Annotated in this window: 57 protein-coding genes (1 of these 57 only partly in view); 35 read left to right on the top strand and 22 right to left on the bottom strand. The window is 59.9% G+C overall.

What is annotated here, in order from left to right:
• Window positions 1–354: the 3' end of a glutathionylspermidine synthase family protein gene (locus tag N6L24_RS11410; RefSeq protein WP_271844803.1), read on the top strand. 816 nt of this gene lie to the left of the window's left edge; the window shows 354 of its 1,170 coding nt (coding positions 817–1,170); its start codon lies off the left edge, out of view; the stop codon is at window positions 352–354.
• A gap of 13 nt (window positions 355–367) precedes the next feature.
• Complete coding sequence (locus N6L24_RS11405) at window positions 368–952, top strand: DUF1190 domain-containing protein (RefSeq protein ID WP_271844802.1); 585 nt, start codon at window positions 368–370, stop codon at window positions 950–952.
• On the opposite strand, the gene N6L24_RS11400 is transcribed toward N6L24_RS11405, so the two are convergent.
• Window positions 949–1,575, bottom strand: a complete 627-nt coding sequence (locus tag N6L24_RS11400; RefSeq protein ID WP_271844801.1) for a TetR family transcriptional regulator C-terminal domain-containing protein — start codon at window positions 1,573–1,575, stop codon at window positions 949–951. The two genes, N6L24_RS11405 and N6L24_RS11400, sit on opposite strands and share 4 nt — an antisense overlap.
• Window positions 1,576–1,748: 173 nt before the next feature.
• Between N6L24_RS11400 and trxC the strand changes: the two genes are divergently transcribed.
• Window positions 1,749–2,177: a thioredoxin TrxC gene (gene trxC, locus N6L24_RS11395; protein WP_271844800.1), complete on the top strand. Its 429-nt coding sequence runs from the start codon at window positions 1,749–1,751 to the stop codon at window positions 2,175–2,177.
• Window positions 2,178–2,309: 132 nt separating this feature from the next.
• On the opposite strand, the gene N6L24_RS11390 is transcribed toward trxC, so the two are convergent.
• The 5 genes from N6L24_RS11390 to ettA form a co-directional block, all read right to left on the bottom strand.
• Entirely contained in the window at window positions 2,310–2,477 is a 168-nt protein-coding gene (locus N6L24_RS11390; protein WP_271844799.1) for a hypothetical protein, read from the bottom strand.
• Between the two features lie 145 nt (window positions 2,478–2,622).
• On the bottom strand, window positions 2,623–2,994 hold the full coding sequence (locus N6L24_RS11385; protein ID WP_271844798.1) for a hypothetical protein: 372 nt from the start codon (window positions 2,992–2,994) through the stop codon (window positions 2,623–2,625).
• A complete protein-coding gene (locus N6L24_RS11380) occupies window positions 2,995–3,132 on the bottom strand; it encodes a hypothetical protein (protein ID WP_271844797.1) in 138 nt (45 codons plus the stop codon). It lies immediately after the preceding gene.
• Between the two features lie 240 nt (window positions 3,133–3,372).
• Window positions 3,373–3,609: a YdcH family protein gene (locus N6L24_RS11375; RefSeq protein WP_271844796.1), complete on the bottom strand. Its 237-nt coding sequence runs from the start codon at window positions 3,607–3,609 to the stop codon at window positions 3,373–3,375.
• A gap of 454 nt (window positions 3,610–4,063) precedes the next feature.
• Window positions 4,064–5,719: an energy-dependent translational throttle protein EttA gene (gene ettA, locus N6L24_RS11370; RefSeq protein ID WP_271844795.1), complete on the bottom strand. Its 1,656-nt coding sequence runs from the start codon at window positions 5,717–5,719 to the stop codon at window positions 4,064–4,066.
• 173 nt (window positions 5,720–5,892) lie between these two features.
• Between ettA and N6L24_RS11365 the strand changes: the two genes are divergently transcribed.
• The 3 genes from N6L24_RS11365 to N6L24_RS11355 all read left to right on the top strand — a co-directional run bounded on the left by N6L24_RS11365 (window position 5,893) and on the right by N6L24_RS11355 (window position 9,510).
• Window positions 5,893–7,053: a hypothetical protein gene (locus N6L24_RS11365; protein WP_271844794.1), complete on the top strand. Its 1,161-nt coding sequence runs from the start codon at window positions 5,893–5,895 to the stop codon at window positions 7,051–7,053.
• 250 nt (window positions 7,054–7,303) lie between these two features.
• Window positions 7,304–7,951, top strand: coding sequence for a nicotinate-nucleotide adenylyltransferase (locus N6L24_RS11360; protein ID WP_271844793.1), 648 nt, complete (start codon window positions 7,304–7,306; stop codon window positions 7,949–7,951).
• A gap of 53 nt (window positions 7,952–8,004) precedes the next feature.
• Window positions 8,005–9,510: a D-alanyl-D-alanine carboxypeptidase/D-alanyl-D-alanine-endopeptidase gene (locus tag N6L24_RS11355; RefSeq protein ID WP_271844792.1), complete on the top strand. Its 1,506-nt coding sequence runs from the start codon at window positions 8,005–8,007 to the stop codon at window positions 9,508–9,510.
• A 17-nt stretch (window positions 9,511–9,527) separates the two neighbouring features.
• Here N6L24_RS11355 and N6L24_RS11350 read toward each other — a convergent pair whose 3' ends face one another.
• Window positions 9,528–9,953 carry a tellurite resistance TerB family protein gene (locus N6L24_RS11350; RefSeq protein ID WP_271844791.1) on the bottom strand — a complete coding sequence of 142 codons (426 nt, stop codon included), beginning with the start codon at window positions 9,951–9,953 and terminating at the stop codon, window positions 9,528–9,530.
• A 200-nt stretch (window positions 9,954–10,153) separates the two neighbouring features.
• Here N6L24_RS11350 and N6L24_RS11345 point away from each other — a divergent pair, with 200 nt between their 5' ends.
• The 3 genes from N6L24_RS11345 to N6L24_RS11335 all read left to right on the top strand — a co-directional run bounded on the left by N6L24_RS11345 (window position 10,154) and on the right by N6L24_RS11335 (window position 14,718).
• A complete protein-coding gene (locus N6L24_RS11345; RefSeq protein ID WP_271844790.1) occupies window positions 10,154–11,797 on the top strand; it encodes a lysine--tRNA ligase in 1,644 nt (547 codons plus the stop codon).
• A 132-nt stretch (window positions 11,798–11,929) separates the two neighbouring features.
• A complete protein-coding gene (locus N6L24_RS11340) occupies window positions 11,930–12,325 on the top strand; it encodes a DUF4864 domain-containing protein (RefSeq protein WP_271844789.1) in 396 nt (131 codons plus the stop codon).
• 110 nt (window positions 12,326–12,435) lie between these two features.
• A complete protein-coding gene (locus tag N6L24_RS11335) occupies window positions 12,436–14,718 on the top strand; it encodes a glycosyl hydrolase family 28-related protein (protein WP_271844788.1) in 2,283 nt (760 codons plus the stop codon).
• 3 nt (window positions 14,719–14,721) lie between these two features.
• Here the strand turns inward: N6L24_RS11335 and N6L24_RS11330 are convergent, their stop codons facing one another.
• The 3 genes from N6L24_RS11330 to N6L24_RS11320 form a co-directional block, all read right to left on the bottom strand.
• On the bottom strand, window positions 14,722–14,865 hold the full coding sequence (locus tag N6L24_RS11330; RefSeq protein ID WP_271844787.1) for a hypothetical protein: 144 nt from the start codon (window positions 14,863–14,865) through the stop codon (window positions 14,722–14,724).
• A 91-nt stretch (window positions 14,866–14,956) separates the two neighbouring features.
• On the bottom strand, window positions 14,957–15,958 hold the full coding sequence (gap, locus tag N6L24_RS11325; RefSeq protein ID WP_271844786.1) for a type I glyceraldehyde-3-phosphate dehydrogenase: 1,002 nt from the start codon (window positions 15,956–15,958) through the stop codon (window positions 14,957–14,959).
• 299 nt (window positions 15,959–16,257) lie between these two features.
• A complete protein-coding gene (locus tag N6L24_RS11320) occupies window positions 16,258–16,767 on the bottom strand; it encodes an oxidoreductase (RefSeq protein WP_271844785.1) in 510 nt (169 codons plus the stop codon).
• A 238-nt stretch (window positions 16,768–17,005) separates the two neighbouring features.
• Here N6L24_RS11320 and N6L24_RS11315 point away from each other — a divergent pair, with 238 nt between their 5' ends.
• From N6L24_RS11315 to rpsD, 4 genes are all read left to right on the top strand, one after another.
• Window positions 17,006–17,614, top strand: coding sequence for a response regulator (locus tag N6L24_RS11315; RefSeq protein ID WP_271844784.1), 609 nt, complete (start codon window positions 17,006–17,008; stop codon window positions 17,612–17,614).
• Window positions 17,615–17,730: 116 nt separating this feature from the next.
• Window positions 17,731–18,645 carry a lipid A-modifier LpxR family protein gene (locus N6L24_RS11310; protein WP_271844783.1) on the top strand — a complete coding sequence of 305 codons (915 nt, stop codon included), beginning with the start codon at window positions 17,731–17,733 and terminating at the stop codon, window positions 18,643–18,645.
• 133 nt (window positions 18,646–18,778) lie between these two features.
• Window positions 18,779–19,840: a Hint domain-containing protein gene (locus tag N6L24_RS11305; RefSeq protein WP_271844782.1), complete on the top strand. Its 1,062-nt coding sequence runs from the start codon at window positions 18,779–18,781 to the stop codon at window positions 19,838–19,840.
• Between the two features lie 168 nt (window positions 19,841–20,008).
• The gene (gene rpsD / locus N6L24_RS11300; protein WP_271844781.1) at window positions 20,009–20,629 is read left to right on the top strand and encodes a 30S ribosomal protein S4; all 621 of its coding nucleotides are present in this window, start codon (window positions 20,009–20,011) and stop codon (window positions 20,627–20,629) included.
• Window positions 20,630–20,691: 62 nt separating this feature from the next.
• Here the strand turns inward: rpsD and N6L24_RS11295 are convergent, their stop codons facing one another.
• The 4 genes from N6L24_RS11295 to N6L24_RS11280 form a co-directional block, all read right to left on the bottom strand.
• The gene (locus N6L24_RS11295; protein ID WP_271844780.1) at window positions 20,692–21,603 is read right to left on the bottom strand and encodes a homocysteine S-methyltransferase family protein; all 912 of its coding nucleotides are present in this window, start codon (window positions 21,601–21,603) and stop codon (window positions 20,692–20,694) included.
• Between the two features lie 77 nt (window positions 21,604–21,680).
• The gene (locus N6L24_RS11290) at window positions 21,681–22,448 is read right to left on the bottom strand and encodes a helix-turn-helix domain-containing protein (protein ID WP_271844779.1); all 768 of its coding nucleotides are present in this window, start codon (window positions 22,446–22,448) and stop codon (window positions 21,681–21,683) included.
• Between the two features lie 18 nt (window positions 22,449–22,466).
• The gene (locus N6L24_RS11285) at window positions 22,467–22,769 is read right to left on the bottom strand and encodes a putative quinol monooxygenase (protein ID WP_271844778.1); all 303 of its coding nucleotides are present in this window, start codon (window positions 22,767–22,769) and stop codon (window positions 22,467–22,469) included.
• The gene (locus N6L24_RS11280) at window positions 22,763–23,386 is read right to left on the bottom strand and encodes a class I SAM-dependent methyltransferase (RefSeq protein WP_271844777.1); all 624 of its coding nucleotides are present in this window, start codon (window positions 23,384–23,386) and stop codon (window positions 22,763–22,765) included. Before N6L24_RS11280 ends, N6L24_RS11285 begins: the two co-directional genes overlap by 7 nt.
• A gap of 223 nt (window positions 23,387–23,609) precedes the next feature.
• On the opposite strand from N6L24_RS11280, the gene hisC reads away from it, so the two are divergent.
• Genes hisC through N6L24_RS11265 form a run of 3 tightly spaced genes read left to right on the top strand, consistent with a single transcriptional unit; the run spans window position 23,610 to window position 26,427 of the window.
• The gene (gene hisC / locus N6L24_RS11275; protein WP_271844776.1) at window positions 23,610–24,695 is read left to right on the top strand and encodes a histidinol-phosphate transaminase; all 1,086 of its coding nucleotides are present in this window, start codon (window positions 23,610–23,612) and stop codon (window positions 24,693–24,695) included.
• A complete protein-coding gene (locus N6L24_RS11270; protein ID WP_271844775.1) occupies window positions 24,692–25,630 on the top strand; it encodes a prephenate/arogenate dehydrogenase family protein in 939 nt (312 codons plus the stop codon). The genes hisC and N6L24_RS11270 overlap by 4 nt, the downstream gene beginning before the upstream one ends.
• Complete coding sequence (locus N6L24_RS11265; RefSeq protein ID WP_271844774.1) at window positions 25,627–26,427, top strand: extensin-like domain-containing protein; 801 nt, start codon at window positions 25,627–25,629, stop codon at window positions 26,425–26,427. The genes N6L24_RS11270 and N6L24_RS11265 overlap by 4 nt, the downstream gene beginning before the upstream one ends.
• A gap of 6 nt (window positions 26,428–26,433) precedes the next feature.
• Here the strand turns inward: N6L24_RS11265 and N6L24_RS11260 are convergent, their stop codons facing one another.
• Complete coding sequence (locus tag N6L24_RS11260; protein ID WP_271844773.1) at window positions 26,434–27,423, bottom strand: DUF2125 domain-containing protein; 990 nt, start codon at window positions 27,421–27,423, stop codon at window positions 26,434–26,436.
• Between the two features lie 76 nt (window positions 27,424–27,499).
• Between N6L24_RS11260 and N6L24_RS11255 the strand changes: the two genes are divergently transcribed.
• The 3 genes from N6L24_RS11255 (at window position 27,500) to N6L24_RS11245 (ending at window position 31,411) form a co-directional block, all read left to right on the top strand.
• Window positions 27,500–28,027 (top strand): gamma-glutamylcyclotransferase, encoded by a 528-nt coding sequence (locus tag N6L24_RS11255; protein ID WP_271844772.1) that lies wholly within the window; start codon window positions 27,500–27,502, stop codon window positions 28,025–28,027.
• Between the two features lie 87 nt (window positions 28,028–28,114).
• Window positions 28,115–29,356, top strand: a complete 1,242-nt coding sequence (locus N6L24_RS11250) for a biopolymer transporter ExbB (RefSeq protein WP_271844771.1) — start codon at window positions 28,115–28,117, stop codon at window positions 29,354–29,356.
• 3 nt (window positions 29,357–29,359) lie between these two features.
• Window positions 29,360–31,411, top strand: coding sequence for a peptidoglycan -binding protein (locus tag N6L24_RS11245; RefSeq protein WP_271844770.1), 2,052 nt, complete (start codon window positions 29,360–29,362; stop codon window positions 31,409–31,411).
• Between the two features lie 360 nt (window positions 31,412–31,771).
• Here the strand turns inward: N6L24_RS11245 and clpA are convergent, their stop codons facing one another.
• Together clpA and gloB are read right to left on the bottom strand one after the other, a co-directional pair.
• Window positions 31,772–34,099 carry an ATP-dependent Clp protease ATP-binding subunit ClpA gene (gene clpA, locus N6L24_RS11240; RefSeq protein WP_271844769.1) on the bottom strand — a complete coding sequence of 776 codons (2,328 nt, stop codon included), beginning with the start codon at window positions 34,097–34,099 and terminating at the stop codon, window positions 31,772–31,774.
• A 301-nt stretch (window positions 34,100–34,400) separates the two neighbouring features.
• Window positions 34,401–35,168, bottom strand: coding sequence for a hydroxyacylglutathione hydrolase (gloB, locus tag N6L24_RS11235; RefSeq protein ID WP_271844768.1), 768 nt, complete (start codon window positions 35,166–35,168; stop codon window positions 34,401–34,403).
• A 100-nt stretch (window positions 35,169–35,268) separates the two neighbouring features.
• On the opposite strand from gloB, the gene N6L24_RS11230 reads away from it, so the two are divergent.
• From N6L24_RS11230 to N6L24_RS11190, 9 genes are all read left to right on the top strand, one after another.
• Window positions 35,269–36,006 (top strand): class I SAM-dependent methyltransferase, encoded by a 738-nt coding sequence (locus N6L24_RS11230; protein WP_271844767.1) that lies wholly within the window; start codon window positions 35,269–35,271, stop codon window positions 36,004–36,006.
• Between the two features lie 298 nt (window positions 36,007–36,304).
• Window positions 36,305–36,865: a F0F1 ATP synthase subunit delta gene (locus N6L24_RS11225; RefSeq protein ID WP_271844766.1), complete on the top strand. Its 561-nt coding sequence runs from the start codon at window positions 36,305–36,307 to the stop codon at window positions 36,863–36,865.
• Window positions 36,865–38,403, top strand: a complete 1,539-nt coding sequence (gene atpA / locus N6L24_RS11220; RefSeq protein WP_271844765.1) for a F0F1 ATP synthase subunit alpha — start codon at window positions 36,865–36,867, stop codon at window positions 38,401–38,403. The genes N6L24_RS11225 and atpA overlap by 1 nt, the downstream gene beginning before the upstream one ends.
• Window positions 38,404–38,415: 12 nt before the next feature.
• Window positions 38,416–39,291, top strand: coding sequence for a F0F1 ATP synthase subunit gamma (locus N6L24_RS11215; RefSeq protein ID WP_271844764.1), 876 nt, complete (start codon window positions 38,416–38,418; stop codon window positions 39,289–39,291).
• Between the two features lie 28 nt (window positions 39,292–39,319).
• Window positions 39,320–40,156, top strand: coding sequence for a hypothetical protein (locus tag N6L24_RS11210; protein ID WP_271844763.1), 837 nt, complete (start codon window positions 39,320–39,322; stop codon window positions 40,154–40,156).
• 31 nt (window positions 40,157–40,187) lie between these two features.
• Complete coding sequence (gene atpD, locus N6L24_RS11205; RefSeq protein WP_271844762.1) at window positions 40,188–41,612, top strand: F0F1 ATP synthase subunit beta; 1,425 nt, start codon at window positions 40,188–40,190, stop codon at window positions 41,610–41,612.
• A 61-nt stretch (window positions 41,613–41,673) separates the two neighbouring features.
• Window positions 41,674–42,072 (top strand): F0F1 ATP synthase subunit epsilon, encoded by a 399-nt coding sequence (locus tag N6L24_RS11200; protein WP_271844761.1) that lies wholly within the window; start codon window positions 41,674–41,676, stop codon window positions 42,070–42,072.
• Window positions 42,073–42,180: 108 nt separating this feature from the next.
• Window positions 42,181–42,531, top strand: coding sequence for an H-type lectin domain-containing protein (locus tag N6L24_RS11195; protein ID WP_271844760.1), 351 nt, complete (start codon window positions 42,181–42,183; stop codon window positions 42,529–42,531).
• 71 nt (window positions 42,532–42,602) lie between these two features.
• Window positions 42,603–42,884 carry a DUF6525 family protein gene (locus N6L24_RS11190; protein ID WP_271844759.1) on the top strand — a complete coding sequence of 94 codons (282 nt, stop codon included), beginning with the start codon at window positions 42,603–42,605 and terminating at the stop codon, window positions 42,882–42,884.
• Between the two features lie 68 nt (window positions 42,885–42,952).
• Here N6L24_RS11190 and N6L24_RS11185 read toward each other — a convergent pair whose 3' ends face one another.
• Together N6L24_RS11185 and N6L24_RS11180 are read right to left on the bottom strand one after the other, a co-directional pair.
• The gene (locus N6L24_RS11185; RefSeq protein ID WP_271844758.1) at window positions 42,953–43,960 is read right to left on the bottom strand and encodes a ribose-phosphate pyrophosphokinase; all 1,008 of its coding nucleotides are present in this window, start codon (window positions 43,958–43,960) and stop codon (window positions 42,953–42,955) included.
• A gap of 181 nt (window positions 43,961–44,141) precedes the next feature.
• Window positions 44,142–44,570 (bottom strand): DUF1489 family protein, encoded by a 429-nt coding sequence (locus tag N6L24_RS11180; RefSeq protein WP_271844757.1) that lies wholly within the window; start codon window positions 44,568–44,570, stop codon window positions 44,142–44,144.
• A gap of 138 nt (window positions 44,571–44,708) precedes the next feature.
• On the opposite strand from N6L24_RS11180, the gene N6L24_RS11175 reads away from it, so the two are divergent.
• Window positions 44,709–46,991, top strand: a complete 2,283-nt coding sequence (locus N6L24_RS11175; RefSeq protein WP_271844756.1) for an adenosylcobalamin-dependent ribonucleoside-diphosphate reductase — start codon at window positions 44,709–44,711, stop codon at window positions 46,989–46,991.
• A gap of 285 nt (window positions 46,992–47,276) precedes the next feature.
• Window positions 47,277–48,575 (top strand): glycerate kinase type-2 family protein, encoded by a 1,299-nt coding sequence (locus N6L24_RS11170; RefSeq protein WP_271844755.1) that lies wholly within the window; start codon window positions 47,277–47,279, stop codon window positions 48,573–48,575.
• 25 nt (window positions 48,576–48,600) lie between these two features.
• Here the strand turns inward: N6L24_RS11170 and N6L24_RS11165 are convergent, their stop codons facing one another.
• The gene (locus N6L24_RS11165) at window positions 48,601–49,521 is read right to left on the bottom strand and encodes a sugar kinase (protein WP_271844754.1); all 921 of its coding nucleotides are present in this window, start codon (window positions 49,519–49,521) and stop codon (window positions 48,601–48,603) included.
• Window positions 49,521–50,228: an FCD domain-containing protein gene (locus tag N6L24_RS11160; RefSeq protein ID WP_271844753.1), complete on the bottom strand. Its 708-nt coding sequence runs from the start codon at window positions 50,226–50,228 to the stop codon at window positions 49,521–49,523. Before N6L24_RS11160 ends, N6L24_RS11165 begins: the two co-directional genes overlap by 1 nt.
• Window positions 50,229–50,534: 306 nt before the next feature.
• Between N6L24_RS11160 and N6L24_RS11155 the strand changes: the two genes are divergently transcribed.
• From N6L24_RS11155 to N6L24_RS11145, 3 genes are read left to right on the top strand one after another with little or no spacing between them, the layout of a single operon-like run.
• Window positions 50,535–51,635 carry a mandelate racemase/muconate lactonizing enzyme family protein gene (locus N6L24_RS11155; protein WP_271844752.1) on the top strand — a complete coding sequence of 367 codons (1,101 nt, stop codon included), beginning with the start codon at window positions 50,535–50,537 and terminating at the stop codon, window positions 51,633–51,635.
• On the top strand, window positions 51,632–52,672 hold the full coding sequence (locus tag N6L24_RS11150; RefSeq protein WP_271844751.1) for a zinc-dependent alcohol dehydrogenase: 1,041 nt from the start codon (window positions 51,632–51,634) through the stop codon (window positions 52,670–52,672). Before N6L24_RS11155 ends, N6L24_RS11150 begins: the two co-directional genes overlap by 4 nt.
• On the top strand, window positions 52,669–53,439 hold the full coding sequence (locus N6L24_RS11145) for an SDR family oxidoreductase (protein WP_271844750.1): 771 nt from the start codon (window positions 52,669–52,671) through the stop codon (window positions 53,437–53,439). Before N6L24_RS11150 ends, N6L24_RS11145 begins: the two co-directional genes overlap by 4 nt.
• A 90-nt stretch (window positions 53,440–53,529) precedes the next feature.
• Here the strand turns inward: N6L24_RS11145 and N6L24_RS11140 are convergent, their stop codons facing one another.
• Entirely contained in the window at window positions 53,530–54,435 is a 906-nt protein-coding gene (locus N6L24_RS11140; protein WP_271844749.1) for a LysR family transcriptional regulator, read from the bottom strand.
• A 103-nt stretch (window positions 54,436–54,538) separates the two neighbouring features.
• On the opposite strand from N6L24_RS11140, the gene N6L24_RS11135 reads away from it, so the two are divergent.
• Window positions 54,539–54,829: a putative quinol monooxygenase gene (locus tag N6L24_RS11135; protein ID WP_271844748.1), complete on the top strand. Its 291-nt coding sequence runs from the start codon at window positions 54,539–54,541 to the stop codon at window positions 54,827–54,829.
• Window positions 54,830–54,903: 74 nt separating this feature from the next.
• Window positions 54,904–55,563, top strand: a complete 660-nt coding sequence (gene nfsB, locus N6L24_RS11130; RefSeq protein WP_271844747.1) for an oxygen-insensitive NAD(P)H nitroreductase — start codon at window positions 54,904–54,906, stop codon at window positions 55,561–55,563.
• The last annotated feature ends 92 nt before the right edge of the window (window positions 55,564–55,655 follow it).

Here is a 55,655-nt window from a genome sequence, read left to right as displayed (position 1 = left end):
TGGCAAAAGTTCGAAGGCCACCCCAACCTGCTGCCCGCCTATTTTGCCGATGACACCGACGGCTGCGCCAGCCTAGGCGGCAGCTACGTCGAAAAGCCGATCTTCTCGCGCGAAGGGGCCTCGGTGCGCATTGTCGAGGACGGGCAAACCCTCGACGTGGCGAGCGACCGCGCCTATGATGCCCACCCGATGATCCGCCAAGCCTATCAGCCGCTGCCGATTTTTGACGGGTTCCGTCCCATCGTTGGGGCCTGGGTGATTGGCGAGACCTGCGCCGGTATCGGCATCCGCGAAGATCGCGCCCGCATCACGCAAGACCTCTCACGTTTCAAACCTCATTTCATCCGTGACTGACCGGAGCAGAGCCATGACCAAACGATCCAAATCCGTTGCATTGACCATCCTGGGCGCCGCGGCCTTCACACTGGCCGGATGCCAGGAAGAAAAGGTTGAGGCCCAGGCCTTTCCCGATCTACAGACCTGCAAGCTGAATGCAGACGAGGGCAGCGTGCTGACCCCGGCAGATTGCGACGCGGCCTTTGCCGAGGCGCAAGCGCTGCATGTGGAATCTGCGCCGCGCTATGAAAGCCGCGAACTCTGTGAACAGGAACACGGGCCGGGCGGCTGCGGCAGCGAGGCGGAGGCGACGCAGGGCGGGTCGGGCAGCATCTTTATGCCGCTGCTCACCGGCTATCTGATTGGCAATCTGCTGAGCGGCGGCGGGCGCGGTATGGCGGCGGCGCAACCGCTCTACAAGACCTCTGATGGGCGCTTCACCAATGCGTCCGGCAGCTCTAGCTTTTCCACCAACAACGGGCGCGGCACGATGAATGCAACGCAGTTCACGCGCCCGGCGGCGACAGCGGGCAAGCCGCCGATGACCCGCGCCATGGTTGCCTCCCGCGGCGGGTTTGGCAAATCCAGCACCGCAGGGCGCAGCTACGGCGGCTAGGCCGGGGTCAGCGTTTTGGTGAACATCGCCAGCAGAAAGGTGCAGGCGTCGGCCGCGGGCGCGTCGATGTCCGGCATCAGCACCTGCACCTGGGTGTCAAAATCGGCATAATGCTGCGTGGTGGCCCAGATTGAGATGATCAGATGGCGCGGATCGCTTGGGGCGAGTTTCCCGTCGGCCATCCAGCGTTCAATCAGCGCCACTTTGGCATCAAAAAGCGGTTTCACCCCGGTTTCCAGATGCGGCTTCATACGGGGGGCACCTTGGATGATTTCATTGGCAAACAGGCGGCTTTCGCGCGGGAATTGCCGGGTCATTTCCATTTTGCGCCGGATATAGCCGGTGATTTCTGTCAACGGATCGCCCGCCGGGTCCATGGCCTCCAGCGGGGCAAGCCAGCTGTCGATCAGCTGGTTAAGCAATGTGACGTAGATCTCTTCCTTGCCATTGAAATAATACAGAATGTTGGGTTTGGAGAGGCCGCTTTCGGCCGCCACCTGATCAAGGGTCGCGCCCCGAAACCCGTTTTGGGAAAACACTTCGAGGGCGGCCTCCATGATCAGCTGACGATTGCGCCGCTGAATGCGACTAAGCTGTTTGCCTGATGTGCTGTCATCCGCCATGAAATGCCCCCCCAGAGGTGTGAACCCCGGAGATTACTGGCCGACACGGGGCAGGTCCAGCGGTGTTTCATGCAATTTTGCCAGCGCGCGCGGGGCTGACATGGTTTTCCTGCGCGGCGCGGCGGCCTATATAGCCTGACAACACACGTGATTGCACAAGGGGCCTGCAAAAAATGGCATCGAAGAAATTGACATGTTTTGCCTGCGCGCAGGTCAATCGCCTGCCCGAAGAGCGGCTGACTGAGGCGGCAAAATGCGGCACATGTGGGGCCAAATTGATCACTGGCAAAGTCGCCGAAGTGGACCTTGCCACACTGCAAAAGGCAGCGCGGCATGATGACCTGCCGCTGGTGGTGGATTTCTGGGCCCCCTGGTGTGGGCCTTGCCGGCAGATGGCCCCGCAGTTTCAGCAGGCCGCCGGCACGCTGAAGGCGCAGGCGCGGTTGGTGAAGCTTGACACCCAAGAGCACCCGAAAGCCAGCCAGATCTACGGCATACGCGGCATTCCGATGTTGGCGCGCTTTGCGGGAGGGCGGGAGCAAGCCCGGCAGGCGGGCGTGATGCCAGCCCCGGCCATTATCAATTGGGTGATGCGCGGTTAGGGTATTGTCCGTGCAATAAAAAACGCCCGGTTGCCAATGGAGGGATGTATTGGGAACCGGGCGTTTTATGTAGATACATGCGGCGGGTTAATTCCCACTCTGTACCCATGGGGATGGTAGTATGTGTGTGCTTTACGTGTGGGTGAAAGAATATGCGGCCAATGTCACCGATGGCAGCCCGATTGAGACCAGAGCATAGGTTTGAAAGGCAGCAGCGAAATCGCCAAACCCAAAGAGCATCTGCACCGTTGCGCCCATCAGACCGAGAACGCTCGCAAACAGAAACAGGACAATTGCCATTGTACTCTCCTTAATTGGGTTTTTGCCGCTTCTGCAGCGCGGAGACTTCGTCTCTCAATGATTTGTAATACACTCTCTAATTTAGGCACGAATGTGGCAAGGGTGGGACCACATCAAGAAGCTTTACAATTTTAAGGAGAAAAATCTAGTGGGTTCTTCGTGTCAATTTTAGGAAACCGCTGGTGACAAGCCCAGCGAGCGCCAGACAGAGCGCGATCCAGCCGAAATACCAAAGACGCCCGGCGAGCGCATCATCGCCATAAGAGGCAGCGAATCCTCTTTGCCCAAAGCGGGCCGCTGCAAAGGCCAGAAGGCTGAGGCCCGCAAATATGCCGGCGGCGCGGCCATCGCCCAGCGCGGTGCCCAACGCCAGCGCCAGTGGTCCGCCGATCAGCAGGCCAATCCCCAATGCCTGGGTTGCCCACCAAGGGTGCGCGCCAAACTGCTGGGGCAGCATCAGCCCATAGGCCAGGGCCGCAAGCAGCACAGCAGGTAGGAGTGCCAGCAAACGGCGCATTCAGATCAACGCCCAGTCGGTAAAGACATAGGGCCCCTGACGTTTGGTGCCCGGGGCCTGATAGGGCGTGGGCGGGGCTTTGCGGTTCTCACTCGGCTTGGTCTTCGCGGCCGAGGCGCGGGGTTTAGCGCGTGGCATGACATCTCCTCTCTGTCTATGATGTGGCCCTTAGGGGCGCATCAGTCCAGCCATGTTACAAACGCCTAAAGCGCATGTGAGGTTCCGTGTGTCATGGGGCGGCGCAGGGTGTGGGGCGGCAGGCGCATGCGGCCTTATCCAAGGATAAGGACAGTGCACCTGCCGCTTTAACCATTGATTTACAAGTGTTTAATCAGAATTGTCGCAGCGTGCGTAGGCAACGCAACGCGGCTTCAGAATTCACTGCGTCAACAGGCGATAGAGGTCATCCTTGAGGGCCGCGCGTTTCTTGCGCAGGTCCACTTCGGCCAGTTCTTCCATCGGCGCGACATTGGTTTCGGCGCGATGCACCGCGCGATTGACCGCGTGGTATTCTTCGGCCAGCCGGGCAAAATGCGGATCGGCCTGTTTCAGGTCCGAAATTTTGGCGGCGTGCTCGGGGAATTCAGCGGCAAGTTCATGTGGGGTGTGTGACATGGGGTCCTCCGGTCATGTGGTTTGATCAGAGCCTAGCGCCAAGGGCGCGCATGGGATTTGATAGGGATCAAATGGCGCGGTGTTTTTTGCCGAGGCCGGGCGTTGGGGTGTTACCCCACCGATGCGAGAGGGGGGCGACCGGGAACTGTAGGTTGGGACTCCACCCTTCGTACTGATGTTTGACGCGGAACAAGGCCGCAGGCCGCCGCGCCAGCGCCGACCCGCCCGGATGGGGCGGCGCTTTTGAGAGGTCACGGCACACGATGGCTTTTGCGGATTTGGCGGGGATAAAGGGGCTGACGGCATGTGGCGCGCGCCACCCCGCGGGTCGGCGCTGGCGGTTGCGCGGTTAACCTGGGACGTAAAAGGGTGGGGTTTGACCTAACCACGCCCCGTCACAGGAATGTGGCAGGGTCCAAATAAAAAGGCGGCCCCAAAGGACCGCCCCAAACTCTTACCGCGTGAACTTCTTGTGCTTCATGCGCTTGGGTTCCAGCGCGTCGGCGCCAAGGCGGCGTTTCTTGTCTTCTTCGTAATCTTCAAAGTTGCCTTCGAACCATTCCACATGCGCCTCTCCCTCAAAGGCCAGAATATGCGTACAGATCCGGTCGAGGAAAAAGCGATCGTGCGAGATGACCACGGCGCAGCCGGCGAAATCCACCAGCGCATCTTCCAGCGCGCGCAGGGTTTCGACGTCCAGATCGTTGGTCGGTTCGTCCAAGAGCAGGACGTTGCCGCCCTCTTTCAAGAGCCGCGCCATATGCACGCGGTTGCGTTCCCCGCCCGAGAGCAGCGACAGTTTCTTCTGCTGATCGCCGCCCTTGAAGTTGAAAGACGAACAATAGGCGCGGGAATTGACCTGCGCGTCGCCCAGCTCAATAATCTCGGCCCCGCCGGAGATCGCCTCCCAGACGGTGTCATTGTCATTCAGGTCATCGCGGCTCTGGTCCACATAGCTCAGCTGCACGGTGTCCCCATAGCTGACCGAGCCGGTATCCGGCTGTTCCTGCCCTGTGAGCATCTTGAAAAGCGTGGATTTACCGGCGCCGTTGGGGCCGATCACGCCGACAATGCCGCCCGGTGGCAAGGAAAAGTCCAGCCCTTCGATCAGCTGCTTGTCGCCAAAATGTTTGCCCAGGCCCTCGACCTCGATCACCTTGCTGCCCAGACGGGGGCCATTGGGGATGACGATCTGCGCGCGGCCGACCTTTTCACGCTCGGACTGATTGGCCATCTCATTATAGGCTGAGATCCGCGCCTTGGATTTGGCCTGACGGGCTTTCTGGCCCTGACGCATCCATTCAAGTTCGCGTTCCAGCGTTTTCTGTTTGGCCTTGTCTTCGCGGGCTTCTTGTTCCAGACGTTTGGCCTTTTGCTCCAGCCAGGCAGAGTAATTGCCCTCATAGGGAATGCCGCGGCCGCGGTCGAGTTCCAGGATCCAGCCGGTGATATCATCCAGGAAATAGCGGTCATGGGTGACGCAAAGGATGGTGCCCTTGTAGTCAATCAGGTGCTGTTGCAGCCAGGCGATGGTTTCCGCATCCAAATGGTTGGTCGGTTCATCGAGCAGCAGCATGTCCGGCGCCTCAAGCAGCAGCTTGCAAAGCGCAACGCGGCGCAGTTCCCCGCCCGAGAGGTCGGCGATCTTGGCGTCATCCGGCGGGCAGCGCAGCGCCTCCATCGAGACATCGACCTGGCTGTCCAGATCCCAGAGGTTTTCGGCGTCGATCTGATCCTGCAGCTTGGCCATTTCCTCGGCGGTTTCATCCGAGTAGTTCATCGCCAACTCGTTATAACGATCCAGAATGGCCTTTTTCTCGGCCACGCCCAGCATGACGTTTTCGCGCACGGTCAGGCTGTCATCCAGCTTCGGTTCCTGTGGCAGATAGCCAACTTTGGCCCCTTCGGCCGCCCAAGCCTCGCCGGTGAAATCCTTGTCCAGACCGGCCATGATTTTCATCAGCGTGGATTTACCCGCGCCGTTGACACCGACCACACCGATTTTCACGCCGGGCAGAAAGCTTAGGTGGATATTCTCAAAACATTTCTTGCCGCCGGGATAGGTCTTGGAGACCCCCTGCATGTGATAGACGTACTGATAAGCTGCCATGTCGGGCTCCGAGACTTAGGGGATTCTGATGCGCATTTAAGCGCCCGCGCGTGTGATACCGGATGGGGTGGGGGATGGCAAATGGGGGAGGGCGTAATTCCTGTCACGGTTTATTGTTGATCGAAATTTCTTAGTGGGCATATTTAGATCAATTGAACCAAATGGAATTTGTAATGAGCAAGAAACCCGCCCCCAAAAGAAAAACTAGGACAGTAAGAAATTTCCCCGCGTCAACCTTCTCCGAAGCTTTGAAATTCGCAAAAGAAGTTTTCAGAGTTGGGGCTGGACAAAAGATACGACGCCTTACTTTGTTACAAGAACTAGGCAAATCTCCGACAAGTTCGACCGCACGACAGGCGATTACAAATTCAAGCAAGTACGGTCTAACAACTGGTAGCTACAATGCAGAGTGGATTGAATTAACTGAACTGGGTTTAAAATCTACCTCTGATCGGACTTTGGCGCGTGAGCGCGAGCGTGCAAAAATTGAAGCTTCGGTGCTTCAGATTGCTCCATTCAAAGGTGTGTATGAAAGCCTAATCGAAGCCAAGTTACCTGCGAATTCTGTGCTCATCGACAAGATTAAGGAGTTTGACGTTGCCGACGAAGCTGCAAGTGAAGCAGTAGAAACTCTGATTGTAAATCTTCGGGATGTAGGTCTTCTAAAAACTATTGCGGGTGCGGAGCGGATAATCTCAGTGGACATGAGGTTAGATGAGTTGCCAAGCACTGCCGCCGATGTTTCCTCAGTCAACGAAAAGGGACTGCAAGATGCGCCGCAAGTTTCTCTAGGCAATCATTCAATTATCACCTCGGACAGAGCCGACTACGAAACGACGGCATTTTATGTTTCTCCTATTGGAGCCGAAGGTTCCGATACAAGGAAACACGCTGATCTGTTTGCGTCTAGTATCGTCGAACCAGCGTTGGAAACTTCAAAGTTAAGGCTCGTACGTGCTGACCAAATCGATACGCCGGGGGTAATTACTAGGCAAATTTTGGACTATATTATTCACTCCAGATTGGTAGTCGCAGACCTCTCTTTTCATAATCCTAATGTTTTTTACGAACTTGCTATTCGACATCTCATGAGAAAGCCAACTGTTCAAATAATGAGGTCGAGAGAAAGCGTACCATTCGATATTAATCAAAGCCGGACCATTATGATTGATGACAGTGACATTTATACTTTGGTTCCTCAAATTCCTGTGTACATCAATCAGATTTCTGCTCAGGTACGTCAGGCTTTAGAAAACCCGGACGCAGTGGATAACCCAATCTCGATTTATTATCCAAATCTGGTTTCGCAAATAGTTCAGGCTGAACAGCAATAAGCCCGGCAAAGCCGGGCGGCGCCCGACCCTCCCCACGGGAGGGCGCTTCGCACCCACCCAGGGTCGGGCGCTGCCCTATCTTGGGAAAGCAATACGGCGCAGATTTCCCTGACTTTATTCCCATCTCCCAAGGGTCGGGCGCTGCCCTCGCCATTTTTGCCCACCGTAGGCCGGGCTTCAGCCCGGCACCCACCCTCAACTCCCGCTTTCCCTCTGGACATTCCGCCACTGGCTAAGTCTATTCAGCACAATGAGAAAGCGCGTGACATATCTGCGGGCCGGGATGACGGTGGGGCTGCTGGGCGGCTCGTTTGATCCGCCGCATGCGGGCCATGTGCATATCACGCGCGAGGCGCTGAAGCGCTTTGATCTGGACCGGGTGCTCTGGCTGATCAGCCCGGGCAATCCGCTGAAACCCCAAGGCCCGGCGGCCATGGCGCGGCGCATGGCGGCGGCGCGGGCGATCATGCAGCACCCGCGCGTCACCATTTCGGATATCGAGGCCCGCATCGGCACCCGCTATACCGCTGAAACCATCGCGCGGCTGCGGATGATGTACCCCGGCGTGCGCTTTGTCTGGCTGATGGGGGCGGATAATCTGGCGCAGTTTCACCGCTGGAAGGACTGGCAGAGCATTATGGAGACCGTGCCCATGGGGGTTCTGGCGCGGCCCGGCGACCGCTTTGCCGCGCGCACGGCCAAGGCCGCTGATGTCTATCGACAGGCGCAGATCCGCGGGCGCGACAGTCGCCGTCTGGCCACGGCACCCGCCCCAGCCTGGAGCTTTGTCAACGTGCCGATGAAAAGCCTCAGCTCCTCGCAGTTGAGGCGCGAGGGCAAATGGCAGGCCGAACCCGCAGGCACCGCCCCCGACAAAGCCATGAAGCAAAATCAATAATCTGGCCCTTTGCGCGCCTTGCTTTTGCCCCTTTCCTCGCTACATTTTCCGCCATGTCATCACGGATTTCACGACGATCACTTTTGGCCGCGCTGGGCGGCGCGCTTGGGGCCAGTATCGCTGCGCCGCTTTGGGCGGGGCCGCCCAGTCGCTCTTTGCGCCCGGTGCCGCGACCCGGATCAGTGCCAGCGCCCGCACCCACGCTGGCCGCCGATCTGGTGGCCGGGGCGCGGCTGAACGGCGATGTGGGCTTTGCTGTGGTGCGGGTCGGAACGGGCGAGGTGCTGGAGCAATTTGGCACCGATGTGACCCTGCCGCCGGCCAGCGTGGTCAAGGCTGTCACCGCGCTTTATGCGCTGGATCGGCTGGGCGAAGCGCATCGTTTTGAGACCCGCGTTCTGGCCACGGGACCGGTGGATGAAACCGGCGAATTACAGGGTGATCTTGTGCTGGTGGGGGGCGGTGATCCGACCCTGGACACCGACGATCTTGCCAAGCTCGCCAAGGCCGTGGCGGAAAGCGGCGTGCAGCGGATCACCGGGCGGTTCCTAGTCTATGGCGGCGCGCTGCCCTTTGTGCGGGCGATTGATCCGGATCAGCCCAAGCACGTCGGCTATAGCACGGCGATTTCCGGGCTGAGCCTCAATTTCAACCGCATCTATTTTGACTGGAAGAAAACCGCTGAGGGGTATGACATCGGCATGGATGGCCGCAGTGGCAACCTGCGCCCGCCGGTCACAATGGCGGATATGCAGCTGAGCGATCGGGCCGCGCCGGTCTATGACTATCGCGATGATCCAAGCCGCGACCTCTGGAGCGTGGCGCAGAGCGCGCTTGGCAAGGAAGGTGGGCGCTGGCTGCCGACGCGCCACCCAGAATTATACGCGGGCGATGTCTTTGCCTGGCTGATGCGGGCCGAGGGCGTGGCATTGCCGCTGGTGCAGAAAACCACCAGCCTGCCCAAGGGGCGCGCGCTGGCGACGCACCGCAGCGCGCAACTCGTGGATATCCTGCGTGATATGCTGAAATATTCCACCAATCTCACAGCTGAAATGGTCGGGCTGGCCGCCTCGCAAAGCTTTGGCATCCCTGTGGCGTCCCTGCGCGGCAGCGGCGCACAGATGGGGGACTGGGCCACCGCGGCGCTGGGCATGAGGCAGGCGAAATTTGCCGATCACTCCGGCCTCAGCGATCGCTCGCGGCTGCAGGCCACTGAATTGGCGCTAGCGTTGGCTATGATTGAGCGCAAAGCCATGCTGCATCCGATCCTCAAACCCTTTGTGATGCGCGACGCCAACGGCAAACCCAGCAAGAGCCACCCGATCAAAGTGGATGCCAAGACAGGCACGTTGAATTTTGTCAGCGGTCTGGGTGGGTATCTGCGCGCGCCGGATGGCGCAGAGCTGGCCTTTGCGATTTTCTCTGCCGATTTTGCCACGCGCGACGCGCTGAGCCGGGCTGAGCGCGAACGCCCACCGGGCAGCAAAAGCTGGGCCAGCCGCGCGCGCAAGCTGCAGCGCGATTTGATCGAACGTTGGGGCGCAAGCTATGGCAGCTGACGCCCCAGAGCGCCGGCTTACAATGTGATGTGACGGGCACGTGCCCCGCGTTCAATCGCGGCGGCATGCAGGCGATCAATGTTCAGCTCATAGCGCATTTCTTCCAAAAGGCGCAGTTCGCTTTCCAAAATCAGCCCATCGGCGGCGGCGACATCACAGGCCAGCGCATAGGCGGTTTCAAACATCCGCTCCGGCAGGTTGTCGCGAATGAGGCCAAAGAGCGCGGCCAGGCCGTCCTCCTGTTCAAACAGATCAAAGACCGTCTGGCTGACCATGGTAATGCGATCATCGTCATAGTCGCCGAACACCGGCAGGTTGTTCACGGCGGACTGGATCTTGATCAGCTCGGCCGTGCGGATGTTTTCATCCGAGGCGGAAATCGCCACCATCACGGCGACGAGGCAATCCTGGGCGGTCAGCGGGTGGGTCACATCTTGGGTCATACAGGGGCCTTCTTGGCTGGGCGTTGCCCCAGCAAGATATGGGCGTGCAGAGGGCAGGGCAAGGCGCAAGCGGTTTTTCTAGCCGAATGGGCTGCGCTGCGGCTTTGCACGCGAAGAAACATTGACCCGCATGCCATCGGCTACTATGCAACGGCGGTCGCCAGCGCATGGGGCGCGGCGGCGATTTCTTGGAGATGACAATGACCGACCTGCGCGATGCCGCGATGAGTTCCAAAGCCTGGCCCTTTGAAGAAGCGCGCCGGGTACTCAAACGTTATCAAAAGCAAGCGCCGGAAAAGGGCTATGTGCTGTTTCAGACGGGCTATGGCCCCTCGGGTCTGCCGCATATCGGGACATTTGGCGAAGTGGCACGCACCACCATGGTGCGCCGCGCCTTTGAACAGATCAGCGACATCCCAACCAAGCTGATTTGTTTCTCCGACGATATGGATGGGTTCCGCAAGGTGCCGACCAACCTGCCGATGCAGGAAGAGTTGAAGGAAGACCTCAATCTGCCGCTGACCAAAGTGCGCGATCCTTTTGGCACGCACGCGGGATTTGCCCAGCACAATAACGCGCGCCTTTGCGCGTTTCTGGACAGTTATGGCTTTGAGTATGAATTTGCCTCTGCCACCGACTATTACACCAGCGGCAAATTTGACGAGGCGCTGCTGATCGCGCTGGAACGCTTTGATAAAATTCAGGAAATTATGCTGCCCACATTGGGCGCAGAACGTCAGGAAACCTATTCCTGCTTCCTACCTGTGTCCCCCAAGACCGGCCATGTGCTGCAAGTGCCGACACTGGAGCGCAACGTTGCCAAGGGCACAATCGTCTATCAGGAACCGGATGGCGAAAAGATCGAAATTCCGGTCACCGGCGGCAATGTGAAAATGCAGTGGAAGCCGGACTGGGCCATGCGCTGGGCTGCGCTGGGCGTGGATTATGAAATGTCGGGCAAAGACCTGATCGACAGCGTGACGCAATCCAGCAAGATCTGCCGTGCGCTCGGTGCCCGCCCGCCGGAAAGCCTGTCATATGAGCTGTTCAACGACGAACAGGGCCAGAAGATTTCCAAATCCAAAGGCAATGGTCTTTCGATGGAAGAATGGCTGCGCTACGCGGCACCGGAAAGCTTGCAATACTTCATGTATCTGAAGCCGAAAACTGCGAAACGGCTGTATTTTGATGTGATCCCCAAAGCAGTGGATGAATACCATCAGCAGCTGCGCGCCTTTCCGGGGCAGGATCTGAAGGCCCAGCTCAACAACCCGGTCTATCATTTGCATGGGCAGGATGCGCCGCAGTCCGACATGGTGGTGCCGTTTTCCATGCTGTTGAACCTTGCCAGCGCTTCCAGCGCCGAGGACAAGGACACAATGTGGGGCTTTATCGCCAAATACGCGCCCGAGGCCAGCGCCGAAACCCATCCGAACCTGGATCAGGCGGCGGGCTTTGCCGTGCGGTATTTCAATGATTTTGTGAAGCCGACCAAAACCTATCGCGCCCCGACAGACCAGGAGCGCGCGGCGCTGCAGGATCTGGCGGATGCGCTGCGCTCAGAAGAGGCGGCGCTGGCGGCGATTGCCAAGAAGAACGCCGCGATGGGCAATGATGATGCGCTGCCGACGGCCGATTTCAGCGATGATGATTTCCTGCAATCAGTGGTCTTTGCCGTGGGCAAAAACCATGGGTTTGAACCGCTGCGCGATTGGTTCACCGCGATCTATGAAGTGCTGCTGGGCGCGTCGCAGGGGCCGCGCTTTGGCGGGTTCATTGCGCTTTATGGCGTGGCAGAGACCATTGCGCTCATTGAGCGCGCCTTGGCGGGCGAGCTGATCTAAGCAACACCCCTAGCGAGCAGAATTGGCGGCGTGGCAAAGAGGTTTGCCGCGCCGTTTTGCTGTGATTTGGCGCGATCTCAAAGCTGGGGTATCATGGCGGGAATTCCGCACGCATACCCCAAGGAGGCACCGATGAGACGGCATATTCTGGCAGGTTTCCTGATGCTCTGGGCCGGGCTGGCCACGGCGCAATCCCCGCAGGTTGAGGCCGTGATCACAGGGCAGTTGGATGCCTTTGAGCGCGGCGATTTTGAGACGGCGTTTTCCTATGCAAGCCCCCTGATTCAAAGACAATTTGGCAATGCTGATCGCTTTGGCGTGATGGTAGAGCAGGGCTATCCGATGGTCATTGCGCCTGATCGCATCCGCTTTCTCGAACTGCGCGAGGAAGCTGGCCGCCTGTGGCAAAAGGTGCTGGTGGTGGATGCTGCGGGGACTGCCCATATGCTCGACTATCAGATGATCGAAGTCGGCAGCAGCTGGCGCATCAATGGCGTGCGCTTTCTGATGCAGGACCCGATCGCCTAACTGCGCCCCCGGCGCGCGCGCCGCAAGCCCCGTGTTAACCCCTCGTTCGTTAGCCCTGATGCCCAACCGAGGCAGCCCCGTCGGGGCGGCGCTAAGCGAAAGGGTTTTGCATGAACAAGGCGATCACGGATGGGGTGGTTTTGATGCCACCGGCATTTTCAGCGGCACTGAACATCTGGTCCACCAGTGACGGCACGCCGGGGTCAGACACCTACGCCAGCACGGGCACCGCGGCCTTTGTGCCGGCGGATGCCGACTTTGGCGGCTGCCTTGAGATGATCAAGACCGAGACCACGCAGCATCTGCGCTCGATGTCGCAAACCCCGCTGGAGCCGGGCTGTTATCTGCGCGTCACCGCCCGTGTCAAAGCGGTGAGTGGCGCGCTGCCCTCGGTGCGCATTGCCGCCTGGGCGGGCAGCAGTGGCGGCACCCATGTCAGCGGCGTGACCGAGGTCGGGCCGAGCCGCGCGCTCACCACCTATGGCGAGGTGGTCGAGGTTTCGGCCATTATCGGATCGGGCAATCGGGGCGGGGTCGATATGCCCTGGGGCACCGCCGCGACCTATGCCCATGTCGGGCTGGACCTGACCGGCGCAACCGGCGGCGTGGTGCGGATTGATGATCTGGTGGTCGAGGACCTGACCTCGGCCTTCCTGCGCGACATGATGGCCATGGTGGATGTGCGCGATTTTGGCGCGGTAGGGGATGGCGTGACCGATGACACCGCCGCTTTTGTCGCCGCCAACGCAGCCGCGAATGGGCGCACCATTCTGGTGTCGGACGGCGATTATTACCTGGCCAGCGGTGTGATCCTGAACCAGCGGGTGCGCTTTGAAGGCACGCTGACCATGCCAACGGATGCTATTCTGGACCTCACAAAGAACTTTGATCTGCCGACCTATATTGATGCGTTTGGCAATGAGCAGCGCGGGTTTGAAAAGGCGTTTCAATCGCTTTTGAACAGTGCAGACCATGAATCGCTCGACATGGGCGGGCGGCGCATCACCATCACCACACCGATGGATATGCAGGCGCTGGTGCCCAATCGCACCTCTTATGCGCAGCGTCGCCATATCGCCAACGGGCAGTTTTACGTCACCGGCACCACCGCCTGGGAACCGGATGTGGTGACATCCAATGCGACCTATTCCAGCAGCAATGCGCGCACGCTGACCAATGTGGTGAATGTGGCCAATATTCAGGTCGGCGCGCTGGTCGAGGGCAATGGCGTGGGGCGCGAGGTTTACGTGCGCTCCAAAAACGACGCGACGCAGGAAATCACCCTGAGCGCACCGCTTTACGATGCGGTTGGCACGCAGAGCTATACGTTCACGCGCTTCAAATACATCATGGATTTCTCAGGGTTTGATAAGTTGCAGCGCCTGTCGATTTCCGATGTGGAATTTCAGTGCAACAATATTGCCAGCGCGATTTTGCTCGCCCCGTCCGGCGTGGTGTTTCATCTGCGCGACAGCTGGATCACCCGCCCAGCGGATCGCGGCATCACCAGCCACGGCGAAGGCTGCCAGGGCATGTTGGTGGACCGCTGCCAGTTCCTCAGTGGCGAGGCAGATGCCCGCGCGCAGGATCGCACCACCGTGGCGATCAACACCAATGCCAATGACGTCAAACTGCGCAACAACCGCGCCACGCAGTTCAAACATTTCGCCGTGCTGGCGGGCAGCAACAATGTGGTCATTGGCAACCATTTCTTTCAGGGCGATGATCAGCCAGCGGGGGTGCGTACAGCGGGCATTCTGCTGACCCAGCCGCATTGCTCATCCACACTCACCGGCAACTATGTGGACAATTGTTCGATCGAGTGGAGCAACGAACATGAGGCCGAGCCGGATTTCACATCGGGGTTCTCGTTTTCGGCGCTCAGCATTGACGACAATGTGTTTCTGTCCGGCGATGTCGCGTCCTGGTTCAGCTATCTGGTCATCAAGCCCTATGGCACCAATCATTTCATCGGCGGGCTGAGCGTGACGGGCAACAAGTTCCGGACCATCAACGGGCCGATTGACCGTGTGGATCGGGTGGACACCACATTTGCGCCGCTGGACATGAGCAAGGGCAAGAATATCCGGGTGCAGGGCAATACATTCCATCAGATCGAAACCCCGATCTACAGCCCCTTGGTGATGGAGCATGACCAGAACTCTGCTGCGAGCAGCTGGACGGTGGACACCGGCGGGCAGCTGCCCTTTGGCGGGCAGGCGCGGGTTGTGGAAAGCGTGGTGGTGACGTCGCGGCTGCGCAATGGGGCCAATCAGACCCGCTGGGGCGCGCCCTATGTCGAGCTGCAACAGGGCAGCAACGGCGATCAGCTGCATCTAAATTGGGAAGAGGCGGTGCGCGGAAGTGTGACGCTGCGGGTGGCGATGGCCTAGGCGCTAGCGCCAGAACGCCACCCATTCAATCAGATCGGCGAATTTGCGGGCGGCCAGAAGGGCGCCGGACCCATCCAGAAAATACTGATCCGCGATCAGCGCCACGGCGATACAGCCGCCAAGAAATATCGCAATCGGATTGGTCATAAACTGCTGCGCCCCCGGGTGCGGTCCGGTCCCTTTCTTTTGGGTATGCCTGACCGCCCTCGGGGGCGCAAGATTGTTGGTGGGATTGGACTTAGCCCAGACGGCCCATTTTTGCAGCGAGATCCGCCATACGGGTGGAGAAGCCCCACTCGTTGTCATACCAGCTGAGCACGCGCACGGTGCGCCCGCCGATCACTTTGGTCTGGTCGGGGGCAAAGATGCTGCTTTCGGTGGTGTGGTTGAAGTCGATAGAGACCTTCGGCGCGGCGTCATAGCCCAGCACGCCTTTCATGGTGGTTGCGGCGGCCTCTTGCACGATGGCGTTCACGTCATCCACCGTCACATCTTTGCTGGCCACAAAGGTCAGATCAACCGCTGAAACATTCGGGGTAGGCACGCGGATTGCGGTGCCGTCCAGCTTGCCTTGCAGCTCTGGAAGCACCTCACCCAGCGCCTTGGCCGCGCCGGTGGAGGTTGGGATCATCGCCATGGCAGCAGAGCGCGCGCGGTAAAGATCGCTGTGGCGGCGGTCCAGGGTTGGCTGATCGCCGGTATAGCTGTGGATGGTGGTCATCACGCCGTTTTCAATGCCAATGGCGTCGTTCAGCACCTTGGCCAGCGGCGCGAGGCAGTTGGTGGTGCAGGAGCCATTGGAGATCATGTTGTCATTGGCACTCAGCAGGTGATCATTCACGCCAAAGACCACGGTGCGCTGCACGTTTTTCGCCGGGGCCGAAATCAGCACTTTCTTGGCACCGCGCTCCAGGTGTTTGGCGGCTTTGTGACCGTCGTTGAACTGGCCCGTGCATTCCAGCACCACGTCCACGCCGCTCCAGTCCAGCTCGTCCATGTCATAGGTCGAGAACATGCGCATCGGGCCTTGGCCCACATCCATGGTGCCGTTTTGCACCACAACCTCGTTCGGAAAGCGCCCATGCACCGAGTCATAGCGGATCAAATGCGCTGCGGTTTCCAGCGGGCCGGTGGCATTGACCTTGACGACTTTCACATCATCGCGGGCCGCTTCCGCGATCTGCATCAGGGTGCAACGGCCGATGCGGCCAAATCCGTTGATGCCTAGGGTGACGGTCATGATCTGTCCTCTCTCTGGAGCCAATGGAGTTGGGCGACCTATAGGCCCGGCGCGGGCAGGGGGAAAGGGGAAATGGAAGAGTTTTCAATATGTTATCGATAACAGTGCCGGGCCGTCACGTGTTTGCGATAACGGTGGCGACACCGTTGGCGATAACGATTTTTGTGGGGGCGCAGGCGCGTGGCTCGCGGTGGTGATGATTCTCTGGCGCGCTGGATCTGAGGGATCGGCAACTTCGGCCCACGGCGCGGTTGCGCGCGGGAGGACCGCCGCCAAGAAACGGGCAGAAAAAGCTGTGGTCAGTCGCTGACTTTGATGCGGTTCAATTGCCAGATGCTGCGCGAATAGATGATTTCGCTGCGATAGTCGGCCACGTCATCATAGGGGTAAACAATCCACAGCGGGCCTTTGGTGCGTAGGGACATTTCGGCCCCATTGTGCAGATAGGCCAAAATGGGCCCACCGGGCTGCGCATCGCTGAGGGGGATTTTCACCTCATAGTCATTGATTGCCGTGGCGGTCAGCGTGTCGCCCTCCATGCCCAGCTGCGCCACAAGCTCATGCAGGCTGACGCCGACAAATTTCTGCACCCCTTCGGTCCAGATGGTTGTGGTGGCAATTTCAGTGGCGGGCATCGCGGCGAGCATGGCGCGGTCAAACTGTGCAGCATCCGCTGCATTGGTGCGGGCAATGTCGCCAGTCACGGTCAGCACCACATCGCCAACGGGCTGGGTCAACTCATGTGCCAACGCCGGCAGCGCCAGCGCAACCGAGGTGCTGGCAGCCAGTAGCAGAGCGCGCAAAGTCATGGGTAGCCTTTCAAACAAACCAGCCTTTGGGACAGCATGTCATGGATTGGCTCGGCGGACACCTGCCCAGTCGCATTGCAACCTATCCGATTGGATATAGATCGATGACACTTTATTGTGGTGTTACTGCGCGGGTTCCGGTTTAGTGCTGAATAGTCCCGAGTGTCGCTGTTCCTTGTGTTCGGCCTTTTTATATGAACACAAGCCCCAGTTGACCCTAAAGCCGCCGTTGGATGCCATGAGAATATTGATTGCAGATGATCACGATCTGGTGCGCGAGACCATTGGCGTTTATCTGGGGGCGTCAGGGGATATTTCGGTGGAAAGCGTCAGCACCTTGCCCGAGGCGGTGGATTGCGCCCGCGCAGAGGGGCCTTTTGATCTTATTCTGCTCGATTATCAAATGCCGGGCATGTTCGGGCTGGAGGGGCTGGAGCGCGCGCTTGCGGCCAATCCGGGCGGTAAAATTGCGCTGATATCGGGCAATGCGCCCCAGGCCGTGGCGCGGCAGGCGTTGGAAAAAGGGGCCAGTGGCTTTCTTCCCAAAACCATGAGCGCCCAGAAGATGATGCAGGCTGTGCGCCATATGGCGGCGGGCGATGTCTATTTTCCCGCAGGGCTGTTTGAAGAGGACAGCCCGGCAGATACGCTTGTCAAATTGCTGAGCCGTCGCGAATTTGAGGTGCTTGGCGGTCTGTGCCGGGGGCTGTCCAACAAAGAAATCGCCCGCGAGCTGGACCTCAAGGAGGTCACGATCAAATTGCACGTGCGCACGCTGAGCAAAAAGCTCAATGCCAAAAATCGCACCCATGCTGCCATGATCGCCCGCGACGCGGGGCTGCTCTGAGTGTATTTTGTGCTTCAGTGCACGCACAGCGCGAATTTTTCCGTCTGAGTTGCGACAAAAGGTTTTCATTCGCCTGAGATGCTTTTAGGTTGCCCAAAAATTCTATTGAGGCACACATGAAGCGTTTTCTTTCAAGTCTGGGGCTTGTTCTTCTGTCCCTTGGCGCGACCGCGCCTTCCGCTGAGGCCGAACAGCTGGGCTATGGCCGCCTTTTGGTAAATGATTTCTTCGGCGACGGGCATGACCGCTGGCGCACAGGCTCCATCGTGGGCAGCCATGTGTTTGGCCCGTCGTGGTCGGGCGCACTGCCGGAGAGCTTTGGCGAGGTGATCGAACTTCGGATCTTGGGGCAGATTATTGCGCCGGAAAACCTCGCCATGCCGTCGCCGGTTGACCGCAGCTATGCGGGGGCGATTTCGGTGGGCGCGCATACGCATTTTCAGCAACGTGGTCTGGAATTTGCGCTTGGCGCGGATGTGACCTTTACCGGCCCGCAAACCGGCCTTGGGGATTTCCAAAGCTGGCTGCACGGGCAGTTTGATTTTGTCGGCCCGTCCAGCACCGTGCTGAACAGCCAGATTGGCAATGCGGTGCATCTGGATGCGGTGGCCGAAGTGGGCCACAGCTATCAGCTGGGCCAGATGGCCACGGCGCGCCCCTTTCTCGAAGCACGCGCCGGCACTGAAACTCTGGTCCGCGCGGGTGTGGACGTGACCTTTGGCACAATGACCAACGGATCGCTTCTGGTGCGCGATCCCGTATCCGGCCAGCGCTACCGCGCCATTGAAGGCGGCGAAACCGGCGTTTCCTTTGTTGTCGGGGCTGATATCGCCTATGTGGACAGCAGCGTCTTTATTCCCGGCAATAGCGCGGCGGTGATGGAAGACAGCCGCCACCGCCTGCGGGCCGGTCTGTTGTGGCAGGGCGAAAGCCACAGCATTTACTATGGGGCGAGCTATTTGAGCCCGGAATTCACAAGTCAGGACGAAGGCCAGATCGTGGGCGCGTTGCGCGTGAAGATCGACTTCTGACCCCACGGCGCTGTTGCCGTTGACTCAAGGTCAACACCCTAATCTCAAACGGTGATTCGTTTTGGGCTTCCCAGAGCGAATCACTTTTGCTACTCTGGCCTCAATAAGAAAAATTGAGGCAGGATACAGGCACATGGGGGCGGGCTTTCTCGGCACGTTCGTCATTTCCTGGTCGCAAACGGAAGTCGATGGTCTGCGGGCCGCACCTATAAGCGCGATTGAGCAAGGCGCGGTGTGGTCCTGGCAGGGCGAGGTTGTGCGGGTCGATGGCCCGACAGAATTGTTGCGATTGGCAAGGGGCGAAAGCGAAGTGATGTTGCGGCGCAAGGCGGCGCGCATGGTGCGTAAGCTTGTCGGCGCGGCCCTGACCCAAACCACCCAGATTGATCAGGTCGAAACTGACGAACCAATGGCCGACAGCTGTATTGTCGTCACGGACGGGCAGACCAGCTATACGCTGACGCTGATCGAGGTCGATGGCGCTGCGCCTTTGGTGATGTTCCTGGATGCCATCCCGCCAAAGGGCGCAGATTTGTGGGTTGTGCATCACACGTTGCGCGCCCGCGGCGATGATCCGGCCGACCCGGATGGGGCGCGGGTGATCTGTTTTACCCCCGGCACGTTGATCAACACGGCGGCCGGTCCCAAGCGGATCGAGCTGTTGCGCGAAGGCGACTACATTCAGACCAAAGACAATGGCTTGCAGGAAGTGCAGTGGATCGGCAGCCGCAAGATGACCGGCGCGCGGCTCTTTGCTTTGCCCAAGCTGCGGCCCATCCGCATCAAACCCGGCGCGCTGGGGCCAAACTGGCCACGCCGCGAATTGATCGTTTCGCCTGAACACCGCATTCTGGTGCGCGGCGAGGTGGCGCGCACCTTGTTTAATACGCCCGAAGTGCTGGTTACGGCACGACAGCTTGAGAATGGTCATAGCATCAGCACCGATTATCGCCTGCGCGAAGTCACCTATATGCATCTGCTGATGCCCCGGCATGAAATCCTCTTTGCCAATGGGGTGGAAACCGAAAGCTTCCATCCGGCGGATGCCGAGATGGGCGCGCTGGCCGATGAGGACCGCAGCCGGCTGTTGCTGATCAACCCCGAGTTCGCGCATCGCCCCTTTGCCTATGGCGATCACGCGCGCCGGCAGTTGACCGCCTCTGAGGCGGCGATCCTGCGGCATGAAGCGGCCTAGGCAATTTATCAGCGCACTCGGCGTCTGACCCTGTTGACTCTGCCAAAACGCCGCGTATAAGCGCGGCTTCATTGGTGTTGGTGGCCCCCGCAAGGGGATCCCTGTCATCCCGGCCAAATCCGGGAAGAGGACAACGCCCTTCGAAACCATAAACGAAGGAGACCAGCCGTGACCAAACGCACGTCTGCCAAGTATAAAATCGATCGCCGCATGGGCGAAAACATCTGGGGCCGTCCAAAGTCCCCTGTAAACCGTCGCGAATATGGCCCCGGCCAGCACGGTCAGCGCCGCAAAGGCAAACTTTCCGACTTCGGTATCCAGCTGCGCGCCAAGCAGAAGCTTAAAGGCTACTACGGCGACCTGACCGAGAAACAATTCCGCCGCATCTATGGTGAAGCTGTGCGTCTGAAAGGCGACACCGGTGAAAACCTGATCGGCCTGCTGGAGCGTCGTCTGGACGCGGTTGTATATCGCGCGAAATTCGTGCCAACCGTCTTTGCTGCGCGTCAGTTCGTGAACCACGGCCACGTCAAAGTGAACGGCAAGAAAGTGAACATCCCATCCTACCGCGTCAAAGAAGGCGACGTGATCGAGGTGCGTGATCGTTCCAAGCAGCTGACCGTTCTGCTGGAAGCCGTTCAACTGGCAGAGCGCGATGTGCCTGACTACATCGACGCCGACCACTCCAAAATGACCGCGACTTTCGTGCGCGCGCCTGGCCTGGCCGACGTGCCATACCCGGTGATGATGGAGCCAAACCTGGTGGTTGAATTCTACGCGAAGAACTAATCTTCGCCGCACCACAAGAATTCTGGAAAACCGCGCTGCCTGCCAGCGCGGTTTTTCTTTGCCTAAAGCATGCGTTTGGCGGTGGCGCGCAGATGCCGCAAATCGGTGCCGCAGCAGCCGCCTAGGATGCGCAGGCCGCTATGGCCTGCTTTCAGCGCCGCCAATTGCTGGCTCAGCTCTTCGGGGTCGCCATCATCCAAGGTTTCGCAGGCGTCCAGCTCTGCGTGGCTCTGGCGCGAGGCATTGGCGACAAAGCCCGTCAGTTTGCTTTCCCATGCCCCGCCGTCCAGCGCCTCGGCCAGATGATCGGGATGGGCGCAATTGACCATGATCGCTGCGGGCGCAGCGGCGGCATGAAGCGTTTCGACCGCCTCTGACAGGGCCGTGCCATCGGCCAGACGCCCGTCGGTCTCCACCGTATAGGAAATCAGCGCCGGGATACCGATGCGCGCGGCTTCGCTGGCGATGCCAATCGCCTCGCCGCTGGCCCCCAGCGTATAGGCGCTGACCACATCAGCCCCGGCGTCTTTGGCGGCCTGAATTTGCGGGCGATGATAAGTGGCGGCCGCATCATGGGCCGCCATGCCGGGTTTGTAGCCATCGCCCTGTGGGCCGATCTGCACGCTGATGAGCGCCGATACATCCGGGTGTTTGTCGGCCACACCCCGCACCAGGGCCACCGCATCCCGCGTCACGCGCGGCAGATCCTCGGCGCCATAGCCCACGGCGCTGGCGCGATCCGGGTTGGCCATCCAGGTCGGTGTATCAAGGATCACGCCTACACCCGTATCGCGGCCAATGCCAATCAGCGCTTCGTAATAGGCCTGAAGGCGCTCTCGCCCTTCGGCGGTATCCACCATGGGAAAGGCGGCAAACTCCGGCAGATCAACGCCCTTGTTGAATATCAGATCGGTTTCCATTCCGGTCCAGGCAATCCAGGAAGGGCTGCTGGACAGCGGTGTCGCATGGGTCATGGGGCTTCCTCCGTCTGTCGTGTGATGGGGCGGAGTATACCATAAAACACGCGGGCGCAGTGCGGGGTGGCACAGTGTCAGGCGCGGGTCAGACTTTTGCGGTAGTCGGTCGGCGTCTGCCCGGTGAGGTCCAGAAAGGCCGCATTGAAGGCCGAGAGCGAATTGTAGCCCACCGCAAAGGCGATCTCTGTCACAGGCCGATCCGATGTCGCCAGCGCTTCGATGGCGCGGCTCATGCGCAGGCGGCGCTGCGCCTGCCGCCAGGTCATGCCCAGATCGTCGGCAAAGCGCCGCGCCAGAGAGCGCGGGCTGAGGCCAACCCCGCGGGCGATCGCTTCAAAGCTTGGGGCCTGATCCAAGGCCGCCTCGGTCATTGCAAGGGCTTGCTGAAGGGCGGGGTTACTTGGCGCTGGCAGCACGGCGGGGGAGGGCGTGCGCGCCAAACGCCAACTGACCGCTGCCACCGTGTCAAACAATTGCCTCCCATAGTCATCCAGATCGGCTTCCGGCCCATAAGGCCGGCAGGCATGGATCAACTCGCGCGCCAGCGGTGTCACTTCAAACACCGACAGCGGCGCATCGGGTTCGGCAAACCAGTCCGGGTCAAACAGCAGCGAACATGTGGTCAACGCCCGCACCACGGTGATGTTGATGTCACAGCCTGCCCGGATCAACGCCGCGCGTGCGGGCGGCAGGCTCCAGCCGCGGTTGCCTGCACTCAGCCGAACAGCGCCATGGCTATTGTACAGCAGGTAATGCCGGTCCAGCCGCAGGGTTTTCTGCGGCTCCGGATCGAAATTGGCGACAAAGGCATAGGCTGCGGGGGCAGCGGGGCTGTTGGTCATAGGGGCAGTTTAGGGCAATCACTCTGCTGGGGCGAGCGCCTCGGCCACAAAGCGGCGCGAGTTGGGCGGGCCAGACATAAGAGGCGCAAGCGCCGCGCCAAGCCCCTTGAACAGCGGCGAGGCCAGATAGGCCGCAAAGGCGCTTTCGCTCTGCCATTCCTGCAGCAGCGTCAGGTCGGGGCTCGTATCGGTCTCCGACAGAATGCGAAAGCCAAGGTTGCCGGGCTGCCTGCGGATATCTGGCAGCACCTGTTCAAGCGCCGCGCGCGCGGCGGGTTTGCTGTCCGGGGTGAGCGGGATGTCGACAATGGCAATCAGCATGGGGTCTCCTGTGGTTGGGTGGGTTTGGTGAAGATGTAGCCGCGCGAAATGCGCGCAGGCACGCCGGTCTCAAAGCGCAGAATGCGCGACAGGCGCAGCCCGGCCCGCGCTGCCATGGCGCAGACGTCGTCCTGGCGGAACCAGCGATGCCGCCACTTCAGCCAGATAACAATCTGGCAGATGTGGGGATGCGACACCGCCAGGATCACCGTGCCGCCGGGCCGCGTCAGCGCAGCGATCTGCTGCAGGGCGGTTTCTGGGCTGGGGCAATGTTCGATCACATGCCCGGCCAGCGTGACGTCAAACCCGCATTGCGGACGATAGTCCGCCAATAGCGCCTGCTCCGTTTCGATCTGCGTGGTGGCCGGCAGGGCAGCCCGCGCCGTTTGCAACATCGCCGCTGAGGTATCCAGCAACACATGCCGCTTGGGCGCGCCAAAGCGCGCGTAAAACGCCTGCGAGAGCGCGCCGCTGCCTGCGCCCACATCACAGAGGCTGCCGGTGTGGCGCGGCGCGGCCGCCGCCATCAGCGCCGCATAGGCTGGCGTAAACCCAAGCGCGCTGAGGCGGGTGGCCCATCGGGGCGCGGCCTGATCATATTGCTCTTGCAACGTCATGGGGTGGGTCCCTGTTTGGCACCGTTGTTGTGAGGCCTGCAGTGTTGCAGCGCGCTGATGGTTTCGCTTGCCCCGGCGCGCCAAATCTGCGCGTCAAACGGACAGATCCGCGCAAACCCGGCAGCAAGGCAACAGCTTGGCGGCGATGTCGCAATTGGTGCAATTTCGGTTTTCTCTCGCCGGGAACCGAACTAGAACGAGCAGGAACAGAAGGAATGCACCCATGAGCAAGCTTGAGCCGCAGCCAGGGATTATGGAAATCGCGCTATATCAAAGTGGCGCATCGAGCATTGATGGGGTCAGTGACATTCTGAAACTGTCCTCAAACGAAAATCCCTATGGGGCAGGCGATGCCGCGAAAGAGGCGTTTCGCAAGGCGGGGCAGAACCTGCACCGCTATCCCGGCACCGATCATGCCAAGCTGCGCAACGCCATTGCCGAGGTGCACGGTCTGAACGCGGCGCAGATCATCTGCGGGGTCGGCTCTGATGAAGTGCTGCAGTTTGTGACGCAATGCTTTGCCGGGCCGGGCGATGAGGTGATCTACACCGAACACGGGTTCTCGATGTACCCGATTCTGGCGCATGCCTGTGGCGCAACCCCAATTAAGGTCCCCGAGCGCGAGCGTGTGGTCGATGTCGACGCCATTCTGAACGCTTGCACCGCGCGCACCAAGATCGTCTTTATCGCCAATCCGGCCAACCCGACCGGAACAATGATTGGCGGCAACGAGGTGGCGCGTTTGGCCGATGGTTTGCCGGAGGGCGCCATTTTGGTGCACGACGGGGCCTATGCGGAATTTGTCGAGGGGTTTGACGGCGGCGCGGCGCTGGTTGAAAGCCGGGAGAATGTCATCGTGACCCGCACCTTTTCCAAGATTTACGGGCTGGGCGGGCTTCGGGTCGGCTGGGGCTATGCGCCGCAGGCGATCATTGACGTGCTGAACCGTGTCCGCCAGCCTTTCAACCTGTCGGACATGCAGCTTGTGGTGGCGGAAGCCGCCATTCGCGACACCGATTATGTGGCGCGTTGCCGCGCGGACAATGCCCGTTGGCGCGCCTGGCTGGCCGAAGCGCTGGCCGAGCTGGGCATCCCGTCTGATACCTCTTGCACCAATTTCATTCTGGCGCGCTTTGCCTCCGAAGCCGAAGCCCACGCCTGTGACGACCATCTGAAAGCGCAGGGCATTATCGTGCGCCGCGTCGGCGGCTATGGGCTGCCTCATTGTCTGCGCATCACCGTCGGCGATGAATCCGGCTGTCGCCGCGTGGCCCATGCGGTCAAAAGCTTTAAGGAGCAGGCGGCATGAGCGCCCCGGCCACACAGGCGGCACCGCTGTATGATCGCGTGGCGCTGATTGGGCTGGGGCTGATTGCCTCCTCCATGTTCTGGGCGATCAAACGCGCAGGGCTGGCGGGCGAAGTCACTGGCTATGCCCGCAGTCAGAACACCCGCGACACCGCGCGCCGCATTGGCCTCTGCGACCGGGTCTGTGACAGCGCGGTTGAAGCGGTGAAAGAGGCGGACCTTGTGGTGCTTTGCGTGCCGGTTGGCGTGATGGGCGCAGTGGCCGCAGAGATCGCCCCGGCGCTCAAACCCGGCGCGACGGTGTCGGATGTCGGATCGGTCAAACGCGCCGTGATCGAGGCAGTGGGCCCTGAACTGCCGGCCCATGTGCATTTCGTGCCCGCGCACCCGCTGGCGGGCACCGAGTATTCCGGTCCGGAATCGGGCTTTGCCACGCTTTTTGACAATCGCTGGTGCCTGATGATCACCGATGAGACCACGGACCGTCCCGCCGCGGACCGGCTGGTAGAGTTCTGGAAGGGGCTTGGCTCCAAGGTCGATGAGATGGACGCCGACCACCATGATCTGGTGCTGGCTGTCACCTCGCATACGCCGCACCTCATTGCCTATACGATGGTGGGGGTCGCGGATGACCTGCGCCGGGTGTCGGAAAGCGAAGTCATTCAATATTCGGCCACGGGCTTTCGCGATTTCACACGCATCGCAGCGAGCGATCCGACCATGTGGCGCGATGTCTTTTTGGCCAATAAGGATGCGACGCTGGAAATTCTGGGGCGCTTCACCGAAGAGCTCTTTGCCCTGCAGCGGGCGATCCGGCAGGGCGATGGCGACCATCTGCACGCTTATTTCACCCGCACGCGCGCCATTCGCCGTGGCATCATCGAGGCCGGCCAGGACACGGACGCCCCAGATTTTGGCCGGGGTCCGGCCGAGTGACGTGGCAGGGTGCCCAGCACGCGATCGCAGCGCTAACCGCGCTGATCCTGCTGGGGACCGATATGGCTGCCGCCAACGCGCCGAGCCGATCCCTGCGCCCAGTGGCACGCGAAGATGTCTTTCCGCCCGCTTTGCCCGCGCTCGCGCCCTATGTGTCCTTGCGCCCAAGACAGCGGCCCCAGACCCTGGCAGTTGCCCCGCAACAGTTGCCGCGCGCGGTGATCCCCAAACCAGAGCGCCAGCAGAATGCTGTGCAGCGCAAACAGGCCGGCATCGGCCGTGTCTGCGGCAATCGCGCGCTGCTGGGCACCGAAGTGGGCACGGTGCCCGCGCGGCTGCGCGGCTGCGGCGTGCGCAAGGCGGTCAAACTGCACAGCGTGTCGGGCGTGGCGCTGTCGACCCCGGCAGTAATGGAATGTGATACCGCCCATGCGTTGAAATCCTGGGTCGACCGGGGCGTCACCCGCGCCGTGGGCCGCACCGGCGGCGGGGTGGTGAAATTGCAAGTGGCTGCAGGCTATTCCTGCCGCACCCGCAACAATCGCCCCGGCGCAAAAATTTCAGAACACGGCAAGGGGCGCGCCATTGATATCTCGGCCTTCCACCTGAAAAACGGGGACCGTATTTCGGTTCTCAAAGATTGGGGGCGCGGCAAGAAAGGGCGTATTTTGAAGGCGCTGCACAAATCTGCCTGCGGGCCGTTTGGCACCGTCTTGGGACCAAATGCCGACAAATATCACCGCGACCATTTCCATTTTGATGTCGCGCGTCACCGCAGCGGGCCCTATTGCCGCTGACCGCCGTTAGCGCAGTTGTAGACGCGGGGCAGGGCCGAGCGGCAGAATACCCGCAAATGCAATGCCCCCGCGAAAAGTCAAAGTGACATCGATATTGTCGGCATTGTTGCCCGTCAGCCCCGCCAGCAGGCTCAGGCCCTGTTCCGTGGCGTCCAGCGCTGCGGCGCTGAATTGGCCGCTGTCGCGCGCCACGGCCAGCATCTCGCGCCATTTGGCCAAGCGCAGCGTCAGCGTCCCATCGAGGGCGCCGGCCGCATCCACGGTCACGTCGCCAGCCGCTTTTGCCTCAAGCTCCCCCCATTTGGCATGGGCCGTGCGTAGGGTGATTGCGGTGGGCTGCGGGCGGCGCTCTTCCAGTGCGCGCAAATCCCAGGGGCGATCAAACTGCGCGGTCATATCTAGATCCAGCGCGCTCATCGTTGCGGGCAAGACCGCTGTGCGCAGCGCGGTGGGCGGCGCGACGGCGCTGCCTTGCAGTGCCAGATCATAGCTGCTGTCCGTGCTTTCATGGCGGCTGAGCGCGAGTCGAACACTCTCGGCGCTGAGCGACCAGTCCAAGTTGGACTGAAGGCGCAGCGCTTCGGCGGCAAAATTGGCCCGCAGGAGCGCAAGGTCCGTGTCTGGCGCGACCACGGCAGAGGCTTTCATATCGTCTGATTTGATATCAACCTGTTGATTGGGCGTTAGAATTTGGTGGCTTTCTGGCCAGACAGCGATGATGTGATTGGGTTTATAGGTCAGGGCAAAGATCTGAAAAAACGGCGCAACCCAGCCCAGGCCCGTGGCCGGATCCACCAGCGCCACCTCTTCCAGCGTGGCGTCAAAGCGGTTGGGAAAGCCGCGCATATGCAGCGCGCTATAATCGGCCTGCCAGCCTTCGGCGCGGCGGGCGTCAAACCAGCTTGCATAGGCCGCGCGCGCGCTTTCTGCGCCGATGAACCAATAGGCAAACCAGCCTAGGGACACCAGAAGGATGACAATCAGCAGACGTTTCACAGCGCGGCCCCTTTGCTCTTGCTTTGCTTTGGTGTTTAAACGCGCCGACGACAATGCACCAGTGGTGGAACAGGCAATGACGATGTGGGTTTTCGGCTATGGGTCTCTTTTGTGGAACCCGGGCTTTGAGGTCGCGGAACAGGCGGTGGCGACACTGCATGGGTGGCATCGCAGTTTCTGCATGTCCTCGATCCACCATCGCGGCACCGAGGCGCATCCCGGGCTGGTGCTGGCGCTGGATGCCGCCGCGCAGGGGCAATGCCATGGGCTGGCGCTGCGGGTTGCGCCGGGCACAGAAGAGGCCGCGCTGAAGGAGTTGCGCGCGCGCGAACTTGTCTCTTCGGCCTATCTAGAGAAAACCCTGCCGGTTGCGCTGGCGGATGGGCGCGATGTCACGGCAGTGACCTATGTGATTGACCGCGACCATGTGCAATATGTGAACCTGTCGCTGGAAGAGCAGGCGCAGGTGATTGCCACGGCGGTGGGCGGGCGCGGGCCAAACACCGACTATCTGCATAATACGGCGCGCCACCTTGCCGAACTGGGCATTCAGGATGCCGAACTGGACTGGCTGTCGCAGCGGGTGGAAAAACTCAGCGCTTAAATAGGCTTCCTGGGCAATAAACCTTGGCACAACTGGCCGCGCCTTCTAGGGTATCCTTAGAAAAGAACAGCGTCAGGAACTGACCAGATGGAGCAGTCAGAGTTTGAGGCGGAGCCTCATTTTTCGCAACCGGTGCGACAGATCATCTTGATGTTGATCGTCTTGGCCTTGACCGGGGTCTTGACCTATATCGCGCTGCCGCGCGTCATGCCGGTCTTCAGCGCCAATCCCTACCTGAACGGCTTTATCCTGTTTGTGTTCTTTGTGGGGGTTGTGGCCTGTTTCATGCAGGTGTTTTCGCTGATGGCCTGCACCCGCTGGATCAAGAATTTTGCCAGCCAGAATGACAGCCTTTCTTATCTGGAGCCGCCGACGCTTTTGTTGCCGCTGGCCAGCCTGCTGCGCTCGCGTCGCGGCAAGGGGCAGATCAGCGCCACATCGACGCGCTCGATCCTGGATTCTGTGGCCACCCGGATCGACGAAGCGCGGGAAATCACCCGCTATATCGTGAACATGCTGATTTTCCTTGGTCTGCTGGGGACATTTTATGGCCTTGCGACCACGGTACCGGCAGTGGTGGACACCATCCGCAGTCTTGCGCCGGACGAAGGCGAAGGCGGGGTTGAGGTCTTTAACCGTCTGATGACGGGTCTGGAAGACCAGCTGGGCGGCATGGGCGTTGCCTTTGCCTCCTCGCTCTTGGGGCTTGCGGGCTCTTTGATCGTTGGCCTGCTTGAGCTTTTTGCGGGCCATGGCCAGAACCGGTTTTACCGCGAGCTTGAAGAATGGCTCAGCTCGATCACGCGGGTCGGCTTCACCGGCGGCGATGGCGAGCCGGGCATTGAACAGAATGTGCTGGGCGAAGTGCTGGAGCATATGGCAGAGCAGATGGACCAATTGCAGACCATGTTCGTGAAGGCCGAAGATGGCCGCGCCCGGGTGGAGCGCAACATTGGTGATCTGACCCATTCGGTGCAGGCGTTGGTGGGGCAGATGTCTGCCGCCCCCAATCCCACGGGACAGCCGGAGACACTGGCGCGTCTGGCCGATGGGCAAGAGCAACTGATTGCCGCGATGCAGACCCAGGCCGCTGAGGGCGTGGATGCCGAAAGCCGCATGCGCCTGCGCTCCATCGACGTGCAGATGCTGCGGATCCTCGAAGAGATATCCGCCGGTCGTCAGGACACGATGACCGAATTGCGCAGTGATCTATCGGCGCTGACCCAGGCGATCACCAAACTGGGCGATCAGCCCGCCCGCCGTCGCCGCCGCCACAATGCCACGTCGCAGAACGGCGGTGAGGGTGACACCAGCGGGAAGGACAGCTAAGCCATGGCCCTTTCCCGGCGCACAGGACAACGCTTTCAGGCCTCGATCTGGCCCGGCTTCGTTGATGCGATGACCGGGCTTTTGCTGGTGCTGATGTTTGTACTGACCATTTTCATGGTGGTGCAATTTGTGCTGCGCGAAACAATTTCCGGGCAGGCGGACAAGCTCGATAGCCTTTCAGCTGAAATTGCCGCACTGGCGGATGCGCTGGGACTTGAGCAGGAAAAATCCGCGGGCCTGCAGGCACAGGTCGGGACCTTGCGCACGACGCTGACGGATGCGCGCGCGCTGTCTGATCAGCAGGCCGCGCTGATCAGCGCGCTGACCACGGAACGCGACAGTGCCTCCGCGGCGCTTGATATCGCCCGCAGTCGCATCAGCAGTTTTGAGGCGCAGGTTGCCGCGCTTCTGGCGCAGCGCGACGAAGCGCGCGGGTTGGTCGGTGATCTGACCGCTGAGCGCGATACATTGCTGAGCGAACAAGAAGCGCTGAACCTGGCGTTGGCGACCGCCCGCGATGAGGTGGACGCGCAGGCCGAAGAGGCGCGCCGCGCCGCCGCAGAACGCGCCGCGCTTAATGCATTGGTGGCCGAGCTTGAGGCGCAGGCCGCCGCGACCGTGGAAACCAACAGCGCACTGGCGGCGCAGGTCGAGGATTTGGAGGCGCGGCTCAACGCCGATGAAATCGCGCGGCTCACGCAGGCAGCCGCCGCCGAAGCCCTGCGCGAGCGGCTCAAAAACGCCGATGCGGAGCTGACCGCCATGACGCTGGCGCTGGAAGAACAGCGCCGCAAGGCCGAAGAGACCCTGACCATGCTCGCCGCCGCCGAAGCGGCCCAAGTAGATCTGGACCGCAAGCTGGCCGCCGCGCTTGTGAGCGAAGAGGATTTGACCGGCCGCTTGACGGCGGCGCTGCTGGCACTGGAAGAAACCCGCACCACCGCCGCACTGACCGAAGAGGAACTGGCCGCAACGCTGGCGCAGCTGGAGGCCGCCAAGGCCGCAACTGCGGAAAACGCGCTGACCGAACAGCAACTGGAAGAGGCGCTGTCTGAGGCCTTTGCCAGCCGCATTGCACTGGAGCAGCGCGCCAATACCGCCACCGCGCAGGTGGCAGAGCTGGAACAGAAACTGGCCGCGGCGCTGGCGGCAAAGCTGGACACTGAAACCCTCGCGCAGGACCGCGCGGAGATTGAGCGCCAGTTGGCTGCCGCGCTGGCCGCAAAATCGGCCGCCGAACAAGTCGCCGCCGAAGAGCTCAGCGCCGCCGAAGAACGCGCACGGCTTTTGGCGGTGGCAAATGCCGCACTGGCCGAAAGCCGGGCTGAGGCGAGCGAGAATGAAAAACAGGCCGCGCTGCTCAATCAGCAGGTGGCGGCGCTCAGGGCGCAGCTGGGGCAATTGCAGGCGCTGCTGGATGAAAGCAAGGCGCGGGATGCCGCCGCCAATGTGCAGCTGTCGACATTGGGCGCGGATTTGAATGCGGCGCTGGCGCGCGCGGCCGCCGAAGAACGTCGCCGCCGCGCGCTGGAGGAAGCCGAGCGCAAGCGCCTTGAGGCCGAGGCCGCGCGCCTGGCCGCAGAGGCGCAGGATCTTGAAAACTACCGCTCAGAATTCTTTGGCCGGCTGCGCGGCCTTCTGGGCACCCGCGAAGGGGTGCAGATTGTCGGCGACCGCTTTGTCTTTAGCTCCGAAGTGCTGTTCCCCTCAGGCGGGGCCGAGCTGAGCGTTGAGGGCCGCGAACAGATTGGCCGCGTCGCCACACTGCTGCTGGATGTGGCGGATGACATCCCGCCGGAAATCGACTGGGTGCTGCAAGTCGATGGCCACACCGATAATGTGCCGATCTTTAATGGCACCCGCTTTCGCGACAATTGGGAGCTGTCCCAAGCCCGCGCCCTGTCGGTTGTGCGCTTTCTGTCGCAATCCCTTGGCCTGCCGCCCGAGCGCCTATCAGCCAATGGCTTTGGCGAATTCCAACCCATCGACCCCGCCAACACCCCCGACGCCCGCGCCCGCAACCGCCGGATTGAGCTGAAATTGACCGAGAAGTAGGGGGTCGAAAATGCGGTCCAAGCGGCCTTTGGCCCCCGGCTCTGTACGTTAGGCTGGCGTCGGCCCCTGGGGTGGCGACCCGACTAAAGTGACTGGGCGCTTTATGGCTGCCACGTACTGCGACAGAACAAATCTCGTATCCACCGTAGCCAAATCGCCAGCCCAAGGGCGGGGCTGACGATGGCCGGGCCGTTAACACGGCTGTTAACCGGCTGGGTGACTTGCGGTGATGACTTCAACGGCCAAACCGGTCTTTTGTTTGCGGGGTGAGCAAGTGCAGCATTGGCCGTCTCGCGGATCATTCGCCCAAACAAAAAGCCCCGCCGAACCGGCGGGGCTTTGATCTTCAATGTATCGCGCTTAGTCGGCGGTCAGCAGCGGGGGCTTGTCGCCGGTGATGCGGGCCTTGGCGGGGCCGTCGTATTTCAGCACCAACTCGCCGTCTTTGACCGTGACCTTGACCACGCCACCTTTGGAGAGTTTGCCAAATAGCAACTCTTCGGCCAGCGGCTTTTTGATGTGCTCTTGAATGACGCGGCCCAGCGGGCGCGCCCCCATTTTGTCATCATAGCCTTTGTCCGCCAGCCATTCGGCAGCTTTGCGGGTCAGTTCGATATGCACATCGCGGTCCAGAAGCTGGGCCTCAAGCTGCAGCACGAATTTTTCGACCACTTGCAGGATGGTTTTCTTTGGCAGTGGCGCGAAAGAAATCACCGCGTCCAGACGGTTGCGGAATTCCGGCGTAAATGTCCGTTCAATCGCAGCGGTATCCTCGCCCTCGCGACGGTCGCGGCCAAAGCCGATCGCAGCCTTGGCTTGCTCTGAAGCCCCGGCGTTGGAAGTCATGATCAGGATCACATTGCGGAAATCGACGGTGCGCCCGTTGTGATCGGTCAGCGTGCCGTGGTCCATCACCTGCAAGAGGATGTTGTAGACATCCGGGTGCGCTTTTTCGATCTCATCCAGCAACAGCACGCAATGCGGGTGCTGATCCACCCCATCGGTGAGCTGACCGCCCTGATCAAAGCCGACATAGCCCGGAGGCGCGCCAATCAGGCGGGAGACTGCGTGTTTCTCCATATATTCGGACATGTCAAAGCGCAGCAGCTCGACGCCCAAAGTATTGGCGAGCTGTTTGGCCACCTCGGTCTTGCCGACGCCGGTTGGCCCCGCAAAGAGATAGTTGCCGATGGGTTTTTCCGGCTCGCGCAGACCCGCGCGGGCCAGTTTGATGGCGCTGGAGAGCGCTTCGATAGCGGCATCCTGACCAAAGACCACCCGTTTCAGGGATTTTTCGAGGTCTTTCAGCACTTCGGCGTCATCCTTGCTGACATTCTTTGGTGGAATGCGCGCGATTTTGGCCACCACGGCCTCAATCTCTTTGGTGCCGATGGTTTTGCGCCGTTTGGAGGCCGCGACCAGATGCTGCGCCGCGCCCGCTTCGTCGATCACGTCAATCGCCTTGTCGGGCAGCTTGCGGTCGTTGATGTAACGCGCCGACAGCTCCACCGCGGTTTTGATCGCATCAGCGGTGTATTTGACGCTGTGATGCTCTTCGAAATACTCCTTCAGACCTTTCAGGATCTTGATGGTATCAGGCACCGACGGTTCGTTGACATCGATCTTCTGGAAGCGACGCGACAAAGCCCGATCTTTTTCGAAATGCTGGCGGAATTCCTTGTAGGTGGTGGAGCCCATGGTGCGCAGCTTGCCGCCCTGCAGGGCAGGTTTCAGCAAGTTGGAGGCATCCATTGCCCCGCCCGAAGTTGCGCCCGCGCCAATCACCGTGTGAATTTCGTCAATGAAGAGCACGCTGTCGGGGTGATCCTCAAGCTCTGTCACCACCGCTTTCAGCCGCTCTTCGAAATCGCCGCGATACCGCGTGCCCGCCAAAAGCGCGCCCATATCGAGCGAAAAGATCGTGGTTGAGGCCAGCACCTCTGGGGTTTGGCCGTTGACGATGCGATGGGCCAGCCCTTCGGCAATCGCGGTTTTGCCCACGCCGGGATCGCCCACCAGCAGCGGGTTGTTCTTGCGCCGGCGGCACAGCACCTGAATGCAGCGCTCGACTTCGTGGTCGCGCCCGATGAGCGGGTCCACATCGCCCTTGGCGGCCTTGGTATTCAAGTCCACGCAATATTTGGACAGGGCGCTTTCTTTTTTCTCGTCCTGACCGGCGGCTGCGCTGGTTTCGTTTTCATCGTCTTCTTCGCTGCCCGCCACCGGGCGGCTTTCGCCAAAGGCGGGGTCTTTGGCGACGCCATGGGCGATGTAATTCACCGCGTCATAGCGGGTCATATCCTGTTCTTGCAGGAAGTAGGCGGCATTGCTTTCGCGTTCGGCAAAGATTGCGACCAGCACATTGGCCCCGGTGACTTCGGTGCGGCCAGAGGATTGCACATGAATGGCGGCGCGTTGAATGACGCGCTGGAAGGCGGCGGTTGGTACCGCTTCGGAGCCTTCGATATCTGTCACCAGATTGGCCAGATCCTCTTCGATAAATTCCATAAGCGTCTGGCGCAGCTCATCGGTATCGACACTGCAGGCCTGCATGACGCGCAGCGCATCCGGTTCGTCCAGAAGCGAGAGGAGCAGATGCTCCAGGGTTGCAAATTCATGACGACGTGCATTGGCCTGGGCCAGTGCGCTGTGGATCGCCTGTTCAAGGGTGGTTGAGAATGAAGGCACTGCTCACACTCCTTCCGTCTGCGGCATTGGCGGGCAGATTGCCCAAAAACACCTTGGCCTGATACTTAATAAGTGTGGTCGATATACCGCCAGCTTCAAGGGCTTTATTGCGATTAGCGCTCACTTTTGGCGTCAAATACGTGAGCTTTGCAACAAAGTGGCAGTTTCGCGCAAAAAATGGACGTAAGACTTTTGGGGCGGCTGCCTGGCGGGGCGACGCGAAAATTATCTAATGTTTTCAGCCTGACAGATGAAACCCATTTTGGCAATAAGCCGAACGGGTAGGGGCCTATCGGTTTGGTCAGAACGTGTCCTTGCGGCGACGCACCTCGGCAAAGACCGCGGCATCGCTGTCGTTTTCCATCCCAATCATGGCGCGCAGCTCGGGTGATTGGCTGCGCAGGAAGGGATTGGTGGCCAATTCGTCCGCCAAAGTGCTGGGCACCGTGGGGGTGCCTTGGGCGCGGGCGGCCTCGGTGGCTTTCAGCCGGGCTTGCAGCTTTTTGTTCTTGGGCTCAACGCTCAGCGCGAAGTTGAGGTTGGACAGGGTGTATTCATGTCCGGAATAGACCTTGGTGTCCGCCGGAAGGGCAGCCAGTTTCGAGAGGCTGGTAAACATCTGCTGCGGGGTGCCTTCGAACAGGCGGCCACAGCCCCCGGCCATCAATGTATCCGCTGAAAACAGCGCTTTGACGGTGGGAATGTGAAAGCAGATGTGCCCTTTGGTGTGGCCGGGTGTGTCGATCACGGTGACTTCTTCGCGGGCCAGCGAGAAGGTTGAGCCATGCTCCACCTTCAGATCCAGCGCCGGCAGGCGGTGGGCATCGGCCGCCGCTCCGATGACGATGGTGTCATGTTTGGCGCGCAGGGTGTCAACGGCGGCGATATGGTCATCGTGGTGATGGGTCAGCAGGATGAAATCCAGCCCCCATCCCCGGCGGGCCAATTCGGCTTCGATCGGCGCGGCTTCAGGGGCGTCCACCAGCGCGGTCATGCCGGTCAGCTGTTCGTGAATGAGAAAGGCGTAATTGTCTGACAGGCAGGGTATTGTCACAATTTCCAGTGGCATGGTTATTCCCCTTTTTCGTTAAACATGCATTCTGCAGGTTCACTCAGTGCGCAAAGCGACTATGTTAACCCTAGATTTGCCGATCTTGTGAGCAGGCGCAATGCACCTTGATGTGAAAGTCCTTCGTAACTTCTATTACCGCAGCATGCTCGGGCGTGCAGCACAGAAAGCCGTTCGGGACGAGATGCGCCAACTTTGGCCGGAAGCCAAAGGGCAAACGATGGTCGGTTATGGCTTTGCCGTGCCGCTCTTGCGGCCCTATCTTCCCGAGGCGCGCCGTGTCATCGGCCTGATGCCCGCACCGCAGGGGGTGATGCCCTGGCCTGCCGGGATGCCGAATGTCTCTGCGCTCTGCGAAGAAACACTGTGGCCGCTTGAAACCGGGCTGGTGGACAGGCTCGTCATGATGCACGGGCTGGAAAACTGCGAACGCCCAAATGACCTGCTGGCCGAAGCATACCGCGTTTTGGGGCCTGGTGGCAAAGCGCTGTTCATCGTGCCCAATCGCGCGGGGCTGTGGTCGCGTTCGGATACGACGCCTTTTGGCTATGGGCGGCCCTATTCCAACGGCCAGCTTGAGGCGCAGCTGCGCGACCATGGCTTTATGGCCGAACGGCATCGCACCACGCTTTATCAACCACCAAGCCACCGCCGGTTCTGGCGCAAGACCAGCCAGCTTTGGGAAAGCACCGGGCGCGCCCTGTCACCTATTGTCGCGGGGGGCGTGTTGATGGTCGAAGCGTCAAAGCGGGTGCATGCGCCCAGCGGCGGGCTCAAGGCGCGGGTGCGCAAACCGCTGGAAATTCTGGCCCCAAAGCCAGACATTGCGCCAATCTGACAAAATTGCCCTAAATATAGGCAGGTCTTCGCGAAAAATTTCGCAGGGAATCGCTGATTTGGTCCCGAAAAACTGTTTGATTTATGTAACAATCCCGGGCCATTCCGTCACACCCCACGCAAATCGTTATAAACAAGGGGTTTTTGCACCTCTTACTTTCTTTCAATGGTAGTTGATAGCTCAGGACGCCTCTGCTACACCCCGGCTGGATTTTGCCGTTTTGATCTGCATCAAAACTAGAAACGTCCTCGGACGGCCCGACTTGGCCGAACCGGGGCTAATTGTCGGAAGGGTGGACGTGTCCGAACCAGCTTCGATTTCGCAAGGCATCGCTGCGCGCTATGCCACCGCGGTCTTTGAGATCGCGAAAGAGTCCAAAGCCGTCTCAGACCTTGAGAGTGGCCTTGGGGATTTGAACGCCGCGCTGCAGGACAGCGCAGATCTGCGTGAGTTGATCCATTCTCCTGTTGTGAGCCGTACGGCACAGGGTGATGCCATTGCTGCAATCGCAGCAAAAATGGGTCTGCCAACGGTACTGAAGAACACGCTCGCCCTGATGGCTGAGAACCGTCGTCTCTTCGTGCTGCCTCAGCTGATTGATGCCCTGAACGGGCTAATCGCCGAGGACAAAGGCGAAGTGACCGCCGAGGTGACATCTGCCAAGGCGCTGACCAAGACGCAGAGCGATAAGCTTGCCAAGACGCTGAAAGAGCGTGTTGGAAAAGATGTTAAGATTAATGCGACCGTTGACCAGTCTTTGGTTGGCGGTCTTGTTGTTAAGGTGGGCTCGAAGATGATCGACACGTCGATCCGCTCCAAGCTCAACTCTCTCCAGAATGCAATGAAAGAGGTCGGATAATGGGTATCCAAGCAGCCGAGATTTCGGCGATCTTGAAAGACCAGATCAAGAATTTTGGTCAGGAAGCCGAAGTGGCCGAAGTGGGCCGCGTTCTGTCCGTAGGTGACGGTATCGCCCGTGTCTATGGTCTGGACAACGTTCAGGCCGGCGAAATGGTCGAGTTTCCTGGCGGCATCATGGGCATGGCCCTGAACCTTGAAAGCGACAACGTAGGTGTCGTTATCTTCGGGTCCGACCGCGACATTAAAGAAGGTGACACCGTTAAGCGCACCAAGTCCATCGTGGACGTGCCTGTCGGCCCCGAGCTGCTGGGCCGCGTCGTAGACGGTCTGGGCAACCCAGTTGACGGCAAAGGCCCGATCAACGCCAAGCAACGTGGTGTTGCAGACGTAAAAGCGCCTGGCATCATTCCACGTAAATCGGTTCACGAACCAATGGCCACCGGCCTGAAGTCCGTTGACGCGATGATCCCAATTGGCCGTGGCCAGCGTGAGCTGATCATTGGGGACCGCCAGACCGGTAAAACCGCGATTGCGCTGGACACCATTCTGAACCAGAAATCCTACAACGACGCCGCCGGCGATGACGACAGCAAAAAGCTGTTCTGCATCTACGTGGCTGTGGGCCAAAAGCGCTCCACCGTTGCACAGCTGGTGAAAAAGCTCGAAGAATCCGGCGCGATTGACTATTCGATCGTTGTGGCCGCGACCGCGTCTGACCCGGCACCTCTGCAGTTCCTGGCACCTTACGCCGCAACTGCGATGGCAGAATACTTCCGTGACAACGGCAAGCACGCGCTGATCATCTATGATGATCTGTCCAAACAAGCGGTTGCCTATCGTCAGATGTCCCTGCTGCTGCGCCGCCCACCAGGCCGCGAAGCCTACCCAGGTGACGTTTTCTATCTGCACTCTCGTTTGCTGGAGCGTTCCGCGAAGCTGAACGAAGAGTTCGGCTCCGGCTCGCTGACCGCGCTGCCTGTGATCGAAACCCAAGGTGGTGACGTTTCTGCGTTTATTCCGACCAACGTGATCTCGATCACCGACGGTCAGATCTTCTTGGAAACCGAACTGTTCTACCAAGGTATCCGCCCAGCGGTGAACACCGGTCTGTCGGTGTCTCGTGTTGGTTCCTCGGCACAAACCAAAGCGATGTCTTCGGTGGCTGGCCCTGTGAAACTGTCCCTCGCGCAGTACCGCGAAATGGCAGCCTTCGCGCAGTTCGGTTCTGACCTTGACGCCGCGACCCAGCAGCTGCTGGCCCGTGGTGCGCGTCTGACCGAGCTGATGAAACAGCCGCAGTATTCGCCACTGACCAACTCTGAAATCGTTTGCGTGATCTTCGCAGGCACCAACGGCTACCTCGACAAAGTCGCGGTTTCCGACGTGGCGCGCTATGAAGCTGGCCTGCTGGCGCACCTGCGCAGCAAGCACGCCGATCTTCTGCAGTGGATCACGGATGAAGATCCAAAGATCAAAGGTGAAGCCGCCGATAAAGTGAAAGCAGCGCTCGACGAATTCGCAGCTGACTTCGCATAAGGGGTTCGGACCATGCCTAGTCTGAAGGACCTTAAGAACCGGATCCAGAGTGTGAAAAACACTCGTAAGATCACAAAAGCCATGCAGATGGTGGCCGCGGCGAAACTTCGCCGCGCCCAGGAAGCTGCGGAATCCGCACGCCCCTACACAGACCGGTTCAATGCCGTTCTGGGTGGGTTGGCCGCGGGGGCCGCAGGTTCTGACTCTGCGCCAAAGCTTCTGTCAGGTACCGGCAGCGAGCAGACCCACCTTTTGGTGGTGATGACCGCAGAGCGGGGCCTGTGTGGTGGTTTTAACGCCAACATCGCCAAGCTGGCGCGCCAGAAAGCTGCAGAGCTGAAGGCCGACGGCAAAACCGTGAAGATCCTGACCGTGGGCAAAAAAGGCCGCGATGCGATCAAACGGGATCTGGGCGATGATTTCATTGGTCACGTGGACCTGACCGAGGTGAAACGTGTCGGCTATGACAATGCGCAGGATATCGCGCGTGACATTCTGGCCCGCTTTGACAACGGCGAGTTTGACGTTGCCACGATCTTCTATGCGAAGTTCGTCAACGTTGTGACCCAGGTGCCAACAGCGCAGCAGATCATTCCGGCCTCGTTTGAGGAAACGGAAGAGGCTGGCGCAAGCACGCTGTATGACTACGAGCCCAGCGAAGAAGCCATTTTGGCTGACCTGCTGCCGCGCGGCGTGGCCACACAGATCTTTGCGGCCCTGTTGGAAAATGGCGCGTCTGAGCAAGGGGCGCGGATGTCCGCAATGGACAACGCAACCCGCAACGCAGGCGAAATGATCGACAAGCTGACAATCGAGTACAACCGCTCACGTCAGGCTGTGATCACCAGCGAGCTGATCGAAATCATTTCGGGCGCGGAAGCGCTCTGATTTCGCGAACTAGGAAGGCACCGGGACCATGACAGCGCTTCAGCCGCGATATGTGACAGAGGGACAGCAGCCGCAGCTGCTGTTCACCGTCTGCACGCTTGTCGCGTCAGAAGACAAATATGCCCGGATGCTGGCCTCGTTCGAAGCCAAGGGCTTCACGGCAGAGAATTCTGAATTCATCGCCGTGGATAACCGGTCCGGCAACAGCCTGGATGGGTATCGCGCGTTGCGCAGCCTCTTTCCCGAAATGCGGGGCGAATTCATCCTGTTCACCCATGACGACATCGAACTGACCGATGACGGCGCGGATGAGCTGGAGCAGGCGCTGCGCAGCTTGGAGGCCTCGGACAAGACCTGGATGGTGGCCGGTAATGCCGGCTGGACGCCCGGGCCGCAGGCCGAACAAGTGATTTGCCTGGATGACCCGCATGGGTCCTGGACCGATCTGAAAGTGGCGCGCGAAGTCGTGTCGCTGGACGAAAACTTCCTGGTTCTGGCGCGCAATCGCATGGTGTTTCCTTCGCTCGATCTGGACGGCTTCCACCTTTTTGCAACTGACCTGTGCCAGCAGGCGCGCGCGGCGGGGGGCACTGCTTATGTGCTGCCTTTCCATCTGACCCACCACAGCGGTGGTGCGGGCAGCACGGCCTATGATCAGTCCCGTGCAGCTTTCGAAGGCAAATATGCCGCGCTGCGTCTGGATGGTCGTCTGCGCACCCCGGCATCGACGCTTTATATCGGGGCGCGGGGTCAAATGCAGAAGCAATGGGACAAAGCTGAGATCGCATTCACATCGAAATTGAACGCTGCCGTACGCAAGACGGCCGCGTTTGCACGAACAGCCGCTGGCAACAGCGGAAATTGAAATCGAACGTCTAGCCTGAGAGGTTAAGTAGATGACACAACAAAAAGGCAAAATCACTGAAGTGATTGGCGCCGTTGTCGACGTTCAGTTTGACGGTGAACTGCCGTCCATTCTGAACGCGCTTGAAGTTGACAACAACGGCAACAAACTGGTTCTCGAAGTGGCCCAGCACCTGGGTGAGAACTCTGTGCGTGCCATCGCGATGGACGCGACCGAAGGTCTGGTCCGCGGTCAGGCCGTGTCCGATACCGGCGCGCCCATCAGCGTTCCAGTTGGCACCGCAACCCTGGGCCGTATTCTGAACGTCACCGGCGACCCAGTGGATGAAAAAGGCCCTGTGAAAGCCGACGAAACCCGCGCCATCCACCAGGATGCGCCTGCTTTCGAAGAGCAAGCGACCGAAGCGGAAATCCTCGTCACCGGCATCAAAGTGATCGACCTGCTCGCGCCTTACGCGAAGGGTGGTAAAATTGGTTTGTTCGGCGGTGCGGGCGTTGGCAAGACGGTTCTTATTCAGGAACTGATCAACAACATCGCGAAAGTGCACTCCGGTCTGTCCGTATTCGCGGGTGTTGGCGAACGTACTCGTGAAGGCAACGACCTGTATCACGAGATGATCGAATCCGGCGTTCTGAACCCAGACAATCTGGAAGAGTCCAAGATTGCCCTGGTTTACGGCCAGATGAACGAGCCTCCCGGGGCACGTATGCGTGTTGCGCTGACCGGTCTGACCCTCGCGGAACAGTTCCGTGACGCTTCCGGCGCAGACGTTCTGTTCTTTGTCGACAACATCTTCCGCTTTACCCAAGCGGGTTCTGAGGTGTCCGCGCTTCTGGGTCGTATCCCATCCGCGGTGGGCTATCAGCCAACCCTGGCGACCGACATGGGCGCGATGCAGGAACGTATTACCTCCACCAAGAACGGTTCGATTACCTCGATCCAGGCGGTATATGTTCCAGCGGACGACTTGACCGACCCGGCACCAGCCACCACCTTTGCGCACCTTGACGCGACCACGGTTCTGAACCGTGCGATCTCTGAGCTTGGCATCTACCCTGCGGTAGACCCGCTGGACTCCTCCTCGCGTCTGATGGATCCGCAGATCGTGGGCGAAGAGCACTACAAGGTTGCGTCTGACGTTCAGAACATCCTGCAGCGCTACAAGTCCCTGCAAGACATCATCGCCATTCTCGGCATGGACGAACTGTCCGAAGAGGACAAGCTGACCGTTGCGCGTGCGCGCAAAATCCAGCGTTTCCTGTCCCAGCCGTTTGACGTTGCGAAGGTCTTCACCGGCTCTGACGGTGTGCAGGTGCCTCTGGAAGACACGATTTCTTCCTTCAAAGCGGTTGTTGCCGGCGAATACGATCACCTGCCAGAAGGCGCCTTCTACATGGTTGGCGGCATCGGCGAAGTGATCGCAAAAGCCGAAAAAATGGCTGCGGAAGCCGCCTAATACCGGATCGCTTTCCGCTGCACTTCCGGGTGCAGCGGAGGCTCCCTGAACGGAGGCCCCAATGGCACAAACTATGCAATTCGACCTGGTCAGCCCGGAACGTGCGCTTGCCTCTGTGCAAGCCTCTGCCGTGCAGATCCCCGGTGCCGATGGTGATCTGACCGCGATGCCGGATCATGCGCCAACGATCACCACGTTGCGCCCTGGCGTCCTGACTGTTGAAGGCCCTGAGGGCACCCAAAGCTATGCTGTCACCGGCGGTTTTGCGGATATCAACGCTCAAGGCACCTCCGTGCTGGCGGAAAAAGCCATCCCAACTGCGGATATCACCGCGGCTGACATGGATGCGCTGATTGCGCTGGCTTCGGAAGCGGTAGAGACTGCCGCCGCCGAGAACAAAGACGTTGCCGCCAAGAACCTGGCGGACCTGGAAGCGCTGCGCGCGGCCCTGAACGTCTAAGTACGGACCATATGATTAAGAAACGGGCGTCGCCGCAGGGCGGGGCCCGTTTTGCTTTGCAGCGCCCCGCAAAGCCCGATAGTCTCGCGGCGAATTGATGAGGGTCTCATGCAGAAGTTGCGCACCGGTACCTTGGGTATCGATCAGGGAGAGCAGCAGCTCTTTTCCGATTTCCAAAATGGCGGCGATATGTGGACGGGCACCGGCCCGCGTGAGCGTCGCTTGCCGATCAAGTTTTCCGAGGCCTTTGTCAGCCCGCCGGTGGTGCAGGTGGCGCTGTCGCTCTGGGACGTGAGCCATGAGGCCAACATCCGCGCGGACATCGGCGCAGAAAAGGTGACAGAGGCAGGGTTTGATCTGGTGTTTCGCACCTGGCAGGACAGCAAGATCGCCCGCGTGCGCCTGAGCTGGGTCGCCTTTGGCGAAGTGATGGATGACGAGATTTGGGACGTGTCCTGACGAAGCTTTTTGGGCTTGTCTTTGTGAATATTTTGATATGTTATAACATGTAATAAGCTTGAGGACATGTTATGACAAGCCGCAGAAATATTGGCCAAACCTCTCTGCGACGCAGACGCGGTGCGCGGAGCCCAATGCGGGACTATGACAATCTGCCAAGCGAGTTGCGGGGATGGATGTCATCGGCGGTGCTCCCGTGGCGGGCGCAGTCGGTGTTACGTGCCTATCAAGCGGCGCTGGCCCGCACGGGGTGCAAATCTCGTGCGCTTGCAGAGCTCGACGCCTTGCAGGGGCGATTGCTGCATAAAGATGCCGCCAAAGTTTGGGGCACAGGATATCCCACTGCCGGGTAGGTGCTGGCACAAAAAAACGCGCCCAGCGGGGCGCGTTTTCTATTTGGTATCGCAGGGGGGCAGCGGGGTTAGCCGAGCAGCCCTTCGTAGGCGCCTTCCAGCGTTTCGGTTTCAAACAGCGAAGAGACAGAGGCCCCGTTCCAGATGTTCATGATCGCATGGGCAAACATCGGCGCGGTGGGCAGGATGCGGATGTTTGGCGCGCCTTTGACCGGACCGGTCGGCTGAATGGAATCGGTGATCACCAGGCTTTTCATCACTGAATTTGTGACGCGCTCGACCGCCGGGCCGGAGAGCACACCATGGGTGATATAAGAATGCACTTCGGTTGCGCCATGATCCATCAGCACTTCGGCGGCTTTGCAGAGGGTGCCGGCGGTGTCGCAGATGTCATCGACGATGATGCATTTCTTGCCGGTCACATCGCCGATCACGGTCATTTCGGCAATCTCGCCCGGTTTTTCGCGGCGTTTGTCGACAATCGACAGCGGCGCGTTGATCCGCTTGGCCAGCTCGCGGGCGCGAGCCACGCCGCCCACGTCAGGGGAGACAACCATCAGATCTTCCATGTTGCCTTTGAACTGGTTCATGATGTCCAGCGCGAAGATCGGCGAGGCATAGAGGTTGTCCACCGGAATATCGAAGAAGCCCTGAATCTGCGCGGCGTGCAGATCCATGGTCAGCACGCGCTCCACCCCGGCTTCGACCAGCATATTGGCCACCAGCTTGGCCGAGATTGGCGTGCGCGCCTTGGCGCGGCGGTCCTGGCGGGCATAGCCGAAGTAGGGGATCACCGCAGTGATCCGCTTGGCGGAGGAGCGGCGCAGCGCATCCGCCATGATCAGCAGTTCCATCAGGTTGTCATTCGCCGGGTTTGAGGTCGGCTGAATGATGAACATATCTTCGCCGCGCACGTTTTCGAACACTTCGACAAAAATCTCGCCGTCGTTGAACCGTTCGACCCGGGCGTCTACCAGGCCGAGGTTGCGGTGAATGGTCATGCGGCGGGCGATGGCAGTCGCCAATGGCTTGTTGGCATTCCCGGTGATCAGTTTCGGTTCCATGGTGCTTGGCATTGGTGTGTTCCCAGGGGCAAGGATGACAGATTCGTGACGTTGCGCAGGCCTTAGCATGCCGCACCCTTTTGGCAAAGCGATGCGGGGCACAAAGCCATGAAATTGCAGCTTTCCAGAGACGTTTCCGGCCAAGGACCCCATAAGTGGCCGCGCTGGCAACCAGCGCGTGCTTGCGGCCGGTTCAGATCACGCCGATTTCCGCCAGCTTGCTGGCCAGCTCGGCGGGCAGGGGCTCTTCTTCGGCGCGAGACTGCGGCAGGTCCGGCGGGCTGTCCTCGGGTTTGAGGTAGCGCCAGCCCTGAAACGGACGGCGCAGCGCGCTTTGGGTGCGGATCAATCCGGGTGCCAAAACAATGGCGCAGCGCCGGATGCCATCGCTGCCGATTTGCTCCTCCAGCCGCAGGATTGGTTGACGCGCCTGAATAGCCCCCTTAATCACCCAAAAAATCGACCCCCCTGCGAGGATTTCTTTCTCGCGCTTCGGCCACATGCGGGTGACATGCCGTGGACAGCCGTCATCTATCTGAGCGGATTGGGTTTTTTGCCAATCTGCCAGCCCTTCGACGCTTTCCGTACCAACGCTGAGTTTTACTAGATTTAGATGATTCAAGGTTTTGACCCACAAGTGGTTGTGTTTTTGGTTGTGCTTTTTCCAGCTTTAGCCATATAGTAGACTTCCCAAAGGGGCTTTCAAGCCCCGTGAAACACTGCCAAACACCAATAAAATACCCACAAACTGAGGACACCGATGAGTCGTTTTGCTGCCCCGATCGCCGAATCCATTTGGGATATGAAATACCGCTTCAAGAATGCGGATGGCACACCGATTGATGAAACGGTGGAAGACAGCTGGCGCCGCATCGCGCGCGACCTGGCCAAGGTTGAGAAAAAGCCTGAAGAGTGGGAAGACAAATTCTATGCCGCGTTGGAGGATTTCAAATACCTCCCTGCCGGGCGTATCACCGCCGGTGCAGGCACCGCACGCAAGGTGACATTGTTCAACTGTTTTGTCATGGGCACCATCCCGGATAGCATGTCCGGCATTTTCGACATGCTGAAAGAGGCCGCATTGACCATGCAGCAGGGCGGCGGCATCGGCTATGACTTTTCCACCATCCGCCCCAAGGGGTCGGACGTCAAAGGCGTGGCAGCAGACGCCTCTGGCCCGCTCTCGTTCATGGATGTTTGGGATGCGATGTGTCGCACGATCATGTCTGCGGGCAGCCGCCGTGGCGCGATGATGGCCACCATGCGGTGCGATCATCCGGATATCGAGAATTTCATCACCGCCAAATCCGACCCTGCGCGCCTGCGCATGTTCAACATGTCGGTACTGGTGACCGATGACTTCATGGAAGCGGTCAAGGCAGATGGCAGCTGGGAGCTGCTGTTTGACAACAAGGTTTATAAAACCGTCAATGCGCGTGATCTTTGGAACAAGATCATGCAGAACACCTATGATCAGGCCGAGCCCGGCGTGATCTTTATCGACCGCATCAACAAGGCCAACAACCTCAACTATGTTGAACAGATCGCCGCGACAAATCCCTGCGGCGAGCAGCCTTTGCCGCCCTATGGCGCCTGTCTTCTGGGCTCGATCAACTTGGCGCGTCTGGTGTCTGATCCATTCGAAAAAGCGGCTGAGCTGAACGAAGCGGCGCTGACCGATCTGGTGACAACCGCCGTGCGCATGATGGACAACGTGGTCGATGCCTCAAACTTCCCGCTTGAGCAGCAGGCCCAAGAGGCCCAAGCCAAGCGCCGCATCGGCCTTGGTGTAACCGGCCTGGCGGATGCGCTGTTGATGCTGGGTCTGAAATACGGCTCTGAAGAGGCCGCCGCGCAGACCGAGACTTGGATGAAGGCTATCGCGCATGCATCCTACAAAGCCTCGGTGGAACTGGCGAAAGAAAAAGGCGCCTTCCCGCTGTTTGACGCCGACAAATACGTTGACGGCGGCATGGTGCAATATCTGGACGAAGACCTGAAGGCCGAGATCCGCGAGCACGGCATCCGCAACGCGCTGCTGACCTCGATTGCCCCCACCGGCACCATCAGCCTTTATGCGGGCAATGTCTCTTCGGGGATTGAGCCGGTCTTTGCCTATGCCTACACCCGCAAGGTTCTGCAAAAAGACGGCTCGCGCACCGAAGAAGAAGTGGTGGATTACGCCGTGAAACTGTGGCGCGAGAAATTCGGCGACAAAGAGCTGCCGGATTACTTTGTAAACGCGCAGACGCTGGCCCCGCTGGACCACGTGCGCATGCAAGCCGCCGCGCAGAAATGGATCGACAGCTCGATTTCCAAAACCATCAACTGCCCGGAAGACATCAGCTTTGACGCTTTCAAAGATGTTTACATGGAAGCCTGGGACACCGGCTGCAAAGGCTGCACCACCTATCGCCCCAACGACATCACCGGCTCGGTTCTGACTGTTTCGGAAAGCGAAGAGAAAGCGCCGGGCGAAGATCCCGCAGATCATCTGACAGAGACCGGCGAAGTCATCTATATGTCCGAACCGCTCGATCGCCCGCAGTCGCTGGAAGGCGCGACCTATAAGTTGAAGTGGCATGACAGCGAGCACGCGATTTACCTGACGGTGAACGATGTGATCGTGAACGGCCACCGCCGCCCGTTTGAGGTCTTTATCAACTCCAAGAACATGGAGCATTACGCCTGGACCCTCGCGCTGACCCGCATGATTTCCGCCGTGTTCCGCCGGGGTGGCGATGTGTCCTTTGTGGTTGAAGAGCTGAAAGCGGTGTTTGATCCGCGCGGCGGCTCTTGGATGGATGGCAAATACATCCCGTCCATTCTGGCAGCCATCGGTGGTGTGATCGAAAAACACATGATCGCCATCGGCTTTATCGCGGGCGAAGGCATGGGCCTGAAGTCCGATCCGCAATCCGAAGTGATCGCAGTTGGCGAAGCCCCCAAAGGCAAAGCCTGCCCGTCTTGTGGCCAATATGATCTGCAAATGGTCGAAGGCTGCATGACCTGCCGCAGCTGCGGTCACAGCAAATGCGGCTAAAGCACCGATCGTGCAGCGCTGAAATAATGGGCACGTAATACCGCGCCCCCTAAGGAGCCGACCTTAGGGGGCGCTTTTTCTGTGTGCGTGGGGCGCGGCGGGCGCTGTGGCTTGCCTTTCGGTTTTGCCGCCGCCATGGTCGTGGTGAAACGCAATCAGATCGGAGCCGCCCGGTGAAATGCCTATGCCACAATGCGACCAAGGTCCCAGCGGATGCTATGACCCGGAGGCAGGGCGATATGGGGTGTCACATGCAACCGCGCGGCTTTTTGGGGTGACATCACCATGACGTCTGGCACCCCCACATCACCCCCCACAGCCGCCACCGCAGACCGTTTCCTGAGAGGGCTGTTTGACACCGCCGTCGCTGTTGCCGACCCTCTTGCGGTGATCCCGGACCATTTGCCGCCACGGCCCAAGGGGCGGCTGATTGTGGTCGGCGCGGGCAAGGCGAGCGCCCGCATGGCCGAAGCGGTTGAGGCGCATTATGGCCCCTGCGAGGGGCTTGTAATCACGCGATATGGCTATGCCCGCCCCACGCAGGGCATCAAGATTATTGAGGCGGCGCATCCGGTGCCGGATGCCGCTGGTGTCGCGGCCACGGTTGACATGCTGGCGTTGCTGGGGACGGCAGGGCCAAAGGATCATGTGCTGGCGCTGATATCGGGTGGAGGCTCTGCGCTGCTCTGTGCGCCTGCCTTTGGGCTGACGCTCGCCGAAAAGCAGGCCATCAACGCGGCCTTGCTGGCCAGCGGTGCCCCGATTGGCGACATGAACGTGCTGCGTAAACATCTGAGCCTTGTGAAAGGCGGGCAATTGGCGGCGGCGGCTGCGCCGGCCAAGATGCTGAGCCTGATGATTTCGGATGTGCCGGGTGACAGCCCCGCGGCCATTGCCTCGGGGCCAACCGTTGGCGATGACAGCCGCGCGGCAGATGCGCTTGCAATAGCGGAGCGCTATGGGATCTCTCTGCCAGACAAAGCGCGCGCTGGGCTTGCGGCGGGCTCCTCCGTGCGCGCAGTCGGGGACCCGGCGCTTGCCACTTGCGACAACCGGGTGATTGCCGCCCCGTCGCAGTCGCTTGCTGCGGCGGCCAAGGCGGCGCGCGCCGCCGGGTGCGATGTGCAGATCCTCGGGGATGATCTGGAAGGCGAGGCGCGCGATTTGGCGGCGCACCACGCCGGTCTGGCGCGCGAATTGCGCGCCAAGGCGCACGAGAACGGGCGGCCGATGGTGCTGCTCTCAGGTGGTGAATGCACGGTGACGCGCCGAGGCAGTGGCGTCGGCGGACCAAATGCAGAATATGTACTGGCCGCGGCGCTGGCGCTTGACGGGGCTGAGGGCATTCATGTTCTGGCCTGCGATACCGATGGGGTGGATGGCGCGGCAGAGGTGGCCGGGGCGTCAGTTGGCCCCGAGGTTCTGCACCGCGCAGGTGCAGCGGGCCTTTCGCCAACAGGGGCGCTGGCCGAGAACGATGCCCATACCTTCTTTGATCAGCTCAGCGCGCAAGTCGTCACCGGCCCCACATTGACCAATGTCAACGATTTCCGGGCGTTTCTGATTTTGCCGATGGGGGGCTGAATGACCAATGCCCGCTTTGTTCAGGTTATTCTGGAAGGATCGCACCTTGGTGCGCGATCACCTGTGCTGCCAAGGTATGCCCGGCCGCCATCGCGCTGTGCGTCTCTTCGCCCCGGACGATGGCCGCCAGGTAGCCTGCATTGAAACTGTCCCCCGCGGCCGTGCTGTCCACAACATTGGTCACTTGGGGCAGGGGTGCGCAGGCGACGCGGCCCGATAGATCCAGAGGCCCGTCAGCCCCCCGCTTGAGTGCCCCGGCAGAAACGCCAAAGTCCTTCATGCGTTTCAAAACCGCAGCCTCATCTGAATCCCCAAATAGAGCCATTTCATCATCGAGCGAGGGCAGGGCGACATCCGCAAGGTGCCACATCCGGGTGTTGACTTCTTGCGCGACTTTCTGGCTTTCCCAGAGGCGCGGTCGGTAGTTGCTGTCATAGGCAATGACCCCGCCATCGGCGCGGAAGCCCTTAAGAAACGCGATGACAGCGGCGCGAATAGTCGGCGGCAAAATGGCCATGGTGATCCCCGACAAATAGATGAGGTCAAACGCGGCCAGCGCGCTAAGTGGCACGGTACAGGGCGGGGAGAATAGCGTGCGCGCCGCCGCATCGGACCGCCAATAGGTAAAGCTCCGCTCGCCGTCCGCGTCGGTATCAATGGCGTAAAGGCCGGGGAACTTGTCGGTGCGGCGCTCGACATAGTCGGTGCTGAGCCCGTGCTGACGCATGGCCTCTTTGATGCGGGCCGAATACGGATCCGTGCCCAGGGCAGTGACATAGGACACGGTGGTTTGGGTGTGCTTCAAAAGCCGGTGTAAATACACCGCGCTGTTATAGGTATCACCCGCAACGCCAAGTTTGATCTGGCCCGATGGGCTGTGCGCGAGCTCGATCATCACTTCGCCAAAGCAGCCGATACGTTTGATCGGACGGGGCAGTATGCGCATCAGATGTCTCCGAAGGTGGTGCGCACCTGTTGCCAGGCGCTGCTTAGATGTTTGCGCAGGGCCGTTTCAGCCGCATCCGGATCACGCATCAAAATTGCCTCATAGATTTCAGCATGGGCCTCATAGTTGGTTTGGTTGCGCTGAGGCAGGCGGGGCATTTGTGACCATTGCGGGGCAAGCCAACTGGTGTAGGCCTTGTTGATCGCCGGAAAAACCGGATTGCGCGGAATTGCATAGAGCGCCTGATGAAAGGCGATATCTGTTTGGTAAAATGCCTCGCTGTCGTTGATGGCCAGACGGTTGGCTTCGAGTGCGCCTTTGAGTGTGAAGATTGCTCCCTTGTCGGCGTGTTTCGCGGCTTCGCGCGCCAGTGCGGCCTCGATGAAAATTCTGGTGTCAAAGAGGTTTTTTACTCCGCCGGGTTCATGCAGAAGATGCGTTACGATGCTTTCAAGCGCGGCAAATGCGGCGTCATAGCCAGGTTTGCGAACGACAGGACGGTGGCGCGGGCGCGCCTCGATCAGCCCTTTGTTTGACAGCGCCAGTACCGCCTCGCGGACCACGGTTCGGCTGATGCCGAATTCTTGCATCAGGTCGCGCTCAGGCGGCAAGGGCTGACCATCAGCCAGTTCTCCGTCCTGGATTTTTTGCGCCAAAGTTTCGACGACCAAATCAGCAGCCCGTCCTGCGTCTTTGTGTGAGTGCATGGTCTTTCCTTTGGGTTTCAAGTGCGGTGACGTCTTGGGATTTGCATTTGCCGACTTGCTTTGCGGTCTTCGCCAGTAAGTATTTTTGGTCGCACCAAATCAAGAGGGAGTACATTAAAATAAGCAAGTTTTCACAAATATATCTGAGTTATCCGGCAATTTCTGGTGTTATTATGTCTGGTGTGTTCGCCGATTTTGGTTTATTTGGTATGACCAAAATTGTTACCGAAAACCATGGCTCAGTCGTGCGGAGGTCAGAAGATATCTTTATTCGCGAGCGATGCGGCGCAACAAAGTGGGGCAAACATGGCCAAGATTGTTAATATTGACGTGCGGCTTTTTAATGTGCCTTTGGCGGAAGTGCTGTCAGACGCCAAACACGGGGATCACACGCATTTTGAGCTCGTGACCACAACAATCCATCTGGATGATGGCACCTCGGGCACCGGCTATACCTATACGGGCGGGAAAGGCGGGCAAGCGATCAAAGCGATGATCCGTTACGATTTATCGGGTTTTCTGGTCGGTCAATCGCCGGAAAATGTCGAAGCGTTATATGAAGGCATGCAATGGCATGTTCATTATGTGGGGCGCGGGGGCATCGCCTCCTTTGCGATCTCAGCGCTCGATATCGCGCTGTGGGATCTGCGCGGCAAAAAGTCCGGGCTGCCCTTGTGGCGCATGGCAGGCGCGCACAGCAATCGCTGCCGAGCCTATGCGGGCGGTATTGATTTGAATTTCCCGCTGCCGAAATTACTGGCCAGCGTGCAGAGTTATCTGGATCGCGGCTTTAATGCCGTGAAAATCAAGGTTGGTCAGCCGGATCTGAAAGAAGATGTCGCGCGTGTGCGCGCCGTGCGCGAGTTGATCGGGCCGGACGTGATATTCATGGTGGATGCCAATTATGCCATGTCGGTGCCCGAGGCGATCAGAGCGGCCAAAGCCTTTGAGCCTTATGACCTCACCTGGTTTGAAGAACCCACCATCCCCGACGATTACAAGGGCTTTGGAAAGATTGCCGACCATTGTGCGATCCCGCTGGCGATGGGCGAGAACCTGCACACGATCCACGAATTTGAATATGCCCTGGCTGATGCGAAGCTGGGTTTCTTGCAGCCGGACGCTTCCAATTGTGGTGGTGTCACCGGTTGGTTGCAGGTTGCGCAGCTAACCCGTGAACACGGCATGCCAATTTGTTCGCATGGCATGCAGGAACTGCACGTCAGCCTTGTCAGCGCGCAGCCCAATGCGGGGTGGATCGAAGTCCATTCATTCCCGATTGACAGCTATACGCTGGCCCCCTTGGCACTGGATAATCATATGGCGATAGCGCCGGAAACACCGGGGATTGGTGTGGCGTTTGACTGGGGAAAGCTCGAGGCTGCACATAAGGACATGAACCCATGAGCACCGAGTTGATGACCGCTGCAATTTATCGCGGCGCGCAGACCTTCGCTGTCGAAACCAAACCCAAAGTCGGCCCCAAGGCAGGCGAGGTGATGATCAAGATCGCATATTGCGGCATCTGTGGGACCGATTTGCACGTCTATCACGGCCATATGGATGGGCGTGTTGGCCGGAACCGGGTGATCGGCCATGAAATGTCCGGTGTGATTGAAACTCTCGGAGAGGGCGTTGCAGGTTTTGCCCCAGGTCAGAAAGTTGTGGTGCGCCCGCTGGATGCCTGCGGTACCTGCCCGGCATGTGCGGCGGGGCATAGCCACATTTGCCACGCATTGAAATTTCTCGGGCTGGATACCGACGGCGCGATGCAAGAATTTTGGTGCGTGCCCGCGCGCACGTTGCACTGCCTGCCTGAGGCGATGCGACTGGATCACGCCGCCCTAATCGAACCCGTTGCCGTCGCTTGCCATGATGTGCGTCTGTCGGATTTGAAGGTGGGCGAGGATGTCGTGGTCATTGGCGGCGGTCCCATTGGCCTGCTGGTGGCCCTGGTGGCGCGTGATGCGGGCGGCAAAGTGGTCATCTCTGAGGTGAATGAAAACCGGCTTGCGATCGCGCAAGCGCTTGGTTTTGACACTGTGAACCCAATCAAAAGCGATCTTGCAGCGCAGGTCGCCAAAGCGACCGCAGGCAAAGGCGCGGATGTGGTGTTTGAGGTCTCAGGCACGCAGCCCGGTGTTGACGCCATGACCCGCGTGGCCGCCACACGTGCCCGCATCGTAATGGTGGCGATACACGCGACAAAGCCCCAGATCGACCTGTTTCAGTTTTTTTGGCGCGAACTCAAATTGATTGGCGCGCGCGTTTATGAAGCCGAAGATTACGAAAGGGCCATCGAGGTGATTGCATGCGGCGCGGTGCCGGCCGACCAGGTGATCACCGATATCCACCCGTTGACCGAAATTCAGACTGCTTTTGAGTCGCTGGTCGGCGATCCGACTGCTATGAAAAGCCTCATCAAAGTTGGAGACTTCGTATGAGCGTCCTTTCGCAATTTGACCTGACCGGCAAAACCGCTTTGGTTACAGGCTGCAAACGTGGCATCGGGCGTGCCATGGCAGAGGCCTTGGCAGAGGCCGGGGCGGATATCGTTGGCGTCAGCGCCTCGCTTGAGGAGAGCGGCAGTGCGATCGAGACTTCAGTACGCAACCTCGGCCGCAGCTTTCGGGCCTATCAATGTGATTTCTCGGACCGCGCCGCGGTGCGGGCCTTCGCCGCGCAGTTGGAGGCCGAAGGCATTGCCCCTGATATTCTGGTGAACAATGCCGGGACGATCAAACGCGCCCCGGCGGCGGCGCATGAAGATGCCCTCTGGGACGAGGTGATCGAGGTTAATCTTTCAGCGCAATTCGTGCTGTCGCGCGAAATCGGCCGCGGCATGATCGCGCGCGGACATGGCAAGATTATTTTCACGGCGTCGCTTCTCACCTTTCAGGGGGGGATTACGGTGCCGGGCTATGCGGCCTCCAAAGGGGGGATTGGCCAGTTGACCAAGGCGCTGGCCAACGAATGGGCCGGCACCGGCATCAACGTGAACGCGATTGCGCCGGGGTATATCGAAACGGACAATACCCAAGCGTTGCAGGACGATCCGGCGCGCTTCAACGCCATTCTGGAGCGCATCCCCCAGGGGCGCTGGGGGCGGCCAGAAGATTTCGCCGGGCCTGCGGTGTTTCTTGCCTCTGCGGCGGCCGACTATGTGAATGGCGAAATACTGGTGGTGGATGGCGGCTGGATGGGCCGCTGAAGGCTTATTCATATGGCTCCGCGATCGCAAAGATCGCCCGCCCTGCGCTGCCTTGATCTGAGGCGAGGGGCCTACAAGTTGTGGCCTGAATTATGATCCGCGCGCCGCGATTTGCGCTTTGATCTTTGCCGCAAGAAAGTCAGCAAATGTCCGCACGCGCCGCGGGAGCGCGCGGCCCGGAGGGAACATGATTTGCAAGGCGGCTGGGGGCGGGGCAGCATCGGTCAGCAGAGCGATCAAGCGCCCTGACTGCAGATCATCCGCCACGTCCAATTCCGATTTCAGAGCGATCCCTTCGCCATTCACGGCCCATTGGCGCACCAGCGCACCGTCGTCGGCCACGCGATTGCCGCGCACCGCGACCTGCTGCTTTTTGGTGCCAGATTCGAAATGCCAAATATTGTCGAGTTCACGGCCAAAGCGCATGAGCAGGCAGTTATGGTCCTGAAGGTCAGCGGGCGTGGCTGGGGCCCCATGTGCCTTGATATAGTCGGGCGCGGCGCAAACCACACGGCCGACGTCTCCGAGGCGGCGCACCCGCAACGAGCTGTCCGCGACCGTGCCGAACCGCAGGGCCAGATCGACCCCCTCGCTGACGATATCGACATAGCCATCGGTCAAGGACTGCTCAATCATCGCCTGCGGATGCGCGTTGAGAAATTCCGCGATCGCATCGGACACCGTATTGCGCCCCAGATCGCTGGGCGTGCTGATGCGGATCAAGCCTGACACGGTATCCGCGCCGTGCCGAATGCGCGCGTCCAGATCACGCACCTCGTCCAGAAGCGGGCGGGCCCCCTCAAGCAGCGTGCGCCCTTCCTCCGTCAGGCTGAACGAGCGTGTCGTGCGGTTCAGTAGGCTCACGCCATAATGCGCCTCAAGCGCGGCCAGGCGTTCGGAAACGGTTGTAGGCGACAAACGCAATTCGCGACCAGCGGCGGCCAAACTGCCTTTTTCGACAATGGTTTGGAACAGGGCGATATTTTCCAACAGCATTATTCGAGTTTTCCGGATTATGATTTCGGATGATGCGCGTTTATCTGGGCATGACCGAATAGTATGTCTGCGTCATCAACAAGTTCATCAAGGAAACGAACACATGTCGAAACTTACAATTGTGGCCAATATCATTGCCAAAGATGACAAGATCGATCTGGTGAAAGCAGAACTGCAGAAACTGATCGAGATCACCCGCGCCGAAGACGGCTGCATCAACTATGATTTGCACCAAGATAACGAGAACCCGGCGCATTTCATGTTTTACGAGAACTGGGCCTCGCGCGCGCTGTGGCAGGCCCATATGTCGGCGCCGCATCTGGCCGCGTATATGGAGGCAACCGAAGGTGCGGTGGCTGACTTTACCTTGAATGAAATGACGATTATCGGCTAAGGGCGCATGTATTGAGGGCCCAATTGGGCCGTCAATCCAGCGTCAGCCCCACCCTTGCCTGTCAGGTAGAAGCCATGAAACTCAGCATCGTTGATCACGCAAAATCGCGCCATACTGTCAAAGCCTACGCGCCCGCCATGTCTATCCCGGATGAGACCATTGCGCAGGTAAAGGATCTGTTGCGCTTCAGCGCCTCCAGCATCAATTATCAGCCCTGGCATTTCGTTCTGGCGGGCACAGAGGAGGGCAAGGCGCGTGTGGCCGAAGGCGCGAGCGGCATGTTTGCCTATAACAAAGCCTCAATCATGAATGCATCGCATGTGGTTGTATTTGCCAGCAAACTTGTCGCTGATGACGATCACCTGCGCAAAGTGCTGCATCAGGAAGCGGCGGACAACCGCTTTGGCCTTGAGAGCATCGCACCACAGTTTGAGCGTCGCTTGGGTTTTGTGAACCTGCACCGGCATGACCTCAAGGATGCGCAGCACTGGATGGACAAGCAGGTGTATCTGAACCTCGGGGCCTTTTTGCTGGGGGTTGCGGCGCTGGGCATTGACGCCACGCCGATGGAAGGCATCGACACCCGCGCGCTGGATGCGGAGTTTGATCTGCGCGCCCAAGGCTATGGCAGCCTGTTCATCGTGACCCTGGGCTACTCTGACCCCGAGGCTGATTTCAATGCAAAGCTGCCAAAATCCCGACTGCCCCTGCGGGATATCCTGACCGAAGTCTGATCCTCTTCGGAAGAGGATGCCAGCGCCGCATCCGGTGCTCCATGGGTGCGGCGCTGGCGCAATTTTTGAAGGCCCGTCGCCCCGTTGGACCG

Origin of the sequence: Cognatishimia sp. SS12 (genome assembly GCF_028369055.1) — a bacterium.
In the GTDB taxonomy this organism is placed as follows: domain Bacteria; phylum Pseudomonadota; class Alphaproteobacteria; order Rhodobacterales; family Rhodobacteraceae; genus Cognatishimia.
The sequence above is the reverse complement of the archived record's forward strand: the minus strand, read 5'-3'. Positions and strand labels throughout refer to the sequence as shown.

Coding starts and splice junctions, on each gene's coding strand:
- N6L24_RS11305 (WP_271844782.1), top strand. CDS start 18,779: ATGGGGGCGGGCTTTCTCGGCACGTTCGTCATTTCCTGGTCGCAAACG.
- N6L24_RS11315 (WP_271844784.1), top strand. CDS start 17,006: ATGAGAATATTGATTGCAGATGATCACGATCTGGTGCGCGAGACCATT.
- N6L24_RS11245 (WP_271844770.1), top strand. CDS start 29,360: ATGGCCCTTTCCCGGCGCACAGGACAACGCTTTCAGGCCTCGATCTGG.
- N6L24_RS11400 (WP_271844801.1), bottom strand. CDS start 1,575: ATGGCGGATGACAGCACATCAGGCAAACAGCTTAGTCGCATTCAGCGG.
- N6L24_RS11405 (WP_271844802.1), top strand. CDS start 368: ATGACCAAACGATCCAAATCCGTTGCATTGACCATCCTGGGCGCCGCG.
- N6L24_RS11210 (WP_271844763.1), top strand. CDS start 39,320: ATGACAGCGCTTCAGCCGCGATATGTGACAGAGGGACAGCAGCCGCAG.
- N6L24_RS11230 (WP_271844767.1), top strand. CDS start 35,269: ATGCACCTTGATGTGAAAGTCCTTCGTAACTTCTATTACCGCAGCATG.
- N6L24_RS11385 (WP_271844798.1), bottom strand. CDS start 2,994: ATGCGCCGTTTGCTGGCACTCCTACCTGCTGTGCTGCTTGCGGCCCTG.
- gloB (WP_271844768.1), bottom strand. CDS start 35,168: ATGCCACTGGAAATTGTGACAATACCCTGCCTGTCAGACAATTACGCC.
- N6L24_RS11165 (WP_271844754.1), bottom strand. CDS start 49,521: ATGCGCATACTGCCCCGTCCGATCAAACGTATCGGCTGCTTTGGCGAA.
- N6L24_RS11270 (WP_271844775.1), top strand. CDS start 24,692: ATGAGCGCCCCGGCCACACAGGCGGCACCGCTGTATGATCGCGTGGCG.
- N6L24_RS11200 (WP_271844761.1), top strand. CDS start 41,674: ATGGCACAAACTATGCAATTCGACCTGGTCAGCCCGGAACGTGCGCTT.
- N6L24_RS11195 (WP_271844760.1), top strand. CDS start 42,181: ATGCAGAAGTTGCGCACCGGTACCTTGGGTATCGATCAGGGAGAGCAG.
- N6L24_RS11250 (WP_271844771.1), top strand. CDS start 28,115: ATGGAGCAGTCAGAGTTTGAGGCGGAGCCTCATTTTTCGCAACCGGTG.
- N6L24_RS11185 (WP_271844758.1), bottom strand. CDS start 43,960: ATGCCAAGCACCATGGAACCGAAACTGATCACCGGGAATGCCAACAAG.
- N6L24_RS11285 (WP_271844778.1), bottom strand. CDS start 22,769: ATGCTGATTGCCATTGTCGACATCCCGCTCACCCCGGACAGCAAACCC.
- N6L24_RS11320 (WP_271844785.1), bottom strand. CDS start 16,767: ATGACTTTGCGCGCTCTGCTACTGGCTGCCAGCACCTCGGTTGCGCTG.
- N6L24_RS11310 (WP_271844783.1), top strand. CDS start 17,731: ATGAAGCGTTTTCTTTCAAGTCTGGGGCTTGTTCTTCTGTCCCTTGGC.
- N6L24_RS11295 (WP_271844780.1), bottom strand. CDS start 21,603: ATGACCCATGCGACACCGCTGTCCAGCAGCCCTTCCTGGATTGCCTGG.
- atpA (WP_271844765.1), top strand. CDS start 36,865: ATGGGTATCCAAGCAGCCGAGATTTCGGCGATCTTGAAAGACCAGATC.
- N6L24_RS11345 (WP_271844790.1), top strand. CDS start 10,154: ATGACCGACCTGCGCGATGCCGCGATGAGTTCCAAAGCCTGGCCCTTT.
- atpD (WP_271844762.1), top strand. CDS start 40,188: ATGACACAACAAAAAGGCAAAATCACTGAAGTGATTGGCGCCGTTGTC.
- N6L24_RS11355 (WP_271844792.1), top strand. CDS start 8,005: ATGTCATCACGGATTTCACGACGATCACTTTTGGCCGCGCTGGGCGGC.
- N6L24_RS11350 (WP_271844791.1), bottom strand. CDS start 9,953: ATGACCCAAGATGTGACCCACCCGCTGACCGCCCAGGATTGCCTCGTC.
- N6L24_RS11190 (WP_271844759.1), top strand. CDS start 42,603: ATGACAAGCCGCAGAAATATTGGCCAAACCTCTCTGCGACGCAGACGC.
- N6L24_RS11140 (WP_271844749.1), bottom strand. CDS start 54,435: ATGCTGTTGGAAAATATCGCCCTGTTCCAAACCATTGTCGAAAAAGGC.
- N6L24_RS11215 (WP_271844764.1), top strand. CDS start 38,416: ATGCCTAGTCTGAAGGACCTTAAGAACCGGATCCAGAGTGTGAAAAAC.
- N6L24_RS11335 (WP_271844788.1), top strand. CDS start 12,436: ATGAACAAGGCGATCACGGATGGGGTGGTTTTGATGCCACCGGCATTT.
- ettA (WP_271844795.1), bottom strand. CDS start 5,719: ATGGCAGCTTATCAGTACGTCTATCACATGCAGGGGGTCTCCAAGACC.
- N6L24_RS11290 (WP_271844779.1), bottom strand. CDS start 22,448: ATGACCAACAGCCCCGCTGCCCCCGCAGCCTATGCCTTTGTCGCCAAT.
- gap (WP_271844786.1), bottom strand. CDS start 15,958: ATGACCGTCACCCTAGGCATCAACGGATTTGGCCGCATCGGCCGTTGC.
- N6L24_RS11380 (WP_271844797.1), bottom strand. CDS start 3,132: ATGCCACGCGCTAAACCCCGCGCCTCGGCCGCGAAGACCAAGCCGAGT.
- N6L24_RS11360 (WP_271844793.1), top strand. CDS start 7,304: ATGAGAAAGCGCGTGACATATCTGCGGGCCGGGATGACGGTGGGGCTG.
- N6L24_RS11330 (WP_271844787.1), bottom strand. CDS start 14,865: ATGACCAATCCGATTGCGATATTTCTTGGCGGCTGTATCGCCGTGGCG.
- trxC (WP_271844800.1), top strand. CDS start 1,749: ATGGCATCGAAGAAATTGACATGTTTTGCCTGCGCGCAGGTCAATCGC.
- N6L24_RS11145 (WP_271844750.1), top strand. CDS start 52,669: ATGAGCGTCCTTTCGCAATTTGACCTGACCGGCAAAACCGCTTTGGTT.
- N6L24_RS11160 (WP_271844753.1), bottom strand. CDS start 50,228: ATGCACTCACACAAAGACGCAGGACGGGCTGCTGATTTGGTCGTCGAA.
- N6L24_RS11375 (WP_271844796.1), bottom strand. CDS start 3,609: ATGTCACACACCCCACATGAACTTGCCGCTGAATTCCCCGAGCACGCC.
- N6L24_RS11150 (WP_271844751.1), top strand. CDS start 51,632: ATGAGCACCGAGTTGATGACCGCTGCAATTTATCGCGGCGCGCAGACC.
- N6L24_RS11280 (WP_271844777.1), bottom strand. CDS start 23,386: ATGACGTTGCAAGAGCAATATGATCAGGCCGCGCCCCGATGGGCCACC.
- nfsB (WP_271844747.1), top strand. CDS start 54,904: ATGAAACTCAGCATCGTTGATCACGCAAAATCGCGCCATACTGTCAAA.
- N6L24_RS11390 (WP_271844799.1), bottom strand. CDS start 2,477: ATGGCAATTGTCCTGTTTCTGTTTGCGAGCGTTCTCGGTCTGATGGGC.
- N6L24_RS11135 (WP_271844748.1), top strand. CDS start 54,539: ATGTCGAAACTTACAATTGTGGCCAATATCATTGCCAAAGATGACAAG.
- N6L24_RS11170 (WP_271844755.1), top strand. CDS start 47,277: ATGACGTCTGGCACCCCCACATCACCCCCCACAGCCGCCACCGCAGAC.
- hisC (WP_271844776.1), top strand. CDS start 23,610: ATGAGCAAGCTTGAGCCGCAGCCAGGGATTATGGAAATCGCGCTATAT.
- N6L24_RS11365 (WP_271844794.1), top strand. CDS start 5,893: ATGAGCAAGAAACCCGCCCCCAAAAGAAAAACTAGGACAGTAAGAAAT.
- N6L24_RS11155 (WP_271844752.1), top strand. CDS start 50,535: ATGGCCAAGATTGTTAATATTGACGTGCGGCTTTTTAATGTGCCTTTG.
- N6L24_RS11255 (WP_271844772.1), top strand. CDS start 27,500: ATGACGATGTGGGTTTTCGGCTATGGGTCTCTTTTGTGGAACCCGGGC.
- N6L24_RS11340 (WP_271844789.1), top strand. CDS start 11,930: ATGAGACGGCATATTCTGGCAGGTTTCCTGATGCTCTGGGCCGGGCTG.
- N6L24_RS11175 (WP_271844756.1), top strand. CDS start 44,709: ATGAGTCGTTTTGCTGCCCCGATCGCCGAATCCATTTGGGATATGAAA.